Annotated in this window: 58 protein-coding genes (1 of these 58 running past the window's edge); 28 read left to right on the top strand and 30 right to left on the bottom strand. The window is 68.8% G+C overall.

Going from position 1 to position 55,769, the window contains the following annotated elements; all coding sequences use genetic code 11:
- Positions 1-76: 76 nt before the first annotated feature.
- Both ACWGIC_RS28660 and ACWGIC_RS28665 read right to left on the bottom strand, forming a co-directional pair.
- Positions 77-805, bottom strand: coding sequence for a class I SAM-dependent methyltransferase (locus ACWGIC_RS28660; protein WP_452079032.1), 729 nt, complete (start codon positions 803-805; stop codon positions 77-79).
- A gap of 28 nt (positions 806-833) precedes the next feature.
- Complete coding sequence (locus ACWGIC_RS28665) at positions 834-2,444, bottom strand: FAD-binding oxidoreductase (RefSeq protein ID WP_452079033.1); 1,611 nt, start codon at positions 2,442-2,444, stop codon at positions 834-836.
- Between the two features lie 16 nt (positions 2,445-2,460).
- Between ACWGIC_RS28665 and ACWGIC_RS28670 the strand changes: the two genes are divergently transcribed.
- The 5 genes from ACWGIC_RS28670 (at position 2,461) to ACWGIC_RS28690 (ending at position 7,118) form a co-directional block, all read left to right on the top strand.
- On the top strand, positions 2,461-3,105 hold the full coding sequence (locus ACWGIC_RS28670) for a TetR/AcrR family transcriptional regulator (RefSeq protein ID WP_452079034.1): 645 nt from the start codon (positions 2,461-2,463) through the stop codon (positions 3,103-3,105).
- Positions 3,102-4,637, top strand: a complete 1,536-nt coding sequence (locus tag ACWGIC_RS28675; RefSeq protein WP_452079035.1) for a glycerol-3-phosphate dehydrogenase/oxidase — start codon at positions 3,102-3,104, stop codon at positions 4,635-4,637. Before ACWGIC_RS28670 ends, ACWGIC_RS28675 begins: the two co-directional genes overlap by 4 nt.
- A gap of 143 nt (positions 4,638-4,780) precedes the next feature.
- Positions 4,781-5,041 (top strand): helix-turn-helix transcriptional regulator, encoded by a 261-nt coding sequence (locus tag ACWGIC_RS28680; RefSeq protein ID WP_452079036.1) that lies wholly within the window; start codon positions 4,781-4,783, stop codon positions 5,039-5,041.
- 2 nt (positions 5,042-5,043) lie between these two features.
- Complete coding sequence (locus tag ACWGIC_RS28685) at positions 5,044-5,943, top strand: ABC transporter ATP-binding protein (RefSeq protein ID WP_452079086.1); 900 nt, start codon at positions 5,044-5,046, stop codon at positions 5,941-5,943.
- Positions 5,940-7,118, top strand: coding sequence for an ABC transporter permease (locus ACWGIC_RS28690; RefSeq protein WP_452079037.1), 1,179 nt, complete (start codon positions 5,940-5,942; stop codon positions 7,116-7,118). The genes ACWGIC_RS28685 and ACWGIC_RS28690 overlap by 4 nt, the downstream gene beginning before the upstream one ends.
- 220 nt (positions 7,119-7,338) lie before the next feature.
- Here ACWGIC_RS28690 and ACWGIC_RS28695 read toward each other — a convergent pair whose 3' ends face one another.
- From ACWGIC_RS28695 to ACWGIC_RS28710, 4 genes are all read right to left on the bottom strand, one after another.
- The gene (locus tag ACWGIC_RS28695; protein WP_452079038.1) at positions 7,339-8,697 is read right to left on the bottom strand and encodes a cryptochrome/photolyase family protein; all 1,359 of its coding nucleotides are present in this window, start codon (positions 8,695-8,697) and stop codon (positions 7,339-7,341) included.
- 63 nt (positions 8,698-8,760) lie between these two features.
- A complete protein-coding gene (locus tag ACWGIC_RS28700; protein ID WP_182889565.1) occupies positions 8,761-10,077 on the bottom strand; it encodes a citrate synthase in 1,317 nt (438 codons plus the stop codon).
- A 190-nt stretch (positions 10,078-10,267) separates the two neighbouring features.
- Positions 10,268-11,209 carry a carbohydrate kinase family protein gene (locus tag ACWGIC_RS28705; protein ID WP_452079039.1) on the bottom strand — a complete coding sequence of 314 codons (942 nt, stop codon included), beginning with the start codon at positions 11,207-11,209 and terminating at the stop codon, positions 10,268-10,270.
- Positions 11,210-11,264: 55 nt separating this feature from the next.
- Positions 11,265-11,852 (bottom strand): TetR/AcrR family transcriptional regulator, encoded by a 588-nt coding sequence (locus tag ACWGIC_RS28710; RefSeq protein WP_037715779.1) that lies wholly within the window; start codon positions 11,850-11,852, stop codon positions 11,265-11,267.
- 102 nt (positions 11,853-11,954) lie between these two features.
- Here ACWGIC_RS28710 and ACWGIC_RS28715 point away from each other — a divergent pair, with 102 nt between their 5' ends.
- Positions 11,955-13,100 carry an acyl-CoA dehydrogenase family protein gene (locus tag ACWGIC_RS28715; protein WP_452079040.1) on the top strand — a complete coding sequence of 382 codons (1,146 nt, stop codon included), beginning with the start codon at positions 11,955-11,957 and terminating at the stop codon, positions 13,098-13,100.
- Here ACWGIC_RS28715 and ACWGIC_RS28720 read toward each other — a convergent pair.
- Positions 13,097-13,459 (bottom strand): winged helix-turn-helix transcriptional regulator, encoded by a 363-nt coding sequence (locus ACWGIC_RS28720; protein ID WP_452079041.1) that lies wholly within the window; start codon positions 13,457-13,459, stop codon positions 13,097-13,099. The two genes, ACWGIC_RS28715 and ACWGIC_RS28720, sit on opposite strands and share 4 nt — an antisense overlap.
- Positions 13,460-13,525: 66 nt before the next feature.
- Here ACWGIC_RS28720 and ACWGIC_RS28725 point away from each other — a divergent pair, with 66 nt between their 5' ends.
- On the top strand, positions 13,526-14,350 hold the full coding sequence (locus ACWGIC_RS28725) for an NmrA family NAD(P)-binding protein (protein WP_452079042.1): 825 nt from the start codon (positions 13,526-13,528) through the stop codon (positions 14,348-14,350).
- 5 nt (positions 14,351-14,355) lie between these two features.
- On the top strand, positions 14,356-14,931 hold the full coding sequence (locus ACWGIC_RS28730) for a Uma2 family endonuclease (RefSeq protein ID WP_452079043.1): 576 nt from the start codon (positions 14,356-14,358) through the stop codon (positions 14,929-14,931).
- A gap of 21 nt (positions 14,932-14,952) precedes the next feature.
- On the opposite strand, the gene ACWGIC_RS28735 is transcribed toward ACWGIC_RS28730, so the two are convergent.
- Genes ACWGIC_RS28735 through ACWGIC_RS28745 form a run of 3 tightly spaced genes read right to left on the bottom strand, consistent with a single transcriptional unit; the run spans position 14,953 to position 17,569 of the window.
- On the bottom strand, positions 14,953-16,173 hold the full coding sequence (locus ACWGIC_RS28735) for an amidohydrolase (RefSeq protein WP_452079044.1): 1,221 nt from the start codon (positions 16,171-16,173) through the stop codon (positions 14,953-14,955).
- Between the two features lie 11 nt (positions 16,174-16,184).
- Positions 16,185-16,697, bottom strand: coding sequence for a GNAT family N-acetyltransferase (locus ACWGIC_RS28740; RefSeq protein WP_452079045.1), 513 nt, complete (start codon positions 16,695-16,697; stop codon positions 16,185-16,187).
- Positions 16,664-17,569: an aldose 1-epimerase family protein gene (locus ACWGIC_RS28745; protein WP_452079046.1), complete on the bottom strand. Its 906-nt coding sequence runs from the start codon at positions 17,567-17,569 to the stop codon at positions 16,664-16,666. The genes ACWGIC_RS28740 and ACWGIC_RS28745 overlap by 34 nt, the downstream gene beginning before the upstream one ends.
- A gap of 88 nt (positions 17,570-17,657) precedes the next feature.
- On the opposite strand from ACWGIC_RS28745, the gene ACWGIC_RS28750 reads away from it, so the two are divergent.
- The 4 genes from ACWGIC_RS28750 to ACWGIC_RS28765 are packed head-to-tail and all read left to right on the top strand — an operon-like array spanning position 17,658 to position 20,654.
- Entirely contained in the window at positions 17,658-18,233 is a 576-nt protein-coding gene (locus ACWGIC_RS28750) for a TetR/AcrR family transcriptional regulator (protein ID WP_452079047.1), read from the top strand.
- Positions 18,233-19,048, top strand: a complete 816-nt coding sequence (locus tag ACWGIC_RS28755) for an MBL fold metallo-hydrolase (protein ID WP_452079048.1) — start codon at positions 18,233-18,235, stop codon at positions 19,046-19,048. The genes ACWGIC_RS28750 and ACWGIC_RS28755 overlap by 1 nt, the downstream gene beginning before the upstream one ends.
- Entirely contained in the window at positions 19,045-19,893 is an 849-nt protein-coding gene (locus ACWGIC_RS28760; protein WP_452079049.1) for an MBL fold metallo-hydrolase, read from the top strand. Before ACWGIC_RS28755 ends, ACWGIC_RS28760 begins: the two co-directional genes overlap by 4 nt.
- 8 nt (positions 19,894-19,901) lie before the next feature.
- Positions 19,902-20,654, top strand: a complete 753-nt coding sequence (locus tag ACWGIC_RS28765) for an MBL fold metallo-hydrolase (protein ID WP_452079050.1) — start codon at positions 19,902-19,904, stop codon at positions 20,652-20,654.
- Here the strand turns inward: ACWGIC_RS28765 and ACWGIC_RS28770 are convergent.
- Positions 20,641-21,366, bottom strand: a complete 726-nt coding sequence (locus ACWGIC_RS28770) for an SDR family oxidoreductase (RefSeq protein ID WP_452079051.1) — start codon at positions 21,364-21,366, stop codon at positions 20,641-20,643. The genes ACWGIC_RS28765 and ACWGIC_RS28770 overlap by 14 nt on opposite strands.
- Before the next feature lie 86 nt (positions 21,367-21,452).
- Between ACWGIC_RS28770 and ACWGIC_RS28775 the strand changes: the two genes are divergently transcribed.
- Complete coding sequence (locus ACWGIC_RS28775; RefSeq protein ID WP_452079052.1) at positions 21,453-22,016, top strand: TetR family transcriptional regulator; 564 nt, start codon at positions 21,453-21,455, stop codon at positions 22,014-22,016.
- Here the strand turns inward: ACWGIC_RS28775 and ACWGIC_RS28780 are convergent, their stop codons facing one another.
- Positions 22,017-23,447, bottom strand: a complete 1,431-nt coding sequence (locus ACWGIC_RS28780) for an amino acid permease (protein WP_452079053.1) — start codon at positions 23,445-23,447, stop codon at positions 22,017-22,019.
- Positions 23,448-23,456: 9 nt separating this feature from the next.
- Positions 23,457-24,599, bottom strand: coding sequence for an aminotransferase class V-fold PLP-dependent enzyme (locus ACWGIC_RS28785; RefSeq protein WP_452079054.1), 1,143 nt, complete (start codon positions 24,597-24,599; stop codon positions 23,457-23,459).
- A gap of 264 nt (positions 24,600-24,863) precedes the next feature.
- Here ACWGIC_RS28785 and ACWGIC_RS28790 point away from each other — a divergent pair, with 264 nt between their 5' ends.
- A complete protein-coding gene (locus tag ACWGIC_RS28790) occupies positions 24,864-25,661 on the top strand; it encodes a cyclase family protein (protein ID WP_452079055.1) in 798 nt (265 codons plus the stop codon).
- Positions 25,658-27,286 carry a thiamine pyrophosphate-binding protein gene (locus tag ACWGIC_RS28795; protein WP_452079056.1) on the top strand — a complete coding sequence of 543 codons (1,629 nt, stop codon included), beginning with the start codon at positions 25,658-25,660 and terminating at the stop codon, positions 27,284-27,286. Before ACWGIC_RS28790 ends, ACWGIC_RS28795 begins: the two co-directional genes overlap by 4 nt.
- On the opposite strand, the gene ACWGIC_RS28800 is transcribed toward ACWGIC_RS28795, so the two are convergent.
- The 10 genes from ACWGIC_RS28800 to ACWGIC_RS28845 all read right to left on the bottom strand — a co-directional run bounded on the left by ACWGIC_RS28800 (position 27,246) and on the right by ACWGIC_RS28845 (position 36,307).
- Positions 27,246-28,619, bottom strand: a complete 1,374-nt coding sequence (locus tag ACWGIC_RS28800) for an APC family permease (RefSeq protein WP_452079057.1) — start codon at positions 28,617-28,619, stop codon at positions 27,246-27,248. The genes ACWGIC_RS28795 and ACWGIC_RS28800 overlap by 41 nt on opposite strands.
- A 45-nt stretch (positions 28,620-28,664) precedes the next feature.
- A complete protein-coding gene (locus ACWGIC_RS28805; protein WP_452079058.1) occupies positions 28,665-29,219 on the bottom strand; it encodes a DUF3558 family protein in 555 nt (184 codons plus the stop codon).
- Between the two features lie 36 nt (positions 29,220-29,255).
- The gene (locus ACWGIC_RS28810; protein ID WP_452079059.1) at positions 29,256-30,551 is read right to left on the bottom strand and encodes an MFS transporter; all 1,296 of its coding nucleotides are present in this window, start codon (positions 30,549-30,551) and stop codon (positions 29,256-29,258) included.
- A 523-nt stretch (positions 30,552-31,074) separates the two neighbouring features.
- Positions 31,075-31,740, bottom strand: a complete 666-nt coding sequence (gene pdxH, locus ACWGIC_RS28815; protein ID WP_452079060.1) for a pyridoxamine 5'-phosphate oxidase — start codon at positions 31,738-31,740, stop codon at positions 31,075-31,077.
- A gap of 140 nt (positions 31,741-31,880) precedes the next feature.
- Complete coding sequence (locus ACWGIC_RS28820) at positions 31,881-32,594, bottom strand: urease accessory protein UreD (protein WP_452079061.1); 714 nt, start codon at positions 32,592-32,594, stop codon at positions 31,881-31,883.
- Entirely contained in the window at positions 32,591-33,292 is a 702-nt protein-coding gene (gene ureG / locus ACWGIC_RS28825; protein ID WP_452079062.1) for an urease accessory protein UreG, read from the bottom strand. Before ureG ends, ACWGIC_RS28820 begins: the two co-directional genes overlap by 4 nt.
- On the bottom strand, positions 33,282-33,968 hold the full coding sequence (locus tag ACWGIC_RS28830; protein WP_452079063.1) for an urease accessory protein UreF: 687 nt from the start codon (positions 33,966-33,968) through the stop codon (positions 33,282-33,284). Before ACWGIC_RS28830 ends, ureG begins: the two co-directional genes overlap by 11 nt.
- Positions 33,968-35,689 carry an urease subunit alpha gene (locus ACWGIC_RS28835; RefSeq protein ID WP_452079064.1) on the bottom strand — a complete coding sequence of 574 codons (1,722 nt, stop codon included), beginning with the start codon at positions 35,687-35,689 and terminating at the stop codon, positions 33,968-33,970. Before ACWGIC_RS28835 ends, ACWGIC_RS28830 begins: the two co-directional genes overlap by 1 nt.
- A complete protein-coding gene (locus ACWGIC_RS28840; RefSeq protein WP_452079065.1) occupies positions 35,689-35,994 on the bottom strand; it encodes an urease subunit beta in 306 nt (101 codons plus the stop codon). Before ACWGIC_RS28840 ends, ACWGIC_RS28835 begins: the two co-directional genes overlap by 1 nt.
- Before the next feature lie 10 nt (positions 35,995-36,004).
- A complete protein-coding gene (locus ACWGIC_RS28845) occupies positions 36,005-36,307 on the bottom strand; it encodes an urease subunit gamma (RefSeq protein ID WP_452079066.1) in 303 nt (100 codons plus the stop codon).
- Positions 36,308-36,602: 295 nt separating this feature from the next.
- Here ACWGIC_RS28845 and ACWGIC_RS28850 point away from each other — a divergent pair, with 295 nt between their 5' ends.
- Entirely contained in the window at positions 36,603-37,742 is a 1,140-nt protein-coding gene (locus ACWGIC_RS28850; protein ID WP_452079067.1) for a citrate synthase 2, read from the top strand.
- Between the two features lie 94 nt (positions 37,743-37,836).
- Here the strand turns inward: ACWGIC_RS28850 and ACWGIC_RS28855 are convergent, their stop codons facing one another.
- Together ACWGIC_RS28855 and ACWGIC_RS28860 are read right to left on the bottom strand one after the other, a co-directional pair.
- Entirely contained in the window at positions 37,837-38,406 is a 570-nt protein-coding gene (locus ACWGIC_RS28855) for a TetR/AcrR family transcriptional regulator (protein ID WP_452079087.1), read from the bottom strand.
- 14 nt (positions 38,407-38,420) lie between these two features.
- Positions 38,421-40,127 carry an SDR family oxidoreductase gene (locus ACWGIC_RS28860; protein ID WP_452079088.1) on the bottom strand — a complete coding sequence of 569 codons (1,707 nt, stop codon included), beginning with the start codon at positions 40,125-40,127 and terminating at the stop codon, positions 38,421-38,423.
- Between the two features lie 152 nt (positions 40,128-40,279).
- On the opposite strand from ACWGIC_RS28860, the gene ACWGIC_RS28865 reads away from it, so the two are divergent.
- From ACWGIC_RS28865 to ACWGIC_RS28885, 5 genes are read left to right on the top strand one after another with little or no spacing between them, the layout of a single operon-like run.
- Entirely contained in the window at positions 40,280-41,119 is an 840-nt protein-coding gene (locus ACWGIC_RS28865) for an ABC transporter ATP-binding protein (RefSeq protein ID WP_452079068.1), read from the top strand.
- Entirely contained in the window at positions 41,116-41,931 is an 816-nt protein-coding gene (locus ACWGIC_RS28870; protein WP_452079069.1) for an ABC transporter permease, read from the top strand. The genes ACWGIC_RS28865 and ACWGIC_RS28870 overlap by 4 nt, the downstream gene beginning before the upstream one ends.
- Before the next feature lie 44 nt (positions 41,932-41,975).
- Complete coding sequence (locus ACWGIC_RS28875) at positions 41,976-43,097, top strand: sensor histidine kinase (RefSeq protein ID WP_452079089.1); 1,122 nt, start codon at positions 41,976-41,978, stop codon at positions 43,095-43,097.
- Positions 43,094-43,717 (top strand): response regulator, encoded by a 624-nt coding sequence (locus ACWGIC_RS28880; protein WP_452079070.1) that lies wholly within the window; start codon positions 43,094-43,096, stop codon positions 43,715-43,717. The genes ACWGIC_RS28875 and ACWGIC_RS28880 overlap by 4 nt, the downstream gene beginning before the upstream one ends.
- Before the next feature lie 23 nt (positions 43,718-43,740).
- Positions 43,741-45,087, top strand: a complete 1,347-nt coding sequence (locus ACWGIC_RS28885) for a serine hydrolase domain-containing protein (RefSeq protein WP_452079071.1) — start codon at positions 43,741-43,743, stop codon at positions 45,085-45,087.
- 1 nt (position 45,088) lies between these two features.
- Here ACWGIC_RS28885 and ACWGIC_RS28890 read toward each other — a convergent pair whose 3' ends face one another.
- Complete coding sequence (locus ACWGIC_RS28890) at positions 45,089-46,228, bottom strand: hypothetical protein (protein WP_452079072.1); 1,140 nt, start codon at positions 46,226-46,228, stop codon at positions 45,089-45,091.
- Between the two features lie 67 nt (positions 46,229-46,295).
- On the opposite strand from ACWGIC_RS28890, the gene serC reads away from it, so the two are divergent.
- Both serC and sepH read left to right on the top strand, forming a co-directional pair.
- Positions 46,296-47,420, top strand: a complete 1,125-nt coding sequence (gene serC, locus ACWGIC_RS28895; protein ID WP_452079073.1) for a phosphoserine transaminase — start codon at positions 46,296-46,298, stop codon at positions 47,418-47,420.
- Positions 47,421-47,678: 258 nt separating this feature from the next.
- Positions 47,679-48,515 carry a septation protein SepH gene (sepH, locus tag ACWGIC_RS28900; RefSeq protein ID WP_237597388.1) on the top strand — a complete coding sequence of 279 codons (837 nt, stop codon included), beginning with the start codon at positions 47,679-47,681 and terminating at the stop codon, positions 48,513-48,515.
- A 113-nt stretch (positions 48,516-48,628) separates the two neighbouring features.
- On the opposite strand, the gene ACWGIC_RS28905 is transcribed toward sepH, so the two are convergent.
- Genes ACWGIC_RS28905 through ACWGIC_RS28915 form a run of 3 tightly spaced genes read right to left on the bottom strand, consistent with a single transcriptional unit; the run spans position 48,629 to position 50,445 of the window.
- A complete protein-coding gene (locus ACWGIC_RS28905; protein WP_452079074.1) occupies positions 48,629-48,982 on the bottom strand; it encodes an MmcQ/YjbR family DNA-binding protein in 354 nt (117 codons plus the stop codon).
- 18 nt (positions 48,983-49,000) lie between these two features.
- Positions 49,001-49,591: a DUF2537 domain-containing protein gene (locus ACWGIC_RS28910; RefSeq protein ID WP_452079075.1), complete on the bottom strand. Its 591-nt coding sequence runs from the start codon at positions 49,589-49,591 to the stop codon at positions 49,001-49,003.
- A gap of 32 nt (positions 49,592-49,623) precedes the next feature.
- Positions 49,624-50,445, bottom strand: a complete 822-nt coding sequence (locus tag ACWGIC_RS28915; protein WP_452079076.1) for a TrmH family RNA methyltransferase — start codon at positions 50,443-50,445, stop codon at positions 49,624-49,626.
- 217 nt (positions 50,446-50,662) lie between these two features.
- Between ACWGIC_RS28915 and ACWGIC_RS28920 the strand changes: the two genes are divergently transcribed.
- The 5 genes from ACWGIC_RS28920 to ACWGIC_RS28940 all read left to right on the top strand — a co-directional run bounded on the left by ACWGIC_RS28920 (position 50,663) and on the right by ACWGIC_RS28940 (position 55,199).
- A complete protein-coding gene (locus ACWGIC_RS28920; protein WP_452079077.1) occupies positions 50,663-52,159 on the top strand; it encodes a glutamate-cysteine ligase family protein in 1,497 nt (498 codons plus the stop codon).
- 52 nt (positions 52,160-52,211) lie between these two features.
- Entirely contained in the window at positions 52,212-52,814 is a 603-nt protein-coding gene (locus tag ACWGIC_RS28925) for a TetR/AcrR family transcriptional regulator (protein ID WP_452079078.1), read from the top strand.
- Positions 52,815-52,891: 77 nt separating this feature from the next.
- Positions 52,892-53,566, top strand: coding sequence for a biliverdin-producing heme oxygenase (locus ACWGIC_RS28930; RefSeq protein ID WP_452079079.1), 675 nt, complete (start codon positions 52,892-52,894; stop codon positions 53,564-53,566).
- Between the two features lie 113 nt (positions 53,567-53,679).
- Complete coding sequence (locus ACWGIC_RS28935) at positions 53,680-54,303, top strand: superoxide dismutase (RefSeq protein ID WP_452079080.1); 624 nt, start codon at positions 53,680-53,682, stop codon at positions 54,301-54,303.
- 95 nt (positions 54,304-54,398) lie between these two features.
- Positions 54,399-55,199 carry an arylamine N-acetyltransferase family protein gene (locus ACWGIC_RS28940; RefSeq protein WP_452079090.1) on the top strand — a complete coding sequence of 267 codons (801 nt, stop codon included), beginning with the start codon at positions 54,399-54,401 and terminating at the stop codon, positions 55,197-55,199.
- Positions 55,200-55,457: 258 nt separating this feature from the next.
- Here ACWGIC_RS28940 and ACWGIC_RS28945 read toward each other — a convergent pair whose 3' ends face one another.
- A protein-coding gene (locus tag ACWGIC_RS28945; RefSeq protein ID WP_452079091.1) for an MFS transporter crosses the window boundary here: on the bottom strand, positions 55,458-55,769 show its end. It continues 945 nt past the right edge of the window; only the last 312 of its 1,257 coding nucleotides appear in the window; its start codon lies off the right edge, out of view; its stop codon occupies positions 55,458-55,460.

The following is a 55,769-nucleotide window of genomic DNA, read 5'->3' on the forward strand; positions in this document are numbered from 1 at the left end:
GTGGGTGTATTTTTTTATCTGACATTTGGAGAAACTATTCTTTCCGTGCTGGGTCTTGTGGGTGTGCCTCTTATATTTAACCCACAAGGAGCCCTTCACGGACAGGGGCCGGGACGGCACGGATGGTCAGGAAGCCGAGCGGTTCCCGGGCCAGCCGGGCGTGGCGTTCGGGATCAACTGAAGCGGAGGCCTCAGGTGGCCGGCCCTCGCGCAACTGCTCGATCAGGAACCCCGCCTCGCGCAGTTCCTCGCAGGTGCGTTCCAGCGGAGCCAGCCAATACCGCACCTTCCAGCCGCGGCTCCAGACCTCCTCGACCACCCGGACGTCGAAGTAGTTGCCGCCGTGCCGAAGCCAGTCGCCGGTCGGATGCTGCCTCGACAGCACCAGCGCACCGTCCGGCCGCAGCACCCGGCGCAGTTCGCGCAGCGCGCCCACCCGGTCGTCCACGTACTCCAGCGCGAGGGCGAACAGCACCTGGTCCACCGACGCGTCCGGCAGCCAGGTCAGCGGTTCGGCCAGGTTCTGCACGCGGAACTCGCCTGAGGGCACCCGTTCGCGGCTCAGCTCGACCATGCGCGGGCTGAGGTCGAACCCGGTCACCCGCGCGCCGCGTGCGACCAGTTCTTCGGCGTAGAGGCCCGGACCGCACGCGGCGTCGAGGACGTGTTGTCCGGTGACGTCGCCCAGCAACTCCAAGCAGGCCGGACGGTCGTAATGCGCGTTGTAGAACCCGTTCTGCGCGTGGTCGAGGAATTCGTCGGCGAACACTTCGTATTGCGGAAAGGAACCCACTGCATCGCTCACCCGCGCCAGTCTGCCCGCGCGGGCGCGTTCAGCCGAGCAGTTTTCCGGGGTTCAGGATCCCGGTGGGGTCCACCGCGGACTTGGCCGCGCGCAGCACGTCCAGCCCGATCCGGCCGATCTCCGCCTCCAGGTACGGCGCGTGGTCGACCCCGACCGCGTGGTGGTGGCTGATCGTCCCGATGCCGGTGATCGCCTCGCACGCCGCCGCTTTCGCGCGCCGCCATTGTCCGACGGGATCGCGGTCGTCGCGCGAAGTCAGCACGGTGAAGTACAGCGACGCACCGGTTTCGTAGGCGTGCGAAACGTGGCACATCACGATCGCCCGGCCCAGCGAGGCCACCAAAGCCGCCCGCACCGCGTCGTGCAGTTCGTCCAAATTGGACCAGTAGGCCGCAGTCTCCAGGGTTTCCACGCACACCCCGAGATCCAGCAGCGCGTCCCGCTGGCGCGGTCCGGAGAACCGGCCGTGCCGCCACGATTCGCCGAGCACCTTGCCGATCCGCAACGCACCCGAACGCCGCAGCATCGCCGACGTCCGCCTCCGCCGTCGCGCGACGTCGCCTTCCCAGCCGACGATCAGCAGGCACGGGTTCTTGATGCCGCGCGCCGACAGGTACGTCTTCAGCGCTGCGGTCTTCACCCCGGCGTTGAGCGAGAACGACACATTCGTCTCGTCCACATCGGACAGCCGGGTGACGTCCGCCAAAGCGTGGTCCTGCGCGAGTTTCCGCACCGCCGCCGCGCCGGCGTCCCAGCCGTCGACGATCCAGCCCTCGTAATGCCGCTGCTCAGGCAACGGCCGGACCCGCAGCGCGACCTCGGTGATCACGCCGAGCGTGCCTTCGCTGCCGATCGCGAGCTGCCGCAGATCCGGTCCGGCCGCGGACGCCGGCGCGACACCGAGCCGCCACTCGCCCTTGGGGGTGGCCAGCCGGACCCCGGCGACCATGTCCTCGAACCGGCCGTAGCCGGACGACGCCTGCCCGGCCGACCGCGTGGCCGCGAATCCGCCGATGGTCGCGCGCTCGAACGACTGCGGCACGTGACCGAGCGTGTACCCGTGCGCCGCGAGCAGCCGTTCCGCCTCCGGGCCGCGAACGCCAGCCTGCAGCACCGCGATCCGCGACACCGGGTCCACCGACACCAGCTCGTCGAGCCGCACCAGGTCCAGGACCACCACCGCCGCCTTGTCCCCGCGCAGCGCCGCGACCCCGCCGACCACCGAGGTGCCGCCGCCGAACGGGATGACGCCGATGTCGTGCCGGACGCAGATGTCCAGCACCGCCTGCACCTGGTCCGGGTCGGCGGGCAGCAGCACCGCGTCGGGCACCGGCACCTCGTCGCCCGCCCGCGCGTGCAGGAGGTCCAGATAGGACAGACCGCTGGCACGGCCGAGCCGTTCCTGAGGATCGACCAGCACGTGGTCCGCGCCGAGAAGTTCCTCGAATTCGGTACGGACGGGCACAGTCAGCGCGGACTCGGCGACCGGACCCGGAGCGCCGGTTTTCCCGCCTCGATCCGGGCCGACCTGGCCGATACGCTGGCCAAGCCACCGGACCGCGCGCTCGGGCAGTCCGGCCGAGGCCCCGGCCTCTTCGGTCCACGAACGCCGGATGCGGTGGTTGATGAGATCGCTCACGACTACAGTGTGACACATGGACGTCAAACGTCACTCCCGACCGGGAGCGGCCCCCTCCGCACTCGCGGACGCCCGAAGCCGCCCGACCTCGGCCCGAGTCGCCGACGACGAGCTTCTCGACGCCGCGCGCCAGTGCGTGCTCGCGGTCGGCGTCCGCCGCACGACGCTCGCCGAGATCGCGCGAACCGCGCAGGTCAGCCGCATGACGGTGTATCGGCGGTTCCCCGATGTGCGCAGCGTGCTCGCCGCGCTGATGACGCGCGAGTTCAGCGGCCTGCTGCAACGCGTGAACGAGACCGGCGACCACGCGGCGCACGCCCGCGACCGCATCGTGCACCTCGCGGCGGCCAGCGTCGGCGCGCTGTCGGCCGATCCGCTGTTCCGGACGCTGCTGGACGTCGACGCCGAACTGGTGCTGCCCTACATCGTGGAGCGGCTCGGAGCGACGCAGCACTTCGCTGAGCAGGTGCTCCGGGGCCTGCTCGAAGAGGGGCACCGAGACGGCTCGGTGCGCTCCGCCGAGGTCGGCGCGCAGGCGCGATCGGTGTTGCTGGTCGTGCAGTCGTTCGCGTTCTCGCTGCGCCCGGCCACCGCCGACGTCGACGAGGCCGCACTGCTCGCCGAGTTCCGGCACCTGGTCGAAGCGGGGTTGAAACCATGAGCACCGGATCACTCAACGCGCGCCGCCGCGAACGCGAACTGTCCCGGCTGGTCGACGGAGAACGGGTCGACGTACTCGTGGTCGGCGGCGGTGTCACCGGCGCGGGCATCGCGCTCGACGCAGCCGCACGGGGGTTGTCCGTCGCGTTGGTGGAAGCGCACGATCTCGCGTTCGGCACGTCGCGCTGGTCGAGCAAGCTCGTGCACGGCGGATTGCGGTACCTCGCCAAGGGCGAACTCGGGCTCGCGCACGAAAGCGCCGTGGAGCGCGGGATTCTCATGACCCGCACCGCGCCGCATCTCACACGCGCCATGCCACAGCTTTTTCCGCTCTATCCCGGCACTTCCGCCGCGCAACAGGCTTTGATCGCCACCGGGCTCCGGGCTGGCGACGGGTTGCGCCGAGCCGCGCGTACGCCGTCGTCCGTGCTGCCTGGACCGCGGCGCATTCCCGCCGCCGAAGCGCTGGCCCTCTCCCCCGGCCTCGCTCCCGCCGGACTGCGCGGCGCTCTGCTGGCGTACGACGGCGCCCTGGTTGACGATGCCCGGCTGGTGGTCAGCATCGCCCGCACGGCGGCTTTGCTCGGCGCTCGCATCCTCACGCGTTTGTCGGCGGTTTCCTTGTCCGGCAACGAAGCCCGGGTTCGTGACGGCTCTTCGGAATACACGCTGCACGCACGGCAAGTCATCAATGCGACCGGCGTGTGGGCGGACACTTTGACTGATTCCGTCCAGCTTCGCCCTTCCCGCGGCTCGCACCTGGTGCTCGCGCCGGACACCATGCGGGTCGGAGCCACGTCGGTCAACATCCCGGTTCCCGGCGAGACCAACCGGTTCGTCTTCCTGCTTCCGCAGCTCGACGGACGAGTCTACTTAGGACTCACCGACGAACCGGTGTCCGGCGGCGTGCCCGATGTCCCGACGGTTCCGGAGTCCGATGTGGACTTCCTGCTCTCGACAGCTTCTTCGGTCCTGAACCACCCGTTGACCGCCGCGGACGTGATCGGCTCGTACGCGGGGTTGCGGCCGCTCGTTTCCGGTTCCGCCGGACGCAGCGCGGATCTGTCGCGCAAGCACGCGGTGATCACCGGCTCCGACGGCGTGCTCACCGTGGTCGGCGGGAAGCTGACGACGTACCGGCGCATGGCCGAGGACGCCGTCGACGCTGCTCTGACGCACGCCGGGCTGCCTGCTGGCCCTTCGCGGACCGCGAAGCTGCCGCTGCTCGGTGCCGCACCGCGATCCCGACTGTCGCTTGTGGACGCTCCGGCGCGGCTGGTGGCCAAGTACGGCACCGAAGCACCCCGCGTGGCGGCACTCGGCGAACTGGAACCGGAATTCGCCGCCCCGCTTTGCTCGGCAACGGAAATCACCGCGGCCGAAGTGGTGTGGGCCGTCCGCCACGAGGGCGCGACGACTGTCGAGGACGTCCTCGAACGCCGCACCCGGCTGGCCCTGGTGCCCGCCGACGCCGAAGCCGCCCGCGAGCGGGTGGCCGAGCTGGTGGAGAAAGCACTGGCCGGACTCGGCTGATCCCCTAACCCCAATGTGGCATTGGGTGCGTCAGACGCACCGAACGCCACATTGAGTGCGTCGCACGCACCCAATGCCACATCGGGGTGGGCTACCGGCAAGGCAGCTTGACGGGTCGTTGGGTTTTTGCAACAGTGCGGTCCATGAGCCCGGTGCGGCGTGGCAAGGAGCTGCCGATCCACAACCGGCTGCCGGTGCTGCGCGCGGAGCGCGGGATGAGCCGGGCGGAACTCGCCGACGCGGTCGAGGTCAATCCGCAGACCATCGGGGCGCTGGAGCGCGGGGATCACTATCCGAGCCTCGACCTGGCGTTGCGCATCTGCGCGGTGTTCGGCCTGCCGGTGGAGTCGGTGTTCAGCCGCGCGGCGTTCGCGGACCAGGTCGATCGGGAGGGGGACGCGTGACGCTGGAGATCGACGGGATCCGCAAGCGGTTCGGCACGAAAACGGCGCTCGACGGCGTGAGTTTCACCGCGGCTCCGGGCGAGCTGTTCGGATTCGTCGGCAGCAACGGGGCGGGCAAGACCACCACGATGCGGATCGCGCTGGGCGTGCTGGCCGCGGACGCCGGCGAGGTGCGGTTCGCCGGGCAGCCGGTCACGCACGACACCCGCGCGCGGATCGGGTACATGCCGGAGGAACGCGGGCTGTACCCGAAAATGAAGGTCCTCGACCAGCTCGTCTACCTCGCCGAATTGCACGGTCTCAGCACCAACGACGCGCACCGCGCCGCCGAATTGTGGATCGCGCGGCTCGGGCTCGGGCCGAGGCGCGAGGACGACATCCAGAAGCTCAGTCTCGGCAACCAGCAACGCGTGCAGCTCGCCGCCGCGCTGGTGCACGATCCGGCGCTGCTGGTGCTCGACGAACCATTCTCCGGCTTGGACCCGCTCGCGGTAGACGTGCTCAGCGGCGTGCTGCGGGAGAAGGCGGCGACGGGCGTGCCGGTGGTGTTTTCCAGCCATCAGCTCGACCTCGTGGAGCGGCTGTGCGACCGGATCGGCATCATCCGCGACGGCCGGATGGTCGCGGTCGGCACCGTGGACGAGCTGACCCGCGACGCCGGGCGTCGACTGGTCGTCACCGCACCGAACGCGAATCCTGGTTGGGCGGCAACGGTTTCCGGTGCCCGTGTGCTCGACAACCACGGCACCACGACCGTGCTGGAGCTGTCGCCGAGCGCCGACGACCAGGCCGTGCTCGCCGCCGCGCTGGCCACCGGCCCGGTGACGGAATTCAGCCACCGCCGCCGTACTCTCGCCGAACTGTTCCGCGATTCGGTCGCCACGCCGGGAGCACCTCGATGAGCCGGATCCGTCCCGCCCGCGCGGTGCGGCTGGTGGCCAAACGCGAACTCAACGCACGGCTGCGCACCCGGTCCTTTGTGATCAGCACCGCGGCGATGCTGGTGCTGTTGCTGGGTTACATCGCCCTTCAGGCGTTCCTCGCCGGAGACCGGGAGACGACTCGGGTCGCGCTGGCCGGGCAAGCGCAGGGCATCGCCACGCAACTGGCGAACAACGACCGGCAGCTCAAGATCGTCCCGGTACAGTCCGAATCGGACGGTTTGGCTCAGGTCCGCGACGGCAACGTCGACGCGCTCGTCTCCGGCAGTGCTTCCCGGCCGAGGGTGATCGTCAAGTCCACTTTGGATCCCCGGCTGCGCACCGCGCTGGACAACATCGCACAGCAACAGGTGCTGGACGCTCAGCTGTACGCCGCGAACCTCGACCCGGCCGCCGTGCACCAGGCGGTCTCCGCCACCCACGCCGACGTGCAAGCTCTCGAACCAGTGGATCCGCAAGCCGGAACGAAACTCGTGACCGGGATCGTGGTCGCGATTTTGCTGTACCTCAGCATCATGACCTACGGAATGTTCGTCGCGCAGGGCGTGGTCGAGGAGAAGTCCAGCCGAGTGGTGGAGATTCTGCTCGCGACGGTCCGGCCGGTGCACTTGCTGCTGGGCAAGGTCGTCGGGCTCGGCCTGGTCGGACTGGCCCAGCTCGCGATACTCGCCGTGGCGGGTTTGGTGGCAGGCGCCGTTTCCGGAGTGTTCTCGATTTCGAGCGTCGCGCTGGGGACGCTGGGCTGGGGACTCGTCTGGTATCTGCTCGGTTTCCTGCTCTACGCCATGCTGTACGGCGCGGCCGGCGCGCTGGTGTCGCGGCAGGAGGACACGCAGGCGGTGGTCGGGCCGGTGAATATCGCGCTGGTGATCGGGTTTGTCGCGGGGATCAACCTGCTGACGCAAGCGCCGAACGGGGCGGCGACGAGGATCGTGTCGTTGATTCCGTTGCTGTCGCCGATCCTGATGCCCGCACGGATTGCGCTGGGGGCGGTTGAGCCTTGGGAAGTGGCGCTGTCCTTGGTGCTGACGGTGGTGCTGATCGCAGTGGTCACCTGGGCGGGGGCGCGGGTGTATCGGAACGGGGTGCTGCGGGTCGGCAGCCGGGTGCGGCTCGTGGACGCGTTGCGGCGTTAGGACACGCGGCTCGGCGTGGGATCCGCGTGGTAACTCTGGTTGACCTCGATCAGCCCGTCGAGCGCGGACCGTGCCTCGGCGAGGCGATCGTGCCGTCTCGCACCCGGTGCCCGCCCTGTCGGGACCATGGTGACCAGCGAGAAGACCGTCCTGTGAGGACAGTCAGGACCCGTTCTGGCGACCGGATACCGAAACCCACGCGGACCCCACCAGCGCAGCACTACGACCCCGTGATCGCCCCGTACCGCTGCAACGCGACCTGCCGCTCCTCCGCGTGATCGACAACCGGAGCCGGGTACTCCTCCGGACGCTCCTTCAGCACATGCACCGCTTTCCCTTCCACCCCACGCAATTCCGGCACGTACCGGCGCACGTAATCGCCCTGCGGGTCGAACTTCTGGCCCTGCGTCGTCGGGTTGAAGATCCGGAAATACGGCGCGGCGTCCGTCCCGGAGCCCGCGACCCATTGCCAGTTCAGCTGATTCGACGCCAGATCGCCGTCCACCAGGTGCTTCATGAAATGCCGGGCACCCCACCACCACGGCAGATGCAGGTCCTTCACCAGGAAACTCGCCACGATCATCCGGACCCGGTTGTGCATCCAGCCCTCGGCCAGCAACTGGCGCATTCCGGCGTCGACGATCGGGTAGCCGGTCCGCCCCTCGCACCAGAGCGTGAACATCTCCTGTGCGATTTTCCCGGTGTCGTAACGCATTCCGTCGAATCGGCGGTCGTAGTTCTGCCGAGCGGTTTCCGGCCGGTTCCACAGGACGTCAGCGTGGAACTCGCGCCAGCACAGCTCGGAGCGCAACGCCTGTGCGCCCTCGGATCGTTTTCCGGACAGGTCGGCCAGCATCGTCCGCGGGTGGATGGCTCCCCAGCGCAGATAGGGCGAAATCCTTGTGGTGCCGGAATGATCCGGACGGTCGCGTTCGGCAGCGTAATCCGCGAGGCCGTCGGAAAGAAAATCCTGCCAAACAGCCAACGCGGCTTCCTCCCCCGCTGGCGGCAGCTCGCACTCCACCTCCGGGGTTTTCGGCAGCGAAGCCGAAGAGGAAGGCTTGATCCAGTCCACAATAGACGCGTCGGTCTCCGCAGGACGAGGCCAGCCGTGCTGCGCCCAAGCGCGATAGAAGGGGGTGAAGACCCGATACGGGGTGCCGTCCGGCTTGGTGACCCGTCCTGGCGTCACGGCGTACGGAGAACCCGTCTCCACCCACTGAATTCGATGCTCCGCCAACGCGGAAGCGACAGCTTCGTCGCGCTTTCGCCCGTATGGTGCGGTATCCGCAGAGACGTGCACCGCCGCCGCCCGGATCTCCCGCGCCGCGGCGACGACTTCCCGCACCGGATCGCCATAGCGCACCATCAACCGGCCCGACAACGCTTTGTCCAGTTCCCGCAAGGAATTCAGCAGAAACGCGACCCGCGGCGAACCGGCTGGTTTGAGCAGCCGGTCGTCCAGCACGTACAGCGCCAGGATGTGCTTGCTGTGCTTGGCCGCCTCGAACAGCGCGGCATGGTCTCGCAACCGCAGGTCCCGGCGGAACCACAGTACGACCGGCGCTTCCATCGTCATGCCGCACAACGATAAACGCCCCGCCGCGCGAAAGCACGGCGGGGCGTTTCACCAAGCAGAGGCTCAGCGCTCCGACATCGGGGTGTAGTCCCGGGAGGCGTGGCCGGTGTAGATCTGCCGCGGGCGGCCGATCTTGGTCTGCGGGTCGTTGATCATCTCGCGCCAGTGCGCGATCCAGCCGGGGAGCCGGCCGAGCGCGAACAGCACGGTGAAGAACTTCGTCGGGAATCCGAGCGCCCGGTAGATGAGACCGGTGTAGAAGTCCACGTTCGGGTACAGCTTGCGCTCGACGAAGTAGTCGTCGGAAAGCGCGGTCTCCTCGAGCTTCTTGGCGATGTCGAGCAGCTGGTCGCCGCCCTTGAGCTTGCCGAGGATCTCGTCCGCGGTGTTCTTGATGATCTTCGCGCGCGGGTCGTAGTTCTTGTAGACCCGGTGCCCGAAGCCCATGAGCTTGACACCCTGCTCTTTGTTCTTCACGCGGTTGACGAACGTCGCGACATCGCCGCCGTCGTCGCGGATGCCCTCGAGCATCTCCAGCACCGCCGCGTTCGCACCGCCGTGCAGCGGGCCGAACAGCGCGTTGATGCCCGCCGAGATGCTGGCGAACAGGTTCGCCTCGGACGAGCCGACGAGCCGCACGGTCGAGGTGGAGCAGTTCTGCTCGTGGTCGGCGTGCAGGATGAACAGCAGGTCGAGCGCCTTCGCGATGTCCGGGTCGACCTCGTACGGCTCGGCCGGGAAGCCGAACGTCATCCGCAGGAAGTTCTCCACCAGGCCCAGCGAGTTGTCCGGGTACAGCAGCGGCTGGCCGACGGACTTCTTGTACGCGTACGCCGCGAGCGTCGGCACCTTCGCCAGCAGGCGGATGGTGGACAGCTCGACGTTGGGCTCGTCGAACGGGTTCAGCGAGTCCTGGTAGAAGGTCGACAGCGCGGAAACGGCGCTGGACAGCACCGGCATCGGGTGCGCGTCGCGCGGGAAGCCGGAGAAGAACGCCTTGAGGTCCTCGTGCAGCAGGGTGTGCCGCTGGATCCGCTCGGTGAAGTCGGCCAGCTGGGCCTCGGTCGGCAGCTCGCCGTAGATGAGCAGGTAGGACACCTCGATGAAGGTGGACTTCTCCGCCAGCTGCTCGATCGGGTAGCCGCGGTAGCGCAGGATGCCCGCATCACCGTCGATGTAGGTGATGGCCGACGACGCGGCGCCGGTGTTGACGAACCCGGGGTCGTAGGTGATGTACCCCGTCTGCGCCAGCAGCTTTCCCAGCTCGATACCCGGCGCGCCCTCGACCGGGTTGACGACCTTGAACTCGTGCTCGCCACTCGGCAGGCGCAGCGTCGCGGTTTCGCCGCCGGACTGCCCCGCATTCGTCGCGTCGGACATGCAGGTCCCTCTCACGTTGGGCACGGGACGGCGGCGTCTGCGGGTTCCGCAGTAGCCACGTGTTCACGCGAGGAAACACGCGCCTCGCTGCACACCGCCCCGCTGGGTATGAATTCACCACTACGCTAGTCGAAGGGTGGGTCAGTCCGCACTCGCTGCGTTGCCCCAAAAGGCCCCATTGGGACCAGGTTCACACGGTGGCCGCCATATCCGCGACAGTCGGCGGCTCCGCTCCGCTGCGGGAGACCGTGATCGACGCCGCTTTCGCCGCATAAGCAAGCGCTTCGGTCCACGCGCCGGCGTCGAGTGCGGCCAGGTCGCGCACGGTGCGCTCGTGCAGCCAGGCCAGCAAAGCGCCCTGCACGGTGTCGCCGGCGCCGATCGTGTCCGCCACCGCGACTTTGCGGGACGGGACGTGTGCCAGCTCACCAGCCGAAGTGATCACAGACAAGCCGTCCGCGCCCCGGGTGAGCACGACGGCGTCCACACCGGACTCCACCCACGACTTCGCGGCGGCCACCGGGTCCGCTCCCTCGGCGAGCCACTCGGCGTCGTCGTCGGAGATTTTGAGCAGCCGCACGTCCGGCAGCCACGACGCGAAGCGCGCGCGATAGGCCGCCGGATCGGTGATCAGCGCCTCCCGGATGTTCGGATCGAGCACAGTCAGCGTCCCACGCGCGGATTCGCGGCGCAGAATTCGCTCGTACGCGCTCGCGCCGGGTTCCAGCACCATGCCGAGCGTTCCGAGCGACAGCGCGGTGGTTTCTTCCGGCAGCGCACCAGGATCGGAGACCAGCCGATCGGCGGTTCCCTCGACGTAGAACGTGTATTGCGCGGCACCGCGTTCGTCGAGCGCCACGACGGCGAGCGTCGTCGGCTCGTCGCCGCGCTGCAGCAACGAAGTGCCGACGTTCGACGCGGAAAGGCGATCCACCAGCGCGACGCCGAACCGGTCAGTGGAAATCCGGGACAGGAACGACGCAGGAACACCGAGCCGGGCCGCCGCGAGCGCGACGTTGTACGGCCCGCCGCCGAGTCTCGGCAGCAGCGCGCGCAACCCACCGTCCACAGTGGAATCCAACGGTTCGCCAGGAACGAGGTCGACCAGCGCCTCTCCACCCACCACGATCACAAGCGGCGAGTGTAGAGGAACCGGCGCTGACAATTCCTGTCCGCGGACGGACAAATCAGTTCTTGTCGAGTCCGCCGAGCAGAAGTTCGCCGAGCGCGGTGAACGCTTCCGCGTCGGATACATCGGTGCGGCGGCCGAGCACGCCGGTCTGAATGCCTTCGATGATCAGTCCGGTCATTTCGGCCACGAGCCGCGCGTGCACGTCACGGAACACCCCGTCGGCGACGCCCTTGTCGATGAACGCGCGGATCCGGCGCGCGGCGGCACGGCTGTTGAGCTGATAGGTGTCGCGGGCGGGCGCGAAGGCGGCGATGTCGGCCATGAACTCCGGCGACGCCCGGTTCAGATGCTCGGAGACGCCGGAAAGGTACTCGCCGATCAGCTCGCGGGCGTCGTCGATGCCCGCGATCCGCTTCTCCAGGCGTTCGGCGGCGTCGCGGAAGAAGTGCGCGACGACCTTGACCGCGAGCTGTTCCTTGCTCGGCGCGAGCGCGTACAACGTCGACTTCGAGCAGCGAAGCCGGGCAGCCAGGTCGTCGAGTGTGAAACCGGCGAAGCCCTCCGCCAGGAACAACGCCTCGAGGTCGCGCAGCAGCGCCTGCTGCCGCGCGGTAGGCCGGCGACGGGCTTCAGGGGTGGACATCACGTCACTATCTCCTATCGATCAGGGACAGTCCCGCTCCGCATACGGTACTCTCCATCATCCGTCAGTACTGTTTTCAGTACCGCCGTCTGGGAGGAAGCCATGCCGGTCGACCGTCTGCTGCCGACGCCGGAGTCCGAGGACCTGCTCGCACTCGTCACGGAAATCGCCCGTGACGAGCTGAAACCGCGCGCCGCGGCCGGCGAGGAGGCCGAGGAGTTCCCGCGCGACCTGTTCACGCTGATGGGCAAGTCCGGCTTGCTGGGCCTGCCGTACTCGGAGCGCTGGGGCGGTGCCGAGCAGCCGTACGAGGTCTACCTGCAGGCGCTGGAGGAGATCGCCGCCGCGTGGATGAGCGTCGGCGTCGGACTGTCGGTGCACACGATGTCCTGCTATGCCCTCGCGAACTACGGCACGGAAGAGCAGCAGGACCGCTGGCTGCCGGACATGCTGGGCGGCTCGCTGCTCGGCGCGTACGCCCTGTCGGAAACGCACGCCGGTTCGGACGCCGCGGCGCTGTCCACCCGCGCGCGGCTGTCCGAGGACGAGTACGTCGTCAACGGCACGAAAGCATGGATCACCCACGCCGGGGTCGCGGACTTCTACACGACGATGGTCCGCACCAGTGACGACGGCGGCCACGGCATCTCGTGTCTCCTGGTCGACTCGTCGACTCCGGGTCTCTCGGCCGCCCCGCGCGAGCGGAAAATGGGTCTCACCGGGTCCCCGACGGCGCAGATGCTGTTCGAGGACGCCCGCGTCCAGGCCGACCGCCTCATCGGCGGCGAGGGTTCCGGGCTGAAGATCGCGCTGGCGTCGCTCAGCTCCGGCCGTCTCGGGATCGCCGCGTGCGCGGTCGGCCTGGCGCAGGCAGCGCTGGACGAGGCCGTGGCGTACGCGAAGGGCCGCACGCAATTCGGCCGCCCGATCGTGGACTTCCAGGGCGTGGAGTTCTTGCTGGCCGACATGGCAGCGACGGTCGAATCGGCCCGCGCGACGTACTTGGACGCCGCTCGCCGGCGCGACCGCGGCCTGGACTTCCAGCGGCAGTCGTCCATCGCGAAGCTGGTGGCGACGGACGGCGCGATGAAGGTGACGACGGACGCGGTCCAGGTGCTCGGCGGGGCGGGCTACACGCGGGACTTCCCGGTGGAGCGGTACATGCGCGAGGCGAAGGTGCCGCAGATCTTCGAAGGGACGAACCAGATTCAGCGGATGGTGATCGCGCGTTCGCTGAAGAACGCCTAGTCGTCCTGGTTGTCGTAAGCCGCGCGGGCGGCGTGGACGCGGCCCGCGTTGGCTTTCGACCAATCCGCGATCGCACCGGTCAGTGCGCCGATCTCCAGGCCGAGGTCGGTGAGCGCGTACTCCACTCGCGGCGGGATCGTCGGGTAGATCGTGCGGCTGACCAGCCCGTCGCGTTCGAGGTTGCGCAACGCCTGGGTGAGCGATTTCTGCGTCACCCCCTCGACGCGGCGGCGCAGCTCGGTGAACCGGAGCGGCCGATCGCAGCTCCGGAGCAGGCCGAGGACGTAGAGCGTCCATTTGTTCGCCAGCACGTCCATCACGGTGCGCGACGGGCACGCTTTCGCATACTTGGTATCCATTAGGTACCTATAGATCGTTGGGGTGCCTTCTTCCCAAACGATACCGGCGGCGAGCAGGATCGTTGGATGATCTTGGTTACCGGAGCTACTGGCAAAGTGGGGCGAGAGGCCGTTCGGCTGCTCGGGGACGTTCGGACGCTCGTCCGCGCCCCAGCGGGCGGTGCCGATGAGGTGGTCGGCGATTTCGACCACCCGGGCACCCTCGACGCGGCTCTGCGCGGTGTCGACACCCTCGTGCTGATCGGCCCCGCGGTGGCGTCGCAGACCACGGTGCTCGATCGCGCGGCCGCGCACGGGGTGCGGCACGTTGTGCGGGTGACGAACCACAAGGCGTTCACGGATTCGCCTGTCGCGCGGCGGCGGGAGCATGGGCGGATCGATGCGCATCTCAAGGCTTCGGGGATGGCGTACACGCTGCTCGCGCCGAACTTCTTCATGCAGAATCTGCTGGCGCTGGCACCGGAGATCATCGCGACCGGCGGCTTTTCGCAGTCCGCGGGGGACGGCCGGATCGGGATGATCGACGCCCGGGACGTCGCGGCTGCTGCTGCCGCGATCGCTGCGGCTCCGGAAGAGCATGCGGGGCGGACGTATTTGCTGACTGGACCGGAGCTGGTCACGTTCGCCGATGTGGCGCGGGAATGGGCTTCGGCGACGGAGTCTCCGGTGGAGTATCGGCGGATCTCGACCGAGGAGCACCGCGCGGCGATGGAGTCGAACGGGGTGCCGGAGCCGGGGTCGAACGCTCAGGTTTTCTCGCTGCTGGCACAGGGGGACGGGGCCTGGTTGAGCGGGGATTTCACTGCGGTGACCGGGGGCGCGGCGCGGGGGTTGCGGGAGTTCTTGGCGGACCAGGTTGGCGGAAAGTGTCGTACCCCTCGCTTACCGTGAGCGGCATGGACACCAGGACGCTGCCGCGGCAACTGCTTTCGATCAAGGAATACCTCGCGCTAGGCGAGGTCGAGCCAGGATTTACCGAACTCGTTGAAGGCCGTCTGGTGTTCTCGCCGAGCCCGGGCGCACGGCACAACCGCGTGACGTACGCACTCGCCTCCCAGCTGCACGAGCAACTATCGGATGACTTTTACGTGGTGCCGAGGGTCGATATCGACCTTGGCCTCGCACCGGACGGGGCACCGGGTTTCTCCCGGTGCCCCGATCTCCTGGTCGCCACGTCGGCCGCGATCGCCCGCACTCGCGAAGAAGATGTCCTCCGCGCCGAAGACCTCGTCCTGGTGGTCGAGGTCGCCGCGCCGGATTCGAAGCGCACCGACTACGTCACGAAGCACAAGGAGTACTCCGACGCCGGAATCCCCTTCTACTGGATCCTCGACCTCGACGACCCGGTCTCGCTCGTCGCCTGCCGCCGAGCCGGGAAGCTCGGCTACCAGGACGCCTCGGCGGTCACGGGAAAATTCCGCACCGCCGAGCCGTTCCCGTTCGAACTGGACCTCGCCGCTTTGCTTCGTTGATACGGCTAGCTCAACCAAACCTCAGCGAGTTTCCCGATACCGCCGATCCGCCGAAACACCCTCGCCGGTCGCCTCGTCGAAGTGGTAGACCTCCCGCCCCCGCACGAACACCCGCATCGCGCGGTTCATCACGTCCAGCGGGTCGCCCGACCACAGCACCACGTCCGCGTCCAGCCCCGGCGTCAGCGTGCCGATGCGGTCGTCGAGCCCGAGCATCTGCGCCGGGTGCAGCGTCAACGCCTTCAGCGCGGTCTCCGGGTCGAGACCGTCCTTCACCGCCAAAGCGGCCTGGTACACCAGGAAGTTGATCGGAATCACCGGGTGGTCCGTCGTGATCGCGATCTTCACCCCGGCCCGCGCGAGAATTCCCGCTGAGCGCAGCGTTCGGTTGCGCAGTTCCACCTTGGACTTGGTGGTGAACAGCGGGCCGAGGATCACCGGGATGTCGCGTTCGGCCAGCAGGTCCGCGATCAGGTGGCCTTCGGTGCCGTGGTTGATCACCAGTTTGTAGCCGAACTCGTCGGCCAGCCGGATCGCGGTCACCATGTCGTCGGCGCGGTGCACGTGCTGGTCCCAGTACAGCTCGCCGTCCAGGACCTTCGCCAGCGTTTCGTTGGTCAGGTCCGTTTCGAACGGCTTGCCCTCCGCCAGAGTGTGCTCGCGCTTCGCCTGGTAGTTGCGCGCCTTCGTGAACGCTTCGCGCAGGATCGCGGCGACGCCGAGCCTCGTCGAGGGCGTCACCTTCTTCTCGCCGTAAACCCTTTTCGGGTTCTCGCCCAGTGCGCTCTTCACGCTCACCTGCTCGGCGAACGTCATGTCCAGAATGGAGCGGCCCCACGTCTTCACACCGATGGTCTGCCCGCCGATCGGGTTGCCCGACCCCGGTTTGATCACCACGCTCGTGACGCCGCCGGCCAGCGCGTCGTCGAAACCCGGTTCGTACGGGTCGATCCCGTCGACCGCCCGGAAGCGCGCGCCGTTCGGGTCGGTCATTTCGTTGGTGTCGTTGCCCGACCAGCCTTCGCCGTCCTCGTGCACGCCGAGGTGCGCGTGCGCGTCGATGAAGCCCGGCAGGACCCAGCTGCCGGACGCGTCCACCAGTTCCGCGTCCTCCGGGACCTCGACGTCGGCCTCAGCCCCGACGTGGGTGATCCGGCCGTCTTCGATGAGCACAGTGCCGCCCTCGATCGGAGCGGCGCCGACGGGGACCACATAGCCCCCGACAATCGCCTTGTAAGCCATAGTTTGACACGCTAACGAACTCGCCCGGGTTCGCGCACCCGGGGTTTTTCCAGGTGCACCAACTGATAGTCCGCTTCCGGCGACCGGTGCGTCTCGCGGTAGCCGAGCTTTCCGTACAAATAGAGCGGCCCGGCCGAACGTTCGCCGGTGAACAGCCGGAACACCGTCACCTCCGCCGGGGTCGCCTCCTCCGCGGCCGTCAGCAGCGCGGTACCGAGTCCCTCGCCTTGGCGATCCGGTGCCACGACCAGCCGGCCGATCTCGCCGACCGGACCGGCCACTCGCATCCGCACGCTCGCCACGAGCCTGCCGCCGTCGCGGTGACCCCAGACGGTGATCGACGGGTCGGCGATGGCCGCGCGCACGTCGTCGAGGGTGTCCAGCAGCGGCGGCAGGTCGAAGTTGTGGTGCGCCCGCGCCTCGGTGAGGTACGCCGCCTGCTGCAAGGTCAGCAGCTCACCGGCGTCGGCGCTGGTCAGCGGCTCGAGTTTCACGGGACCCGGATTCCCCAGCTGCCCGTCCATGACGTGGCCGGTTCCAGTTCGATCAGGTCGGTGCGGGTGTTGAGCGCGTCCGCCGGGCAGGTCATCGGCTCGATCGCCACCGCGCGGCCGCGGCCGGTCAGGTCGTCCGGCGTGAACACCTGCACCCAGCGGAAGTCCGGGCCGGTCCAGACCAGCAGCTGGCGGTCGCCGTGGGACAGCACGTGGTGGTAGGTGCCGTCAGCGGCGAGTTCGAGCCCGCCGAACGCGGTGTCCAGGTCGACGCCTTCGAGCAGCTTGCCCGAACGGAAGTCGTACTCAGTGCCCTCGACGTCCTGCTCGTCCGCGTACGGCATCTGCTGATCGCCCTCGTACGGCCGGACCCGCGTGGCGGGCAGCGTGAGGGTCAGCTCGTCGGTGGGCGCGTCGCCGATCCGGAAGTACGGGTGGGTCCCGACACCGACGCCGATCGGCTTCTCCCCCTCGTTGCGGATCTCGTGTGTGACGACGAGTTCGCGCGGCTGCAGGTCGTAGGTGATCGTCGCGCGCAGCGGGACCGGCCAGCCGGGCTGCGCCTCGACGTCGACGGCGAGCGTGATCGACGTTTCGGCGTGCTCCAGCAGCTCCCATTCCCGGTGCCGGGTCAGGCCGTGGATGGCGTTGCCGCGCGCTTCCTCGGTGATCTCCAGCTGCTGCTCTTCGCCCTCGAACTCCCACTTGCCGCCCTTGGTCCGGTTCGGCCACGGCAGCAGCACCTGGCCTAGCCCCTTCGGCGGCTTCTCGTCCTCGGCGAACGTCTCGACGTACGGCACTCCGCTGATCTCGAACGCGCGCAGCCCGGCACCGATCTCGGTGACGACGGCGCGCGCGTTGCCGCGGGTGATCTCGAACTGCTCTCCGGTGGGGTTCGCCATGGCGCTGAGGTTACCGATCCTCCCCGCCGCGCGGGCACACCTCGAAACTAACTAGACCGGTCGTCATAGTTTGAGCTACGGTGGTCGCATGGTCAACCGCACCGACACGCGCCGCCGGATGCTCGAATCGGCGGCTGAGCTGTTTCGCACCCAGGGCTACCACGCCACCGGGATGACGCAGCTCGTGTCCGAAAGCCGGGCCCCGAAGGGCTCGCTGTACTTCCATTTCCCCGGCGGCAAGGAACAGCTGGCCGCCGAAGCGGTCCAGCTTTCCGGAGAGCGGCTGGCCGGGCAATTCCGCGAAATCACCGCCGGCGCACCGGATCCGGCCACCGCCATCGACCTCATTGTCACCGCACTGGCCACCTCCCTGTCCGAATCGGACTTCCGCTGCGGCTGTCCAATCGCGACAGTCGCGCTGGAAGCCGCTGACAGTGAGCCGATCCGCGAGGCCTGCGACCAGGGTTACGAAGGCTGGCTGCGCGACATCTCCGCTTACTTCACCCAGCACGGCCTGCCCGAGGAACGCGCTGCTTCTCTGGCGACGATCGTGCTGTCCGCGATTGAAGGCGCACTGCTGCTCGCGCGCACTCGGCGGGACATCGCGCCGTTGCAAGCCGTCGCCGCTCACCTGCACACCACCGTCGAACGGGAGTTCGCCTAATGCGCGTACACCACTTCAACTGCGGCACCATGCGTCCGATCGGCGGCAGACTGGTCGACGGAAAACCCGGCCTGCTGCGCCGCGCCACCCTCGTCTGCCACTGCATGCTGGTGGAAACCGGCACCGGGCTGACGCTGATCGAAACCGGGATGGGTTCGCCCAGCGTCACCGACGCGGCGCGCTGGCTCGGCCCGCGGTTCCTGCGGACGTCGAACCCGATGGCGGACGAAAGCGAAACCGCGCTGAGCCGTATCCGCGCGCTGGGCTTCGACCCCGCCGACGTCCGCGACATCGTCCTCACCCACCTCGACCTCGACCACGCCGGCGGTCTCGTCGACTTCCCGCAGGCGCGCGTGCACGTCTACGGCAAGGAGCTCGACGCCTACCGCGCCGGAAACCCGCGCTACCGCGATGTCCAGTTCCGGCACGGTCCACAGTGGAAGTCCTATTCGGACGCTGGCGACAGCTGGTTCGGTCTCGACGCGGTCCGCGAACTGGACGGAGTCGAGGGCGTCGCGCTCGTACCGCTCGCCGGGCACACCGCCGGACACGCCGGCGTGGCTGTCGACACTGGGTCCGGCTGGGTGCTCAACGCGGGCGATGCGTATTTCTTCCACCAGGAGATCGACGCCGACCCCTATTGCCCGCCCGGATTGGCTATGTTCGAACGGCGGGTCCAGACGCTGCCCGGGCCCCGGCGCGAGAACCAGCGCCGGTTGCGCGAGCTGCGCCGGGACCACGCCGACGAGGTGACCGTGTTCGCCTCGCACGACCTGACCGATTTCGTCCGGCTCAGCGAGAGGAGCACAGTATGAAGGTGCACCACCTCAACTGCGGCACGATGCGCCCGCTCGGCGGCAAGGCGCTCGACGGCCGTCCCGGGATGCTGCGGCGCAGCACGATCGTGGCGCACTGCCTGCTCGTGGAGACAGCCGACTCGCTCGTGCTGGTCGATACCGGGTTCGGCACCCGCGGCGTCACCGAATCACGGCGCTGGCTCGGCGGCCCGTTCATGGCGATGGTCGGTGCGAAGCCGACCATGGAGGAAACCGCCGTGGCGCAGATCCGGGCGCTGGGCCACGATCCCGCTGACGTCCGGCACATCGTGATGACCCACCTCGACGTCGACCACGCCGGTGGTCTCGCCGATTTCCCCGACGCCACAGTGCATGTCCGCACCACCGAGCGCCGCGCGGCGGGAAACCCCAAGAGCTTCCCGGAGAAAACGCGCTACCGCGCCGAGCAGTTCGCCCACAGTCCACTGTGGAGCACGTACGACGAGGCTGGCGAAAAGTGGTTCGGCTTCGACGCAGTGCGGCCGTTGCGCGGTCTGCCGCCGGAAATTCTGCTCGTCCCGCTGCCCGGTCACACGCACGGCCACTCCGGCGTCGCGGTCGACACCGGTGACGGCTGGCTGCTGCACGCCGGTGACGCGTATTTCTTCCACGGCGAAGTCGCCCCGGTGAGCCCGCACTGCCCGCCGGGCATGCGCGTGTTCGAGGCGGTCAACCAGATGGACGGCTCCGCTCGCCGCGCCAACCTCGCCCGGCTGCAGACCCTCGCCCGCGAACACCAGGACGAGGTCTCGGTGTTCAGCGCGCACAGCCCGGTGGAATTCCAGGCGTTGCGCAGGAATACCCCGCAGCCCTTCCCCGGTTGAGCATCTGCATGACGCGTATCCGGTACGTCGGCGGCCCGACCGCCCTCCTCGAGTACGGCGGGACCCGCCTGCTCACCGACCCCACCTTCGACGGCCCCGGCGACTATCCGATCGGCACCCGCAAGCTGGCGAAAACTGTCGGCCCGGCGGTCACCGCGGCGGAGGTCGGCGCGGTGGACGCGGTGTTGCTTTCCCACGACCACCACCCCGACAACCTGGACGCGGCGGGGCGAAAGTACGCGCTCGACGCCCCGCTCATCCTGTCCACCGCCTCGGCCAGGGAACGGATCGGCGACCCCGTCCGCGCGCTGGCCAATTGGGAGTCGTACGACCTCGGCGGCGTCCGCATCACCGGGGTTCCCGCGCAGCACGGGCCCGACGGAAGTGAGCATCTTGTCGGCGAAGTCACCGGTTTCGTGCTCGAAAGCGAGGGCCAGCCGACCGTTTACGTCAGCGGGGACAACGCTTCTCTCGACGTGGTGCGCCAGATCGCCGAACGCTTCGACCGGATCGACATCGCCGTCCTGTTCGCGGGCGGAGCCCAAACCCCGCTGGTCGGCGACGCTTACCTCACGCTGCCCAGCGACGGCGCGGCTGAGGCGGCCAGGATCCTGAACGCGCGTCAGGTCGTCCCGCTGCACTTCGAGCATTGGGCGCATTTCACCCAGGGCCCGGACACCCTCGGACCGGCTTTCACGCAAGCCGGGCTCGTGGACCGGCTGCATCTGCTCAAGCCAGGAGAACAGGTCAGCTTCCAGTAAGGACAAACCCTCCGTCCACAGTGATCACCTCGCCGGTGACGAAACCGTTCTCCATCAAGTACACATTCGTCGCCGCGATCTGCTCGGCCTTGCCGACCGCCTTGGTCAGCGTTCGTTCGGTGAACGCGGCGACCATCGCGTCCAGCTGTGGTCGCGGAAGGCCGTCCCACATCGGCGTGCGGATCGGGCCCGGCCGAACCGTGTTGACGCGGATCGGGGCCAACTCGACGGCCAGGCCACGGGCCAATCCCTCGATCGCGCCGAGCGAACCAGCCGCGAGTGCCGCGCCGGGCATCGGGCGGACGCCGATGATCCCGGACGTCAGCACGATCGAACCGCCCGGCCGGAACCGGGGCGCGGCGTGCTTGACCGCGGCGACCACGCCCCAGTAGCGGACGTCGGACCGGCTCATGGCCGCATCGAGCGACAAGTCCGCCAAAGGCCGCTGATCGAGCGCGTCACCCGCGGTGTACACGAGATGGTCCAGTGCGCCGACGTGCTCGAACAGCGCCGCGATGTTCGCTTCGTCGCGTACGTCGGTGACGAATCCTTCGCAGCTGTCCGGCAATTCGGCGAGCGCCGCGTCCAGCCGTTGCTTGCCGCTCGACGCGATCGTGACGGACGCGCCCGCCTCCGCTGCGGCTCGGGCGGTCGCCAATCCCATGCCCGAGCTGCCGCCGATGACGACGACCCGCTGGTCAACCAAAGACATGAGCGGTCCCTTCAAGGTTGATGACTCAGTGAGACATCAACAGTAGCAGTGATGACCCACTGAGTCATCACTGTTAAGATCTCTGCATGCCGCGCTGGGATCCGGAAGCCAAGGAGCGGCTCCGCGCGGCCGCGTTGGAGCTGTTCGCCGAGCACGGCTACGAGAACGCCACGGTCACGCAGATCACCGAACGCGCCGGGCTGACCCGTCGCACGTTCTCGCGCTACTTCGCGGACAAGCGCGACGTGCTGTTCGCCGGATCGGAGCGGCTTCCGGACGCGATGGCCGACGCTGTCCGGCGCGCCGATCCCGAGCTTCCGCCGTTCCCAGCGCTGCTGACGGCGTTGGTCGAGGCTGGCGATTTGTTTACTGGCCTGGTTTCGCACGCCGCACAACGACGAGCGATCATCGCGTCCAGCCCCGAGCTGCAGGAACGCGAGCGCACGAAACTGGCGGCCGTCACCGAAGCAGTCGTCGGAGCGCTGCGGGAACGAGGCGCGACCGAATCGAGTGCGAAGATGCTCGCGCAGGTCGGCATCGCGGTCTTTCAAACCGCGTTCGAGCGATGGACCGACCAGCCCGGCGACCCGGATTTCGCCGCGCGGGTGCAGGAGGCGGCAGCCGAACTCGCCGCGCACCTGACCTCTTGATCAAGCCTCCTCGCGCACCAGCGTCGAATCCTCCAATTCCGCTTCCGCGGCCTGCTTCGAGCGCCCGGTCATCCGCAGCACCAGATAGACCGCGACGAGCACGACGAAGAACGGGATCCCGAACTTCCACGCCGGGTCGAGACCTTCGATCCAGAACGTCGAAACCAGCACGGTGGCCAGGAAAGCGATCACCACGACGTTGACCACCGGCGCGCCCCACAGCCGCACTGGCGACGGTGGCAGCCCAGCGCGGCGACGACGGATCCGGAAGGCCAGATGAGTCGCCAGAATGATCATCCACACCACGAGCGCGGCGAAGATCGAAATGCCGAACAGCACCAGATACGCGTTGGAATCGGAATTCTTCGACAGGATGGTCGCGATCACCAATCCCGCAGTGGACAGGACAAGCGCGTTGCGCGGTACTCCAGACCTGGTCAGCCGTCCCGCCCAGGCCGGGGCGAAGCGGTGCTCAGCAAGGGAATGCAGCATGCGCGTGGTGAGATAGAGATTGGTGTTCGCGCTCGACAACGCGGCGGTCAGGACCACGAAGTTCATGATCGTCGCCGCTGCCGGAACTCCGGCGGCCTGGAAGACGCGGACAAACGGGCTGGCCGTGATTGAGCCGCCTTCGCCGGTCACCGTCCACGGCACTACCAATACGACGATGAGCATCGCGGCGACGTAGAAGATCGCTAGCCGCACCACCATCGCGCGGGCGGCACGCGGGATGTCGCGGGCCGGGTTTTCCGATTCGGCCGCGGTCACCGAAACCACCTCGGTGCCGATGTAGCTGAACAGCACGAACACCATGGCCAGCAACAGCCCGGACAGGCCGTTCGGCAGGAACCCGCCGCCCGCGGTCAGATTCGCGAAACCGGGAGCGGGAGCCTTCGGCAGCCCGAAGAACACGAGAATCAGTCCGAGCGCGACGAACACCAGGATCGCGCAGACCTTGATCATCGCGAACCAGTATTCGAACTCGCCGAAAATGTGCACCGCCGCACCGTTGACGACAATCACCAGCAGCGAGAACACCGCGACCGGCACCCACAACGGAATCTGCGGCCACCAGAACTGGACGTACACGCCGGCCGCGATCGTCTCGCCGCCGATCGCGATCACTTGCATGGCCCAGTACGCCCAGCGCACGACGAACCCGCTGCCGGTGCCGAGATACTTCTGCGCGATGCTGCCGAACGCGCCCGCGGCCGGGTGCACTACCACCATTTCGGCCAGCGCCCAGGAAATCACCAGCGCGACGAGTCCACAAAGGACGTAGGCGAGCACCACCGCCGGTCCCGCGTGCGAGATCGCCAGGCTCGATCCGAGGAAAAGGCCGGTGCCGATGGCCCCGCCGATTCCGATCATCGTCAACTGCCTGCCGCGCAGCCTGCGCTGCAACCGGTGCGGGGACGGGGACTCGGCCATGTCTGCTCCCTACTGGCTCGCCCGGTACTCGGCGATCGCCGCGACGACGGCGTCGAGATCGGACTCGTCGTTGTAGTAGTGCAAGGACATCCGCAGCACGTCGCCGCGGGCACTGCACACGATCCGCCGCCCGGCGAGGAACGCCGCCAGCGCGTCGGGATCCCGGTCCAGCAGGGCGACGAGCGGACCGCGCCGCGCGTCGTCCAGCGGGGACCGGAGCTGTTCCCCCGCCTCGAGCAACCGCTGCTGCAGCTGCCCGGCCAACCCTCCAATGTGGTCACGCACCCGATGCGCGTCCACCTGGTGCACCAGCTTCAGCCCGGCGACCGCGCCGTAGGCGGACGGGATCGACGGCGTCCCCGTCTCGAAACGGCGAGCGTGCTGGGGATAGTCGAGGTGCCGCGGGTCGAATTCGAACGGGTTCGTCCGGCCAAACCAGCCGGTCAGCGGCGGCGAAACCTCGTCGCGCAATCCCGGCCGCACATAGAGGAACGCGATCCCGGAGATGCCGAGGAGGTACTTCAGACTTCCGCTGACGAGATAGTCGCAACCGAGTTCGGTGACGTCGACCGGTTCGACGCCGAGGCCCTGGTAAGCGTCGACAAAACTACGGGCACCGCGTTCCCTGGCCAGCGCGGCGATTTCGCGCACGGGGAACCGCAAACCGTTGGCGTAGCTGACCAACGGGACGGACACCAGCTGTGTCCGCTCGGTGATGAGCGGCGCGTAATCCTCGGTGTCGACCAAACCGTCGTGGTGCTCGACGAACCGCACGTCCGCGCCGCGACCCTGCTGTGCCAGCCAAACATGGCCCAGCGACGGGAATTCCAGGTCGGTCGTAACAATTCCCGGCCGTTGCGACCACGCCTGCGTGGACGCGACCTGATACGCCCCTTCGGACGCGGACGGCACCACGGCGATGTCGTCGGTGTCCGCGCCGATCAGCTGGGCAAACAAGGTCCGCGCCTCGGCGACCTTCACCATCCACTTGTCCCACGGCGCCCCGTGCTCGCGGATCGTGTGCTGGAACTCGAAAAGCTCCGCGGTCAGCGCGTCCGAAAGCGCGCCCTGGCTGCAGCTCGCGAGATGCACCGAGTCGGCGAAGGCAGGGAAACGCGCCCGGAAAGCGGCTGGGCTGGGCTGGTCGGTCACGACACTCCGTTCCGTAACTGGCGGGCGAGGCCGCGGGACCGGTCCGTTCGCCACCGTAACGGCGCGAGCACGGTGCGTCGATGCTCCGTCCGGCGGCCATGCTCCGCTGGACGCCCTGGTCGAGACTCCGCGTTCACCCTGACTGATCTCTGGCAGCTATTCCGTCAGTGCTGCTGAAACCGGTACTGTAGATAGGGCCTTCCGCGCTGTCAACGACCGTCAAGGATCCGCAATAGCGCGCCCCGCGACCGAGAGGACGCACCGATGAGCATCCCCGCCGAAACCGCGGTCGACCAGCTCCTGACCCAGCTGGCGCAGGGCCGGCTCCAGGTCGTCGACCTCACCAACAAGCTCAGCGCCACCACGCCGACCCTGCAGCTGCCCGAACCGTTCGCGAACCTGATCGACTTCAGCCTCGAACCGGTCAGCGAGTTCGACGATTCCGGACCGCTGTGGCGGCACAACAACATCCACACCGGCGAGCACATCGGCACCCACCTCGACGCACCGCGGCACTGGATCTCCAACCGCGACGGCGCCGACGTTTCGGAACTGCCGGTCGGCAGGCTGATCGGGCCAGCGCACGTCCTCGACGTCTCCGCGCGCGTCGCCGACGATCCGGATTTCCTCTTGGAGATCGACGACATCCGGGCCTGGGAAGCCGAGCACGGGCCGTTGCGCTCAGGCGGCTGGCTGCTCGTGCACTCCGGATGGGACCAGTACGCGCAAGACCGCGACGCGTTCCTCAATTTCTCCGACGGGGCAAGCCACACTCCCGGAATCTCCGCCGCCGCAGCGAAATGGCTCGCCGAAGAAACGCCGATCGCCGGGTATGGCGTGGAAACCGTCGGCATCGACGCCGGGAACGGCTTCGCGCTCGACCCGCCGATGCCCGCGCACCACCACCTGCTCGGCGCGGACAAGTACGGCATCACCTCATTGCAGAATCTCGGCTCGCTGCCGCCGACCGGTGCGCTCGTTGTCGTCTGCCCGCTGCCGATCGTCGGCGGGACCGGCAGTCCGGCGCGGGTGCTCGCGGTGACGCCGGGAGACCAGTCGTGAACGTCGCGCAAGCCGCCGGGATCGCGTTGGCCCGCTTCGGCGTCCGCAAGGCGTTCGGCGTGGTGGGGAGCGGGAACTTCCACTTCACCAACGGCTTGATTCAGGGCGGGGCCGAGTTCGTCGCGGCCCGGCACGAGGGCGGCGCGACCACGATGGCCGACGCCTACGCGCGATGCAGCGGCGAGGTCGCGGTGGTGTCGGTGCATCAAGGCTGCGGACTGGGCAACGCGACTACCGGGATCGGAGAGGCAGCGAAGAGCCGGACTCCGCTGGTGATCGTGACCGGCGAGGCGACCGATCCACTGTCGAACTTTCACATCGACCAGGACGCGCTCGCCCGGTCTGTCGGAGCGAGCAGCATCCTGGTTCGGTCAGCGAAAACCGCGCTGTCCGATGTACGACGCGCGTTCACCCAAGCCCGACGCGACCGGCGGACTGTCCTTTTGCGACTCCCCCTGGACGTGCAGGCGGACTCGTTCGACGAAGGCCTTCTCGACGAGCTGACCGCCATCGAGCCACTGCCGCAACCGCGCGCCGCCGAGGCGGACGTACAAGCGCTCGCTTCAATCCTGCAAAGCGCGCAGCGTCCGGTATTCCTTTGTGGACGCGGTTCTCGATCCGCCCGGACCGAACTGGTCGCGCTGGCCGACCGCTGCGGCGCACTGCTCGCCGAGGGCGCGGTCGCGAAAGGACTGTTCACTGGCGAGCCGTGGGCGATCGGGGTGTCCGGCGGATTTTCGTCTCCGTTGACGACCGAACTCATCCAAGGCGCGGACGTCGTAGTCGGCTGGGGTTCCGCGCTCAACGACTGGACCACCGCGCACGGCCGGTTGCTCTCGCCGGAAACAACTCTCGTGCAGGTCGATCTGGAATCCGCCGCACTGGGCCGGAACCGGCCGGTCGACCTCGGCATCGTTGGCGACGTCGCCGGTACCGCTCTAGCGGTGGCCGCACTCATCGACGTCCACAGTGGATACCGCAGCGATCAGCTCAAGGCTCGGATCGCCGCGGAAATCCGCTGGCACGACAACGAATACGAGGACGCCGGAACAGCCGACGTCATCGACCCGCGCACGCTGTCCGCCGCGCTGGACGACCTCATTCCGGCCAACCGGGTCGTCGGCGTCGATTCGGGTAACTTCATGGGCTACCCCACGATGTACCTCGACGTCCCCGACGAGAACGGCTTTTGCTTCACCCAGGCGTTCCAGTCGATCGGCCTCGGGCTGGCCACCGCGATCGGCGCGGCACTCGCCCAGCCGGACCGCTTCCCGGTCGCGGCGTGCGGCGACGGCGGTTTCCTGATGAGCATCGCCGAACTGGAAACCGTCGTACGACTGAAGCTGCCGATGCTGATCGTGGTTTACAACGACCACGCCTACGGTGCCGAGGTGTATTTCTTCGAGCCCGGCGGCCATCCGGCCGACACGGTGACCTTCCCGGACACCGACATCGCCGCCATCGCCCGCGGTTACGGCTGCGACGCGGTCACAGTCCGCGCCAAGGAAGATCTCGACGAGGTGGCGACGCGGGTGTCCGCCGGACTCGACCGTCCGCTGGTGGTCGACGCGAAAATCGCCGGGTTCAGCGCTTGGTGGCTTCAGGCCGCGATGACGCACCACTGAGCGCCCGCTTCACCAGGAGGTTCACCACCCACAACAGGATGCCGACGGCGAGCAGGATGCCGGCCACCCGGTAATCCTGCGCCGGGCGGCCGGACAGCGGGCTCACCAGGTACAGGCAGAACACCGCGGCCAGCACCGGGACTACCGTCGGTGCGCGGAAATGCTTGTGCGGCACTTTGTCCTTGCGCAGCACCAGAAGCGCGATATTGACGACGGCGAACACCACGAGCAACAGCAGCGCGGTAGTGCCGCCGAGCGCACTGATGTCCACAAAGGACACCAGACCGATGGCGATGACGCTGGTGAAGATGACCGACACCCACGGCGTCCGGCGAGTCGGGTGCACGCGGCCGAACACCGGCGGCAGGACGCGTTCGTTCGCGAGACCGTAGAGCAACCGGCTGGCCATCAGCATGTTGATCAAGGCGGAATTGATGACCGCGAACAGGCCGATAGCGGAGAAGATTTCGCGCGGGAACCCCGGCGCGCCGACATCGAGCACCTTCAGCAGCGCGTCGCTCTTCGCCCCGGCCAGCTCCGCGGCCGGGACGAGCAGGGACGACGTCACCGAGACCAGGATGTAGATCGTCGCGGCGATGACCATGCCCCACAGCATCGCGCGCGGGAAAATCCGCACCGGGTCATGGCATTCCTCGGCCATGTTCACCGAGTCCTCGAAGCCCACCATCGCGAAGAACGCCAGCGACGTCGCCGAGGAGATGGCGACGAGCCACGTCTTGTCCGCGGTGTCGATCTCGATCAGCCGGGACGGTTCGCCGTCCCCGTTGAGCACCGCCCACACGCCGACGCCGATGATGATCAGCAATCCGGACAGCTCAATGCAGGTGAGGACCACGTTGGCCTTCACCGATTCGCCGACGCCCCGGAAATTGATCAACGCCAGCAGGATCACGAACGCGATGCCCACCAGCACCGTCGGCAGCTTCACGAACGCCGCGAGATACGTCGCGCCGAACGCCACCGCGGCCGACGACGCGGAGGTGATCCCGGAACACATCACCGCGAACGCGACCATGAAGGTCAGGAACGGCACCCCGAACGCCTTGTTCGTGTACAGCGCCGCACCGGCCGCGCGCGGGTATTTGCCGACCAGTTCGAGATAGCTGAACGCGGTCATGAACGCGACCACGAACGCCAGCAGGAACGGCAGCCACAACGCGCCGCCGACGCGTCCGGCGACCTGCCCGGTCAGTGCGTACACGCCGGTGCCGATGATGTCGCCGACCACGAAGAACAGCAGCAGTTTGGGGCCCATCACCCGCAGCAGCGCCGGCTCGGCGACCTTGGATGTGCCCTCGCTCACGTCCGTCATGGGCGGTTAGTGTGCCTTGTCCGGCCCCGTACGGAAAGCCGGTGGTCAGGCCTTGGCGACCGCTGTGTGCACGAGCGGGGTCATCATTTCCTTGGTCATCTTGACCGGTCCGGTGTAGTTGACCAGCACCGGAACCCCGTTGGACACCTTGGCCGCGGCGAGCGTGGCGGTCTTCTGCTCGTCGGTGTAGAAAACGGCGCCGTCCGGGAAGCCCGGCACGTCGACCGCGCCCGGCTTGGCCTTCTTGATCGCGGCGATCATGTCGGCGGGCTTGGCCTTGCGCCCCTCGTAGCGGGTCACCGCGAGCGCGCCGGCGGTCTTGCCTTCGACGACGTATTCGCAGCTCGTGGCCTTGCCGCCGTTGCTCGGGTTGTCGTGGGCGGGCCCGGCCTTCGAGGTGACGCTCGGGATCTTGATCGCCTTGCTGACGTCGTCGGACGGCAGCAAGGAGCAGGGGTCCGCTGCCTTCGCGGCGGGCGCGGACGAGGAGGGCACCGGAGCCTTGGACGAGGGCGGCGCGGCGGCCTTCTGCTCACCGGACGAGCAGGCGGTCAGAACAGCGGCGGCGGAGATCAGCAAAGCGATCGGATATGCACGCATATCGGGCATGCTATTCCGATTGGAGTAACACGAGTGTCAGTGGCCCTCTTCGAGCGGCGCCCGATACCGCCAGAACCCGGGCAGCACGGCCAGCGAAGCCACCACCAGCACGATCACCAGCAGCCCGCCGCCGGTCGCCGCGACCCTGGTCCCCCACGTCGCCGCGGACCAGCCGTGCGTGAGGTCGGCGATCCGCGGCCCGCCCGCGACGACCACGGTGAACACGCCCTGGAGCCGTCCGCGCATCTCGTCAGTGGTCGCGGTCTGCAGGATCGCCTGCCGGTACACCGAGCTGACCATGTCCGCCGCACCGCCGAGCGCCATGAAGATCACGGCCAGCCACAGCGAATGCGCGAGCCCGAACGCCGCCATCGCCGCGCCCCAGCAGCAGATCGCGATGACGACCGCCGCGCCCTGCCGCTGCACCCGGTGCAGCCAGCCGGAGAACAACCCGATCAGCATCGCGCCCGCGGGCAGCGCGGCGTAAAGCATGCCGAGCGCCGGACCGCCGCCGGGCGGGTCGCCGAACGTCCGCTCGGCCATCTCCGGGATCAACGCGCGCGGCATGCCGGCGACCATCGCGATAATGTCCACGACGAACGACGCCAGCAGCACTTTTTGCTGAGCCAGATAACGGAATCCGTCGATGACCGAGCCGATCCCTGCCGTGCGCTTCCCCTCGCCGAGCGGCGGGATCGAGGGCAGCCGCCACACCGCGATGAGCGTGATCGCCAGTGCGCAGACGTCCACCAAGTACAAAGTGGACAGTCCGATCACCGGGATCAGCGCCCCGCCGAACAGCGGCCCGAACACCGCGCCGAACGTAGCCATCGTGGTGTTGAGCGCGTTCGCCGACGGCAGGAGCGAAGCAGGCACCAGCCGCGCGACCACCGCGCCGCGAGTGGGCATGTTGATCGCGAAAAACGCCTGGTTCACGGCGAGCAGCCCGAGCACGAGCCACACCGAATTCATCCCGAGGAACGCCTGGAGCCACAGCAGCGCGGAGGTGACCGCGACGCCGACGTTGGTGACCAGCAGCAGCTTCCGCCGGTCCACCGCGTCGGCGATCGCCCCGCCCCACAGCCCGAACACCAGCAGCGGGACGAGCGCGACCGCACCGGTCAATCCGACGTAACCGGACGATCCGGTGATATCGAAAACCTGCTTGGGCACCGCGACCGCGGTGAGCTGCGACCCGACCGCGGTGACCGCGGTGGACATCCACAGCCGCCGAAACGCCGGGATCTTGAGCGGACGAGTGTCGACGACGATGCGGCCGAGGAGCTTGCGAGCCCCGCTGCGGGGCGGGCGTATCCCCGGTTCTGAAGTCACGAGCTATCAGCTTAGTTGTGCTAACGAAGCTGGCGCAGGTGATTTTCCCCGCAGACCGGCGGGATGGTTCGCTGGCGGGCCAGAGGCCAGCTGAGCGATAACCAGCACTGGACTTGGCTGAGCGACAACCGGGCCCGGACGGACTGGCCGAGCCACGACCGGGATCGGGCTGGCGGACAGCTCAGAGCGCCCCAATGCCACATTGGGTGCGTCAGATGCACCCAATGTGGCGTTCGGTGCATCCCACGCAACAAGCGCCGCATTCGCCGAACCGCTCAGTACAGCGCCCCCTGCCTCAGCCGGAGCCCATCGGCCCCCTCGCCTTCCCCGCGCAGCAAGCACCCCAATGCCACATTGGGTGCGTCCCACGCACCCAATGTGGCGTTCGGTGCGTCAGATGCACCCAATGCCACATTGGGGTCGCCCCACCGCCCTCGGCCCAGCCCAACCCGGCGCGGCCCGGCGAAACGAAACGCCGCCCCCAGGCCAAAGCCCAGGGACGGCGTCCGAGAACAACCGAAGATCAGGGAGCCAGCCGCTCCACGTTCCAGCCGTCGTGGGTGCGGTGGAAGCGGAGGCGGTCGTGCAGGCGGTCCTCGCGGCCCTGCCAGAACTCGACGAAGTCCGGCCGGATCCGCCAGCCGCCCCAGTGCGGCGGGGCGGGGATCTGCTCGACGTCGGCGAAGCGGCGTTCGATGTTGCGCAGGGCGTTGTCCAGCGCGCGCCGTCCCTCGACCACTCGCGACTGCGGCGACGCCCACGCTCCCAGCTGCGAACCGCGCGGACGCTGGGCCCAGTAGGCGGCCGTCTCGTCCGCGCTGACCTTCTCGACCTCGCCGCGGACCGTCACCTGGCGGTGCAGCGGGTACCAGGGGAAGGTGGCCGAGGCGTAGCGAGTGGCGGTGAGGTCGTGGCTTTTCGCCGACGTGTAGTTCGTGTAGAAAACCACTCCGCGTTCGTCGAAGCCCTTGCACAGCACCGTGCGCGAAGACGGCCTGCCGTCGGCGTCAGCGGTCGCGAGCACCATCGCGTTGGGCTCCGCGAGTGCTTCGGACACTGCCTGGCTCAGCCAGTTTTCCAGCTGCTCATGCCAAGTGGCCGCGAGCGCCGTCTCGTCAAACGGCGCGCTGTTGTAAGCCACCCGCATCCCAGGCAGCCGCACGACCGCCTCGTCGATCTCCGGTGTCATCCGGCCCAACCTCCGTTACCCCTGGTGAGGGTGTCGAATCACGGCTATCCAGCGACGGTATTGGGTCGCCGGTCCCGGCGAAACCCACCGAACGGTGACTCCTGCCACGCCCGGCCCGCCACCGGTCCGCAATCCGGTGTTCACCTGCTGGTCCATGATCGATCCAGAGCCGAGGCGGTCACGACGTCCGGGGCCAGCGCGGTGATCAGCGTCCCGCCCGCGGCCAGCGGCGTCCGCGACCACCACGGGCCGGATTCCGCTGGCCCGCCCAAACCGCCGAACTCGATCTCCGTCACCAGCACCCGCTGTCCGGCCAGTACCGCGAGGCTCGCGTCCAGGGCCGTGTCGCCGACGGTTTGCGTCTGCCGCAGCGCCGGGACGCCTCCGCGAGTCACGTGCACTGTGGACGACAACTGGCCTGGACGTTCGCCCTCCCGGCCGAGAACGAGCACTTCCCGGGTGCGGAACCGGGCGTCGGCAGCCAGGTCGGCACGCAGCACCGCAACGTGCTCGGCGCGGGCGGTGACGACGGTCGGCTCCGGCAGGTACTCGAAAGAACCGCCGTCCTCGACGACGACCTCCACAGTGGACAAACTGGGCACCTCGCGCAGACCAGGCAACGCGAGGGTCGCCGCGACGCCCGACAGCTTCAGCTCCGCACCAGCCCCGACGTGGATCTCCAGCCGCAGCTCATCGCCGCCGAGCGGAGCCGTCGCCGAGTTGACCAGATGCACCACCGCGCCCGGCCCGCGCTGGCGACGCGGGACGAGCGTCAGCGGTGCCATCGACTTCAGTTCGCGCAGCGCGGTCCGTCCGCCGTCGAGAGCCACCGTCAGGCGGGCGTGTGCCTTCACCCCTGCCGGACCGGCACCAGCGAGCGCACCCAGCCCGCCACCGCCGGGGCGTCCGGAGTGTCCACTAGGGACTGGGTGAACACCGGCAGGTCGCCCCGCATGTGGTGGGCGTCCGAGGTCATCACGGTCAGGTCGGCCCCGACCAGCGGGGCGAGGTCCGTTTTGTTGATCACCAGCAGGTCGGCCGTCGTCACGCCGGGGCCGCCCTTGCGCGGCACCTTGTCGCCGCCCGCGACGTCGACCACGAAGATCTGGCTGTCGGCCAGTCCCCGGCTGAACACCGCGGTCAGGTTGTCGCCGCCGCTTTCCACGATGACCAGTTCCAGCCCGGGGAACTTCTCCTCCAGCCGTTCCACCGCGTCGAGGTTCGCGGTGATGTCGTCGCGGATCGCGGTGTGCGGGCAGGCCCCGGTCTGCACCGCCTCGATCCGCTCCGGGTCGAGGACGCCCGCCCGGCGCAGGAAGTCCGCGTCCTCGGTCGTATAGATGTCGTTGGTGACCACGGCCAGGTTCAGCTCTCCGCCCAGCGCGCGGCACAGCGCGGCGGTGAGTGCGGTCTTGCCGCTGCCGACCGGGCCGCCGATGCCGATGCGGTACGCCCGCCCGGCGGTCGGCGCGGCGTCGTAGTGATCCGGTTCGGCGGCGGTCGGGTCGAAGTTGACCGCGTGGAAATGCCCGTGACCGTGTTCAGCTGGCAAAGAGACGCACCTCTTCCTGATGATGCCGAGCGTGTTCCTCGGCGAACAGATCCAGCGCCGGCGACGCTGGGGCTGGCAAATCGGCCGGATCGGCTCCGGCGGTTTCGGCGGCTTGGCCACTCACCTCGCGCAACGGACCGGCAAGCCGCGCGACTACCGCGTTCACCGCGAACGGGTCCAGCCCGAGCAGGCGTACCGCCGCGCTCGCCGGACCGCTCACCGCGAGGTAAGCCACCGCGATGGCCGCGTCGAACGGGCTGCCGCCGCCGATGCCGACCAGCGCGCCGCTGATGATCGGGTGGTGCGGGCGCGGCGTTTCGGCGAGCAACTGGGACAGCGCTGGGGACGGCCACGCCACCCGTCCGGCTCGCGCGGTGCCCCGGCCTTGCGCCCGCGATGCTTCCCGTTGCGCGAGCGACGGCGTGCGGGCGTCGAGTTCCTGATCCAGCCGCCGCCAATGGCCGCTCTCGACGGCTCGGGCGGCGGCGTGCGCTGAGGCCGCGGCGAAGGCAGCGGCGAGCAAGCCCGCGGTACGCAACCGTCCAAAAAGGAACCCCGGCAAGTCGCGTTCGGACCGCACCAGTCCCCGTGCGGCTATCTCCTCGAAGCCGCCGGAATGCACGTGCCCGCCGCCCGGGAACCGGGAGTCGGCGAGAATGAGCGCGACCGGATCCATCAGAACAGGAAATACCTTTGTGCCATGGGCAATTCGGCCACCGGATGCGGTTCGATCAGCTCCCCGTCCACCCGCACCGCGAAGCTGTCCGGATCCACCCGCACCTCCGGTGTCGCGTCGTTCAGCACCATGTCCGCTTTCGTCCGGCGGCGGGTGTTGGCGACCGCGACCAACGGCCGGGAAAGGCGGAATCGTTCAGGCAAACCGGAATCCAGCGCTTCCGGGGCCACGAAATGCAGGCTGGAGGCGGCCGCCACCGCAGGCGCGGTGCCGAACATCGGCCGCGCGAGCACCGGCTGCGGCGTGGGGATCGAAGCGTTCGCGTCTCCCATCGCCGCCCATGCCGGGAAACCGCCTTTCAACACCACATGCGGGCGAATGCCGAAGAACTTCGGCTCCCACAACACAAGATCGGCGAGTTTGCCGACCTCGACCGACCCGATCTCAGCGTCCATTCCGTGCGCGATCGCCGGGTTGATCGTGTACTTCGCGACGTAACGACGGGCGCGCAGATTGTCCGCGGCACCGTCGCCGGGAAGCGCGCCGCGACGGCCTTTCATCACGTGCGCGGTCTGCCAGGTCCGGATGATCACCTCGCCGATCCGCCCCATCGCCTGCGAATCGGAACTCATCATCGAGATCGCGCCGAGGTCGTGCAGCACGTCCTCGGCGGCGATCGTGCTCGGCCGGATGCGGCTTTCGGCGAACGCGAGGTCCTCGGGCACCGACGGGTTCAGATGGTGGCACACCATCAGCATGTCCAGGTGCTCGTCGAGGGTGTTGACAGTGTGCGGCCGGGTCGGATTCGTCGACGACGGAAGGAAGTTCGCCATTCCGGAGACCTCGATGATGTCCGGCGCGTGCCCGCCGCCCGCCCCCTCGGTGTGGTAGGCGTTGATCGACCGGCCGCCGATCGCCTCCACAGTGGACTCCAGGAAACCGGCCTCGTTCAGGGTGTCGGTGTGGATCGCGACCTGCACGCCGGATTCGTCGGCGACGGTGAGGCAGGCGTCGATCGCGGCCGGCGTCGAACCCCAGTCCTCGTGCAGCTTGAACCCGCCGGCCCCAGCGGCCAGCTGCTCCCGCAACGCCTCGTGCCGGACGGTGTTTCCCTTTCCCAGCAGCAACACGTTCACCGGCTGACCGTCCATTGCGGACAGCATCCGGCCGAGGTTCCAGGCGCCGGGCGTCACCGTGGTCGCCTTGGTGCCCTCGTTCGGCCCGGTGCCGCCGCCGACCAAAGTGGTCAGCCCGGCCGCGAGCGCGGTGTCGACCAGCTGCGGGCAGACGAAGTGCACGTGACAGTCGATGCCGCCCGCGGTGAGGATCTTCCCGTTGCCCGCCAGCACTTCCGTGGACGGCCCGATCACCAGCGCGGGGTCGACACCGTCCATAGTGTCCGGATTGCCCGCCTTCCCGATGCCGACGACGCGCCCGTCCCGGACGCCGACGTCAGCCTTGACCACGCCCCAGTGGTCGAGGATCACCGCACCGGTGATGACCAGATCCGGCGCGCCCTCGGCTCGGGTGGCCATGCCCTGGCCCATCGACTCGCGGATCACCTTCCCGCCGCCGAACAGCACCTCGTCGCCGCTGCCGCCGGGGCCCATCGACCGGTCCTCGGTCACCTCGATCAGCAGGTCGGTGTCGGCGAGCCGGATCCGGTCGCCCGCGGTCGGCCCGAACAGTTCGGCGTAGCGGGCGCGGTCGATCTCCGGCATCAGAACTCCCCGGCGTATTCGGTGCGCAGCCCCGGCACCCGCCGGTCTCCGCTGAGCGGGACCAGGTCGACCTCGCGGTCGATGCCCGGTTCGAAGCGCACCGAGGTCCCGGCCGGCACGTCGAGCCGGTGCCCGCGGGCGGCTTCGCGGTCGAACTCCAGTCCGGGGTTGGCCGCGGCGAAGTGATAGTGCGAACCGACCTGGACCGGCCGGTCGCCGAGGTTGCGCACGCGCAGCCGCACCCGGGCCCGGCCCGGATTCAGCGGCACCGGGCCGTCGCCGGGAATGATCTCGCCTGGCCGCAAGAATTCCTCCTCAACCGATCGGTTCGTGCACCGTGACGAGCTTCGTGCCGTCCGGAAAGGTCGCTTCGACCTGCACGGACTCCAGCATTTCCGGGACCCCGTCCAGTACTTGCGCGCGGGAAAGCACGGTGCGCCCGCCTGCCGCCAGTGCACTGACCGTGCGGCCGTCGCGGGCGCCCTCCAGGACGTAGTCGGTGATGAGCGCGACGGCTTCGGGGTAATTGAGCCGGACACCGCGTTCGAGCCGTTTGCGAGCAACGTCCGCCGCGACGTGGACCAGCAGTTTGTCGCGTTCCTGCGGGCTCAGGTGCATGGCAAAGGTCTACCAGCCGACGCCGGACTCCGCCTGATTCGGAAACGCACTGTTTACCTGCCGGTCCGGGTCCCGGCCACCTGCCTGGACGGGAGAAAGTGGCGTAGCGGGCCCACCTGGGCTGAATCGTTCTCGTAATCGTGACCGAAACCACGACATCTTCCGTTGCCCCAGCCGGGCAAAGGGAGCATGGTTTGTCCCACCGTGCGATGAGGCGCGCAAGGAGCCAGCGTGTATCCCGTCCGCGCGTGCACAACACAGCCGGGGAAATGCGCATCGAAAGGGTTCGCGAAGAGTGACTACCTCCACGATCAGCAAGACCAACGAAGCCGACGACGGGTTCCGGCCTGGCCTTGAGGGCATCGTCGCGTTTCGAACCGAAATCGCCGAACCCGACCGGGACGGCGGTGCACTGCGCTACCGCGGCGTCGACATCGAGGACCTCGCCGGGAAGGTGACCTTCGGCGACGTATGGGGCCTCCTGGTCGACGGCCGGTTCGGGACCGGGCTCCCTCCCGCCGAGCCGTTCCCGCTTCCGGTGCACACCGGCGACGTCCGGGTCGACGTCCAGGCCGCGCTCGCCATGCTCGCCCCGATCTGGGGCTACCGTCCGCTGCTCGACATCACCGACGAGGAGGCGCGCGACCAGCTGGCCCGCGCTTCGGTGATGGCGCTGTCCTACGTCGCGCAGTCCGCGCGCGGCATCGGCCAGCCCGCGGTGCCGCAGTCGCGGGTCGACGAGGCGAAGTCGATCACCGAGCGGTTCATGATCCGCTGGCGCGGCGAGCCGGACCCGGCGCACGTCAAGGCGGTCGACGCGTACTGGGTTTCCGCCGCCGAGCACGGCCTCAACGCCTCCACCTTCACCGCGCGCATCATCGCCTCCACCGGGGCGGACGTCGCGGCGTCGCTGTCCGGCGCGATCGGCGCGATGTCCGGCCCGCTGCACGGCGGCGCCCCGGCGCGCGTGCTGCCGATGATCGAGGAGGTCGAGCGCACGGGTGACGCCCGCGCGCTGGTCAAGGGCATCCTCGACCGCAAGGAGCGGCTGATGGGCTTCGGCCACCGCGTGTACCGCGCGGAGGACCCGCGGGCCCGCGTGCTGCGCCGCACCTGCAAGGAACTGGGAGCCGAACGCTACGAGGTGGCCGCCGCGCTGGAGCAGGCCGCGCTGGCCGAGCTGCGCGAACGCCGTCCGGACCACCCGATCGAAACGAACGTCGAGTTCTGGGCCGCGGTGATCCTGGACTTCGCGAAGGTGCCGCCGCACATGATGCCGGCGATGTTCTCCTCCGCGCGCACCGCCGGCTGGGCGGCGCACATTCTGGAGCAGAAGCAGACCGGACGCCTGGTCCGTCCCTCGGCGAAGTACGTCGGCCCCGGCCCGCGCACGCCGTCCGAGGTCGAGGGCTGGAAGCTCGTCACCCAGATCTGAGGCCGCGAGCGCCCCAATGTGGCATTGGGTGCGTCAGATGCACCCAATGCCACATTGGGTGCATCGCATGCACCCAATGTGGCATTGGGGCGCTTCAAGCCCAGGCGTCGGTGGCGGCGAGCATCGCGGTGAGCTGGTCGACCAGCCAGCCGTCCAGGGTTTCCCGCGGAACGGTGCCTTCTTGAAGCCACGACAACAAAGCGCCCTCGACCACCGCGGTCCAGCAGCGCAGGGTCAGCAGCACCAACGGCGACGGCTCGGGAATCGCCAGCGCTTCCAGGATCAGCTCGACGGCACGGTTGCGGACCTCGTCGATCGCCGCGTCCGTCTCCGAAGTGGCGATGACCGAACCGCTGCGCAGCAACGCGACGTAACCCTCGCGGTAATGCGCGGCGACATCGACGAGACCGCGCACGGCCGCGCGCAGCCGTTCTTCCGGCGGGCCTTCTTCCAGCGTCGCGAGCCGGTCGACCAAACCGTCGGTGACCGTTCGCAACGCCTGCATTTGCAGTTCCCGCAGGCTCGGGAAATACCGGTAGAACAACGGCCGCGACACCTCGGCGCGCGCCACGATGTCGTCCACCGTGACCAATTCCGGGGCGCGGGTGCCGAACAGATCCAGCGCCGCCGCGATCAGGTCGTCCCGCCGGGCCTGTGCGGTCATCCGGCGCGGACGGCTCACGGCGTGACGTCCAGTTTCGCCGCCGCACGCAGCAAACCCGGCGTCAGCCGCGAAAGGACCAGCGCGACCTTCGCTTCCGGAGTGGACGGCTGGATCGCGACGTTCTTCTCCACCGCGCGCAGGATGTCCCGGGCTACTCGTTCCGGACCGAAATTGCGCCGGGCGTAGAGCTTCGACGATTCTTTCTGCCGCCGCTTCTCCTCGACCTCGTCCACTCCGACGAACTTGGTGTTCTTGGTGATGTTGGTGTTCACCAATCCGGGACAGACCGCCGTAACTCCGATCCCCTCAGAAGCCAGTTCCGCGCGCAAGCCATTGCTCAACGCGAGCACGGCCGCCTTCGTAGTGCCGTAAGCGGTGAGAATCTTGGACGGCAGATACGCCGCGGCAGACGCGAGGTTCACGATCTGCCCGCCCTCGGCGCGTTCTTTCATCATCGGTGCGAACGCGCGGCACCCGTGGATCACGCCCCACAGGTTGACGTCCACGACCTTCTCCCAGTCCTCGATCGTCGTGTCGAGGAACGGGCCGGACATGCCGATCCCGGCGTTGTTCACCACGATGTCCGGCACGCCGAACTCGTCGCGCACCTGCGCGGCGAACCGGGCGACCGCCTCGCCGTCCGAAGAGTCCACTGTGTACTCACCGGCGTCGACCCCGCGCTCCCGCACCAGTTTCGCGGTCTCCGCGGCCGAATCGCCGTTGATGTCGCTGACCACCACGTCCGCGCCCTCGGCCGCGAACGCCAGCGCAGTCTCCCGGCCGATCCCGCTGCCCGCACCGGTCACGACCACCAGGTGATGTGCGAAGCGACCGCTGCCGCCGCCGACCCGCGCACGGCGCAACGCCCGGGTTTCTTCGCCGGTTTCCACCGAAGCGATCAGCTCAGCCGCCGCGGAAGCGACCACCGCGGGTTTCGTCCGGGTGATCCAGTGCGAGCCGACCACTCGCCGGACGTGCAGATCCGGCACCCAGCGCTCGACCTCGGTCTGCAGCGGCGCGGTGACGTACGAATCGCCGGTCGGCGCGAGCACCTGCACCGGGATTTCCGCCGGACGCGGACGCGGCCGGGAAAGCCGCGGCCCCATGTTCGCCCGGTACAGCTTCAGGCCGTGCACCCCGTCCGACGTCTTGGGCGACGATTCGGCGGGCTCCAGCTTCCGGATCATCGTGCGCATGATTCCGCTGCGCCACAACAGTTCCGGGATCACCGGCACCTGGAACGCGACGATGTAATACGAGTGCAGGAACTGCTTCAGCGCGTGCCCGAGACGACGCGGCGTCGGCCGGGTCAGCTGGGCACGGAACCAGGCCCCGGCGTGATCGAGGCTGGGCCCGGAAAGCGAGGTGTACGAAGCGATCCGGCCGCGCAGCCGGTCGCCGGTGACCGCGTGCCACGCCTGGATCGAACCCCAGTCGTGCGCGACGAGGTGGACCTTGCCGAACGGCTGCACCTCGTCGACCACCGCGGCGAGGTCGTCGGCGAGCTGGTCCAGCCGGTACGCCCGGCGTGCTCGCGGTTTGTCGGATTCTCCCGCGCCGCGCACGTCGTAGACGACCACGCGGTGCTCGCGGCGCAGCTCCTCGGCGACGCCGTCCCACATCGAGCTGTTGTCCGGGTACCCGTGCACGAGCACGACCGTGGGCCCGTCCGGGTTGCCGCTCACCCGGACCGAAAGGCGGACTCCGTCGCTGGCAGTCACCTGCTTGTGAGACATCTTGTCATGTTAGACAACTTGTCAACAGCGAGCCGCGTGGTTCCACGGGAAACCAGCGTGTCCACCGTTCGACGGACAGCCGGATTCCACTGCCCGGACGTTCCGCGAACCACGCTCCCCGGCGCACGCTGAACGGCATGAGCACAGCAGTGCGGGTGCGCGGACTGCGCAAGGAGTACCCGGGCCACGTCGCCGTGGCCGGGATCGATCTCGACATCCCCGACGGCGAGGTATTCGCCCTGCTCGGGCCCAACGGCGCGGGCAAAACGACCACCGTCGAGATCCTGGAGGGGCACCGGAAGCGGACGGCGGGGGAAGCCACTGTCCTCGGCGAGGACCCGGGCACCGCGGGACGCGCGTGGCGCGCCCGCCTCGGCATCGTGTTGCAGACGGCCACCGACGCGGCGGAACTGACCGTCGCGGAGACCGTGCGGCATTTCGCGAAGTACTACCCGAACCCGCGGGATCCGGAAGAGGTGATCGACCAGGTCGGCCTCACCGCGAAGGCGGGCGCGCGGGTGAAGTCGCTGTCCGGCGGGCAACGCCGCCGCGTGGATGTCGCGCTCGGGATCATCGGCAGGCCGGAACTGCTTTTCCTCGACGAGCCCACCACCGGTTTCGACCCGGAGGCGCGGCGGCAGTTCTGGGCGCTCATCGACGGGCTCGCCCACGAGGGCACCACGATCCTGCTGACGACGCACTATCTCGACGAGGTCGAAGCGCTGGCCGACCGGCTCGCGGTGATCGCGCGCGGTTCGGTCGTCGCGGAGGGGACGCCGGCGACGCTCGGCGGCCGCGAACGCGCCGAGGCGGTCGTGCGGTGGCACGACGAACGCGGCAGTCACGAGGAACGCACGCAGTTCCCGACGAAACTCGTCTCGCAGCTCGCCGCCGACCGCGGGGAACTCGCCGGCCTCACGGTGACGCGCCCCAGCTTGGAAGACGTCTATCTCGACCTGATCGGGGAGAAATCGTGACCACCACAACGGCCCTGCCGGGGACGTTCCGCCTCGGCCTCGCCCGCGGCGCGCTCGAGCTGCGGCAGTTCTTCCGCAACCGCGAGCAGGTGGTGTTCACCTTCTCGCTGCCCGCGGTGCTGATGATCCTGCTCGGCTCCATCCTCGACGGCCCGACGGGACAGCACGGGGTGTCGTCCGGGCAGCTGCTCGCCGCCGGGATGATCGGCTCGGGCATCGTGTCGACGTCGTTCAACAGTGTCGGCATCGGCATGGCCGCGGACCGGGAAATCGGTGCGCTGAAACGATTGCGCGGCACGCCGATGCCCGCGGCGGCCTATTTCGCCGGCAAAATGGTGATGGTCGCGGTAACCAGCGTGTCGCAGACCGTCCTGATGGCCGCGGTGGCGATGCTGCTGTTCCGCCTCGAACTGCCGTCCGACCCGGCGAAGTGGCTGACCCTGCTCTGGGTGCTGCTGCTCGGAATCGTCTCGTCGACGCTGCTGGGCATCGCGATCAGCTCGGCCACCCGCACCGCGAACGGCACGGTGGCGCTGGTGCAGCTGGTGTACTTGGTGCTGCAGTTCATTTCCGGGGTGTTCGTCACGCCGATCACGAACCTGCCGAGGATCATGGTCGACGTCGCGTCGTTCTTCCCGCTGAAATGGATCTGCCAGGGCTTCCGCTCGGTGTTCCTTCCGCCGGAGGCCGCGACCCAGGAAATGGCAGGGGCATGGGAACTTCCGAAGGTGGCGCTGGTGCTGGCGGTGTGGTGCGTGGTGGGCCTGGTGCTCGCGAGGGTGACGTTCCGGTGGACGAACGAAGCGAAGTGAACCAGCCCGACGCCTGGGAACGGTCGTACTGGGCCTGGGAGGTGATGTTCGCGGTCGCCTACGTGGCGACCGCCCTCCTGGTGTTCTTCGACGACGGGCCGTGGTCCGGCCGAGTCGTGTCCGAGGTCGCGATGGGGGTGATGGCGCTCGGCTATCTCGCGGCGGGCAGGCGGCTCGTGCACCGCGAAGGCAACGAGACCGCCGCTGTCGTCGCCGCGGTAGCACTGACGCTGCTCACCGGGACCGCGATGCTCTCGAACATCACGTCGAGTTTCATCCTGTTTCTCGCGGCCCCGTTGATCTTCATGCTGCTGGAGCTGCGGCCCGCGGTCGCCTTGACCACGCTGCTGATCCTGCTCGAACCCGTTTCGGCCGTGCTCACCAGCGGCTGGAGCCATACCCTGCTGTCGATCCTGCTGCCGATGACCGCGATCCTCATCGTGTTCAGCGTGCTGGCCGGGAAGTTCACCAGCGACGTGCTGAGGCAGAGCCGCGCCCGCGCCGAGCTGATCCGCGAACTGGAATCCAGCCAGGCCGAGGTCGCCCGGCTGTCGAGGGAAGCGGGCACCGCGGCCGAACGCGAACGGCTGGCCCGCGAAATCCACGACACACTCGCTCAGGGGTTCACCAGCATCATCACACTGACCCAGGCGATCGAGTCCGAACTGGACACTGATCTGTCCACAGTGCGCAAACACCTCGCGCTCGCCGGACGCACCGCGAGGGAAAACCTCGCCGAAGCCCGGGCGATGGTCGCCGCGCTCACCCCGTCCGATTTGGCCACTGGCTCTTTGCCGGAAGCCGTACGCCGTCAGGCAGATCGGCTCGCCGAGGAGACCAGCGTTCCGGTTCAGTGCGAAGTGGACGACGCACTGCCGTCGCTGCCAACCGCGGTCGAAGTGGTGCTGCTGCGCGCGGCGCAAGAGGCTTTGTCGAACGTACGCAAGCATTCAGGCGCGACCCTCGTCCGCGTCCGGCTGTCCGCTGTGGACGGAGCGATACGGTTGCGAGTGGAGGACAACGGGTGCGGCTTCGCCCCGGACGCCAGCGGAACCGGATTCGGGTTGCGCGGCATGCGTTCGCGGGCCGAGCAGGTAGGCGGCACCCTGGAAGTGCGAACCGGCGAGAACGGCGGCACCGAACTGGAACTGGAGGTGCCCGCGTGATCACGATCATGCTCGTCGACGACCATCCCGTGGTGCGCGAAGGACTGCGCGGCATGCTCGAAGCCGAGGACGACCTCACGGTGGTCGGCGAAGCCGGCTCCGGCGACGAAGCGGTGGCTCTCGACCGCGTGAAACAGCCCGATGTCGTCCTGATGGATCTGCGCATGCCGGGCCTCGACGGCGTCGGCGCGATCCACGCGATCCTCAAGGAGACACCCGCGCGCCGGATCGTCGTGCTCACCACCTACGAAACCGACGCCGACATCCTGCGCGCGGTCGAGGCAGGCGCGTCGGGGTATCTGCTGAAAGACGCGTCGCGCACCGAATTGGCCGGCGCGATCCGGGCCGCACACCGCGGCGAGACCGTGCTGGCGCCGTCGGTCGCGGGCAAGCTCGTGCACCGGATGCGGAACCCGGAACCGGTGTCGCCGCTGTCCGCGCGCGAGGTGGAAGTGCTGCGGCTGGTCGCGAAGGGCCACACCAACGCCGAAATCGGCCGCGAGCTGCACATCGGCGAGGCCACGGTGAAAACGCACCTGCTGCGGGTGTTCTCGAAGCTCGGCGTTTCCGACCGCACGGCGGCGGTGACGACGGCGCTGGACCGGCAGCTGCTCGGCTGAACCGCCCGGGCAGAATGACGGACATGCTCGACTCCACCGATCTCGCCCTGTACCGACGGCTCGCGCAGGAGCAGTCCGTCAGCCGCGCCCCGTCCCTCGTCGCCGCTGTCGTACGAGGCGGCGAGGTCGTCTGGTCCGGAGCCCGCGGCCGCGTCGGCGACCAGCGCCCGGACGACGACACGCAGTACCGGCTGGGATCGATCACCAAAACGATGATCGCGACCGCGGTCATGCGGCTGCGCGACGAGGGCAAACTCGACCTCACCGACCCGCTGGAGCGGCACCTGCCGGGCACCGCGTTCGGCTCGGTCACCATCGCGCAGCTGCTGTCGCACACCTCCGGCCTCACGTCGGAATCGCCCGGCCAGTGGTGGGAGCGCGCCCCCGGCGCGGACTGGGCGGCGCTCGTCGCGAGCCTGGAAAAGGGCGCGACGAAGCTGCGTCCGGGCTTCAAGTTCCACTACTCGAACGTCGGCTACGGCGTCCTCGGCGAACTGGTCGCGCGACACCGCGAACGGCCGTGGTTCGACGTCGTGCGCGACGAAATCCTGACCCCGCTGGGCATGAACCGCACGACCCCGCACCCGGAAGGCGCGCACGCCGAGGGATTCGCCGTGCACCCGTTCGCCGACGTGCTCATGCCCGAGAAGTGGCCGGACGCCGGCGCGATGGCCCCGGCCGGCCAGCTCTGGTCCACCATCACCGACCTCGGCCGCTGGACGTCGTTCCTCGGCGGCCACACCGGCGACGTGCTGTCCGCCGACACCGTCGACGAAATGCGCACGATGAACACCGTCGACGACACCGAGGTGTGGTCGACCGGGTTCGGCCTCGGCCTGATGGTCGTGCGCTACCAGGGCAGGCATCTGGCCGGGCACACCGGTTCGATGCCCGGCTTCCTCGCCGCGACCCTGGTCGACCCGCGCAGCGGCACCGGCGCGCTGTGCCTCGCGAACTCCACCGGAGGCGTCGGCATCACGCAGCTGTGCCTCGACCTGCTCACCACCACCGACGACCTCGAACCCGCGCTGCCCGACGAATGGTTCCCGTCCACTGTGGACCCGGACCTGCTCGCGCTGACCGGGCTGTGGCACTGGGGCCCGTCGCCGTACTTCCTGCGCGTGCAGGGCGACGGCCTGATCTCGCTGAACCCGGCCGTCGGCGCCGGGCGGGCGTCGCGGTTCCGTCCCGAGGGCCCGGACACGTGGATCGGCCTGGACGGCTACTACGCGGGCGAAACGCTCACCGTCGGCCGCGATGCGAACGGGACGGCGAACCACCTGAACCTCGCCACGTTCATCTTCAGCCGCACGCCTTACGACCCGGCCGCGCCGATCCCGGGCGGGCTGGACGAGGCCGGGTGGCGCTGAGTCATCCCGCGTCGACCTTGACGCCGGGCTCTTCTTCGGGGTCAAGGTCGACGGGCCGTCCGGTCGGGGACACCCACGCTTTCGCGTAGAGGTCCTGGCCGGGCAGGCCCACCAAGACGTCGCCCATCTCCGGCGATCCGAACACCCACAGCCGCCGGTGCTCGATCAGCTCGGCAGCGATCTCCGGCGGGCAGCGCTCGATGCCGAACCGCCCCGGCCAGCCGGGTTCGACCACGAGCCAGCCGGTCACCACCGTGCCGGGCCAGACGTGCCGGTCCGGCAGCGCTGCCCAGACCGCGGTGAGCGGTCCTCGTCCGGACCGCCAGGTTTCGCGGGTCTGCCGGGCCCAGGCCACCGCTACTCCGCCCCAGACCAGCGCGGGAATCAGCACCGGCCACCCGGAGCCGCCGAGGAACCAGAACGCCGCGACCACGCCGCCCACCGCGATCGCCACCGCCAGCACCGCGGCGGGCACGGCGACGGCGGCCTGCCAGCGCAACCTCCGCAGCGACAACCGCCGCCGCGGCAAGCCCGCCGGGTCGGTCGTGAAGAGCCCCGGCGTCGCCACCCCGCCGATCTCCGCCGTGACCCGGCCTCGGGCGTCCGGCTCGTCTAGCCGCAACCGTCCCGTCCGACGAAGTTCGCGCGCCTGCTCCGGCGGGCAGTCGAGCAGGGTGAGGTAGCCGCGCGGACGGACCGTGACGCGCAGCAGGCTCGGCGGCTCCTGACCGTGGTCCCACTGAGTGGTGTCCCCGTCGAGCACGGCGCGGACCTCGCGCACTGATCCTTTCGGCGGCACCCGGCTCCACGGCCGCCACCACCACAGCGCCCCGGCGAGAAACCCGGCGGCGAGCACGGCCGCGAAAACGGCTGAACCGACCTCGTCGGGATTCGGCGGCTCGACGAAGAACCCGGTGGCGACGAACCCGGCGAACGCCACGGAGAGAGCGAACAGCGCAGCAGGGACCACTCGCCGGCGGAACCACGCGCGTCGCCACGGTACGAAAACCATCAGCAAGGTCGCGGCCGCCCCGATGGGAAGGCCGATCAGCGCAGTCGAGTCCCACGGGTGCACCAACACCGTCAAGGCGAAGAGCGCAAACCATCCCCAGCGCGGCCGGTAACCGTGCGTTTCCGTCACGATTCCACATGTCGGACACCCGCCAACCGCCGTTACCTGCGTTGTCCCGACCTGAGAGACTAAGCACATGACCGACGCTGAGTTGACGATCCCAGCAGACCTCAAGCCGGCCGACGGCCGCTTCGGCTGCGGACCCTCGAAGGTCCGCGAAGAGCAGCTCGCCGCCCTCGCCCGGTCCGGTTCCACCTACCTCGGCACCTCGCACCGGCAGAAGCCGGTCAAGTCGCTCGTCGGCCGGGTGCGCGCCGGGCTGTCCGAGCTGTTCTCGCTCCCGGACGGCTACGAGGTCATCCTCGGCAACGGCGGGACGACCGCGTTCTGGGACGCCGCCGCGTTCGGCCTCGTGCGCGAGCGCGCCCAGCACTTCACCTACGGCGAATTCTCCTCGAAGTTCGCCACCGTCACGAACAAGGCGCCGTTCCTCGGCGAGTCGATCGTGGTGAAGGCCGACCCGGGCAGCGCGCCGGAGATCGCTTACCAGCAGGGTGCGGACCTCGTCGGCTGGGCGCACAACGAGACCTCCACCGGCGTCGCGGTTCCGGTGCGGCGTCCGGAAGGCAGCGACGGCGCGCTGGTCGCGATCGACGCGACGTCCGGAGCCGGCGGTCTCCCGGTCAAGGCCGAGGACTTCGACGTCTACTACTTCGCGCCGCAGAAGTCCTTCGCGTCCGACGGCGGGCTGTGGATCGCGCTCGCCTCGCCCGCCGCGATCGAGCGGATCGGCGAGATCGGCGGCGGCGACCGCTGGATCCCCGAATTCCTGTCGCTCACCACGGCGCTCGACAACTCGCGCAAGGACCAGACCTACAACACCCCCGCCGTCTCCACGCTTTTCCTGCTCGCCGAGCAGATCGAGTGGATGAACGGGCAGGGCGGGCTGGACTGGACCACCTCGCGCACCAAGGAATCCTCGACCCGGCTGTACGAATGGGCCGAGAAAACCTCCTACACCACGCCGTTCGTGGCGGACCCGGAGCTGCGCTCGCAGGTCGTCGGCACGGTGGACTTCGCCGACGAGGTCGACGCCGCCGCGGTCGCGAAGGCGTTGCGCGCCAACGGGATCGTCGACACCGAGCCGTACCGGAAGCTGGGCCGCAACCAGCTGCGCGTCGGCCTGTTCCCGGCGATCGACCCGGACGACGTCACGAAGCTCACCCAGAGCATCGAATACGTCGTGGAACGGCTCGGCTGACGCGAAAACGAGCCGAAACGCCCATACCGCCCCGCCAGCCGCCCGGCTCGCGGGGCGGTGTGCGTTCACGACCACTCGTTCGTGACACACCGTGGTCGGCGTGTCACGGCCACGACTGTTCAGTGTCACCGCGAAAATAACCGGAAAGGGCCGTCGGATTGAGTTCGGATGGGTGAGGCGTCGGCGCGCCTCGCACGTCAAGCCGACGCGCCGTTCTAACGTGGGCACCCACAAAGGTGAACACCGGGGAGGCGAGAAATGCGGGCGTTGCGGGTGGTCGGGCTGCACGAGGACGGGAAGTCCCTCGTGCTGGAGGACCCGGCGAGCCGTACCCGCTTCCTGCTCCCGGCCGACGAGAGACTGCGTGCGGCGGCGAGGGGGGACATAGCCCGGCTGGGCCAGATCGAGATCGAGTTGGAGAGCCAGATGCGGCCACGCGAGATCCAGGCGCGAATCCGCGCGGGCGAGTCCGTCGAGCAGGTCGCGAGCAGCGCGGGCGTCTCGACGCAGCGGGTGGAGCGCTTCGCCTACCCGGTCCTTCTCGAACGGTCCCGCACGGCGGAACTCGCACAGTCGGCGCACCCGGTCCGCGAGGACGGGCCCGACGTCCAGACTCTCGGCGAGGTCATCGCCTACGCCTTCGGCGTCCGCGGCCACGACTACAACCAGGCCACCTGGGACGCCTGGCGCGGCGACGACGGCAAGTGGGTCGTCGTGCTGCGCTGGAAAGCCGGCCGCTCCGACAACCGTGCGCACTGGTCGTTCTCGCCCGGCGCGCACGGCGGCACGGTGCACGCGCTCGACGAGAACGCCGAGGTCCTGCTGAACCCGAACTCGTACGTCGCCCCGCGCACCGTGCGTGCGCTGGCTCCCGCGCGCGATTCGGTGGTGCAGCCGACCCTCGACGCCGTCGAGGAGCCGCGCGCCATCGAGGGTCCGGACGAGGGCGACGACGAGACGCGCGAGATCCCGCGCGTCCCCGGCGAGTCCGACGGAGACGACGCCGAGCAGCCGCGCACGAAGGCGAAGAAGAACCATCCGATCGTGCCGTCCTGGGAGGACGTGCTGCTCGGGGTCCGCACCCAGCGCGGCTAGATCACGCTCGCTTCAAGCGCCCCAATGTGGCATTGGGTGCATCTGACGCACCGAATGCCACATTGGGTGCGTCGCATGCACCCAATGTGGCATTGGGGCGGGCGCGGCAGGGGTCACGCGTCCAGCAGGGCGGCCAGTTTTTTCGGCGCGACGTGCCGATACGCCTCGCGCACGATCTGGTCCACTTCGGTCCAGTCGACGTCCACGTCGAGCCGGACGCCGAGCCAGCCGTGCACGCCGACGTAGGGCGGCCGGAAGAACCGCTCCGGTTCGGTGCGCACCAGTTCCTCCTGCACACCCGGCGGCGCGGGACACCAGAACGCGAGCTTGTCGTCGTGGTGCCGGTCGGCGAACATCACGAACGTCTTGCGCCCGCGGACGAACCAGGTCGGTTCGCCGTGGCTGAGCCGTTCGGTGGCTTCGGGCAGGGCGAGGCAAAGCGCACGCAGGGTGTCGAGCGGGGCCATCGGGCCAGTATCCGCGAGTCAGAACACCGTGGCCAGCACGCCGATCCACGCGAGCACCAGCCCGCCGCCCGCGCCGTACACCGCCCAGCGCAGGATCGGCACCTTCCGGCCCAGCCACAGCGAGGGCGCGACGCCGCCGGTGACCACCAGCGACGCGATCAGCGCCAGCCACGTGCTCGTCTCGCGAGCGAGCGTCCCGGCCAACGCGAGCATCGCCACGATCACCACGGCGGCCGCGAAAGCCGACACGGTGAGCCCGGTCAGCCAGGGCGTCGGCTCGTCCGGGGTCCTGGCCCGCGCTGGCTGATCCGGCCGCGGCGGCGGTTCGACCACCGTCTCCACTCCCGTCACCGGGTCGACAAAGCGCACCTCGGTGCCCATCACCGCGGCCAGCCGCGCGGCGAGCTGACGGCCGCGCTGCGACACGACCGAACCGGCGACGTCGGCGTCCGACTCGGACCTCGCCACCGCCGACGCCACGCGCGCCCATTCGTGCAGCGCCTGGGCCAGGTCGGCTCCGATCGCGAGCCGGCGCGGGTCGACCTCCCGCGCGTGCTCGCCGCCCGGTCCGGCCAGCACCGCCTGCTCGCCGCGGATCCGCAGCTCCATGGTGCCCCTCCCCGCAAGAAACGTGCCGGGGGTCACTCTAGTGGTGCGGCCCCTGCCGAGACTTCGTGGAACGCGATCGCCGCGGCCGTGGCGACGTTCAGCGAGTCGACGCCGGGCATCATCTCCACGCGGACCGCGACGTCCGCGGCCTCGATCGCCTCGTCGGTCAGCCCCGGCCCTTCCGCGCCGAGCAGCAACGCGATCGGGCCCGGCACCTTCTCGCGCAATCCGCGCAGCGGCACGGAATCCGCGCGCGGCGTGAGCGCGGCGACGGTGAAACCCCGCGCCCGCAGCACATCCAGGCCGCCGGGCCAGCTGTCGAAAGTCGCGAACGGGACGCGCAGCACATGCCCCATCGAAACGCGCACGCTGCGCCGGTAAAGCGGATCCGAACAACCTGGACCGAGCAATACCCCGCCGACGCCCAGCGCGGCCGCGTTGCGGAACAGCGCGCCGAGGTTCTCGTGATCGCCGACGCCTTCGAGCACCGCGAGAACCTGTGCGCTGTCCACGATTTGAGAAACCGTCGGCGGTTCCGGGCGGTCCGCGACCGCGAGCACGCCGCGATTGAGGTGGAATCCGACGACCTCGGCCATCGTCTCCGCCGACGTCACATATGCGGGCACGTCAACAACGGCGAGTTCGTCTTCCAATTCCCGCAGCCGTCTCTCCACTCCGAGCAGCGCTCGTACTGGATAACGCGAGGCGAGCAGCCGTCCGACCACGACGGTTCCTTCGGCGATCACCAGCCCGCGCCCGCCGGGGCGGTCCGGGCGACGGTCCGCTGTGGACAGGTCGCGGAAGTCGTCGAGGCCCGGATGCGCCCGGTCCTCGGTGAAGATCAGTTGAGCCACATCGGACAGTCTCGCACCCGCTCGAACCCGTGCCCATTGGTCCGAACGCGTGGCATGCTCTAGTGCGAACGGCCTAGTTACGCGCAGGGTCAATCGTCGGTGACGGAGAGCACCAGTTTGGCCGCTAGCCCAGGACACTCCGCTGTGCGACGGTGGTTTCCCTGGCGTCCTAGCCGCCCAGACCACTGCGGACAGCAGCCAAGGAGCGCGTCGAACCATGGGTACGGATCTCTCGGCACACCCCGGCCGGCTCGACCGCGGACGGTACCGCCGGAAGGTCCAGCGATGCCTCGACACCTTGGCTCGGATGCTCACCGACGGGAGTTTTTCCTTTCCCCGCAAGAACATCGGCCTCGAAGTCGAGCTGAACCTGGTGGACGGGCAGCTGCGCCCGTCGATGACCAACTCGGTCGTGCTGGAGGCGCTCGACGACGCGTCGTTCACCACCGAGCTCGGCCAGCACAACCTGGAACTCAACGTGCCGCCGCGCCCGCTCGCCGGGGATTCCGCGCTGCGCCTGGAAGAAGACCTGCTCTCCTACCTCGCGAAAGCGCAGGAGAGCGCGGCGCACACCGGTTCGTCGGTGGCCATGATCGGCATTCTGCCGACGCTGGGCCCGGAGCATTTCGATCAGAAGTGGCTTTCCCACAAAACGCGCTATTCGTCGTTGAACGACGAGATCTTCGCCGCCCGTGGCGAGCGGATCGCGCTCGCGATGGACGGTCCGGCGCTGCCCGGCGGCCAGCCGGAACGGCTGCGGCACTACGCGGAGTCCATTCTCCCGGAGGCCGCTTGTACTTCGGTCCAATTGCATCTGCAGGTGGCCCCGGAGGAATTCGCGGCGCATTGGAACGCCGCGCAATGCCTGGCCGGCGTGCAGATCGCGCTCGCCTCGAACTCGCCCTTCCTGCTGGGCAAGGCGCTGTGGCACGAAACCCGGATCCCGCTCTTCCAGCAGGCCACCGACACCCGGCCGGAAGAGCTGAAAAACCAGGGCGTCCGGCCGCGGGTGTGGTTCGGCGAAAGGTGGATCACGTCGATCTTCGACCTGTTCGAGGAAAACGTCCGCTATTTCCCAGGCCTGCTGCCTGAGACCGATCTCGAAGATCCGATCGAGGCGCTGGAATCCGGGCAGGCGCCGAAGCTTTCCGAACTGCGGCTGCACAACGGAACTATTTGGCGGTGGAACCGCCCGGTGTACGACGTCGTCGACGGCCTGCCGCACCTGCGGGTGGAAAACCGCGTGCTGCCCGCCGGTCCGACGGTCGCCGACATGGTCGCCAACGCGGCGTTTTTCTACGGCGCGCAACGCGCACTGGCCGAACAAGAGCGGCCGGTCTGGTCGCAGATGTCGTTCCAGGCAGCGGAAGAAAACCTGTACGAGGGCGCGCGCAAGGGTTTCGACGCGCAGCTGTACTGGCCCGGCATCGGCTGGATCCCGCCGGACGAGCTGGCGTTGCGCGTGTTGTTGCCGCTGGCGCACGAGGGCCTTCGCCGTTCGGATGTGTCCGACGAAGCCCGGGTGCGCTATCTCGGCATCATCGAACGCCGATGCCTCGCCCGCCGCAACGGCGCGGCCTGGCAGCGGGACTACGTGCTGCGCGCGCACCAACGCGGAGCCGACCGCGAAACCGCGCTCAACTGGATGCTGCGCCGGTACCTGGAACTGTCGGCCGAAGGCGAGCCGGTGCACACCTGGTCGCTCGACGACTGAGCCGATTCGCAAAGTCCCCTACAGTGTTTCGCACGAGAAGGGGGTGGCGCACGTGCCGAAGGTGCTGGGCGGTTCGCTCGAAGCGCACCGCCGCGAAGTGCGTTCACGGGTGTTCGACGTCGTCCGGGCGCAGCTGTACGAGCGCGGGTTCGACGCGATCACGCTCGCCGGGGTCGCCGCGGCGGCTGGGCTTGGCCGCACCGCGATGTACAACCACTTCCCGGACAAGGAAAGCCTGCTCGTCGCGTTCGTGGAGGACGAGGCCGCGCGCTATGTCGAGCGGCTGCGCGAGGCGGTGGACGCCGAAAGCGACCCAGTCGCCCAGCTGGCCACGTTCGTCCGGCTGCAGCTGCGCGTGCTGGCCGAACACCACCTTCCGCCGGGAACCGCGCTGGAATCCGCGCTCGCGCCCGCGGCGTACCAGCGGATCAGCGCGCACGCCGACCCGATCATCGAACAGCTTCGCACCGTGCTGCTCGCCGGAGTCGACGCGGGCAGCTGGCCCGCGCAAGACCTCGATGTGGTGGTTCCGATGATCACCGCCGCACTCGGCAGCCGTCAGGTCATCGATGTGCCCGCTGACCAGCTGGAAGACGCCATCGAGGCCGCCGTGCGGTTCGTCCGGCGGGCGGTCGGTTCGCAAGAAAACAGCTGATTTTAGGGTAGCCTAAGTCGCAATCGTGGCCTACAGTCTTTCTGACAGCTTGTCATAAAGACGCCGGGAGGCCTTTGATGACGGTGACCGCGGACCTCGAAGCCAGCCCGTTCTCCGGACAACTGCGCGCGTCCACGAGGACGGTGCACGAGAAGGCCAACCACTCCACGTACATGAACGCCCTGCTCGGCGGCGAGCTGACGCTGGACGGCTACGCGGCGCTGGCCACCCAGTACTACTTCATCTACCAGGCGATCGAGCGCGCCGGCGACGCGATGGCCGACGACCCGGTCGGCGGCCAGTTCGTGTTCGAGGAGCTGCGCCGGCTGCCCGCACTGGAACGCGACCTCGCCCACCTGGTCGGGCCCGGCTGGCGCACTGAGATCGCCCCGCTCGCCGCCACCGAGGCCTACACCGCACGGATCGCCGAGGCGGCGCGCTGGTCCGGCGGCTTCGTGGCGCACCACTACACGCGCTACCTCGGCGACATCGCCGGCGGCCAGATCATCCGGCGGCTGCTGGAGAAGAAGTTCGACCTCGCCGAGGCGGGCACGCTCTTCTACCGCTTCGACCAGATCGGCAGCGCCCCCGCCTTCCGCGACCGCTACCGCGCGAAGCTGGACGAGGCGCCGTGGAGCGAACAGGACCGCGCCCGGGTGATCGACGAATCCGTGGTCGCCTTCGAGCACAACGTGGCGGTGTTCGACGAACTGGCCCGCGACCTCGCGCGGTACCGGGACCCATCGGCATGAGCCGGGTCACAGCGGGTTGACCTCCACCTAGCTTGAAGTACGACGCTCGGTTTCAGAAGGCTCCCGCACGGGAAGCCGCAAGCAAAACCGCGCGTCGACCAGAAGGAGGGCCCATGGCCCGGTACGAGCTGCCCGAACTCGATTACGACTACGGTGCCCTCGCGCCGTACATTTCGGGCGAGATCAACGAGCTGCACCACAGCAAGCACCACGCGACCTACGTGAAGGGCGCGAACGACACGCTGGACAAGCTCGCCGCCGCGCGGGAGGCGGGCGATTTCGGCTCGATCGTGGGCCTGGAGACGACGCTGGCGTTCAACCTGGCCGGGCACGCCAACCACGTGGCGTGGTGGAAGATCCTGTCGCCGGAGGGCGGGGACAAGCCGACCGGCGAGCTGGCCGCGGCGATCGACGAGGCGTTCGGCTCGTTCGACAAGTTCAAGGCCCAGTTCACCGCGGTGTCGACCACGATCCAGGGCAACGGGTGGGGCGCGCTGTCGTGGGACCCGATCGGCAAGACGCTGATCACCCAGCAGCTGCGCGACCACCACAACAACCTGATCCTGCCGACCACGCCGATCCTGCTGGTCGACGTGTGGGAGCACGCGTTCTACCTGGACTACAAGAACGTGAAGCCGGACTACGTCAACGCTCTGTGGAACGTGTTCAACTGGGCCGAGATCGGCAAGCGCTTCGACAACGCCGTCGCCGGCGGCAACGGCCTCCTGCTGGACTGAGGGCCGAGGCAGCCGCGGGGCCTGGCCCGGGGAGGGCCGGGCCCCGTTTTATTTCGCTTGACCTGGAGTGCACTGGAGGTGTGAGAGTGGAACCCATGGACGTCGACGCCTACCTCGCTCGCCTGGACCTGCCGGTGCCTCCGGCGGCCGACCTGGCCGCGTTACGCCTGCTCCAAGAGCGGCACCTGATGCACGTCCCGTTCGAGAACCTGAGCGTGCACCTCGGAGAACCCCTCGAACTCACCGAAGAAGCGCTTTTCGACAAGCTCGTGCGCCGCCGCCGGGGCGGATTCTGCTACGAGCTGAACGGTCTTTTCGCCGCCCTGCTGCGGGAGCTGGGCTTCGCCGCGACGCTGCACGGGGCCCGGGTCTTCAACGACGCGGGCGAGCCCGGCCCGCCGCTGGACCACGCCGCCATCCTCGTCCAGCTCGGCGACGAGCAGTACCTGGTGGACGTCGGCTTCGGCAGGTTCAGCCGGCAACCGCTGGCGCTGTCCGCGGTCGAGCCCCAGAGCGATCTGGAGGGCGACTATCTCCTCCTGGACGCCCCGTACGGCGACGTGGACGTCCTGCGCGACGGCAAGCCCGAGTACCGCCTGGAGCGCCGCCCACGGCAGCTGTCGGACTTCGCGCCGATGGCGTGGTGGCAGTCGACCTCGCCGCGATCGCACTTCACGCAGTCCCTGACCTGCTCCCGCCCGACCGCCCAAGGCCGGGTGACGCTGTCCGGCGACCGGCTGATCGAGACGGTGGACGGAGTGCGGCACGAGGTGCTGCTGCCGAGCGACGAGGCCGTGCGGATGGCGTACCACGTGTACTTCGGCCTGCGGCTGAGCCGCCTTCCGATGCGCCCGGGTGAACATCCGCTGGAGGTCTCGACCCCGCACCCGTCCTGACGCTCACCCCGTGAACGGCCTTGCCGTCGCGGGGAAGAGCCCCGACCATGAACAGAGCCCCGCATCCCGGGGTTCCCAGGTTGCGGGGCTCTGTCCGTTCCCGAACTGACTGCCGCTCCCACCACGAAGCGGACATGTATGAGGTTAGCCTAACCTCACCAATAGAGGCAAGACCGTCCCCGCGGAGACCTCGGTCTCACCCGCCCGAGTGACAACTTTCGGCGGGCTTCCGTCGTGTCCGGCAGCCATTACCGCAGGTCAAGCCCGTTCCCGGGGCAGAATCCGCAGGCCGTTGCCCAGCCGCCGGGGCAGCCGTACGCCGCCTCGCCGGATCAGCACCACCGCGCACACCACCGCCGCGATCGCCGAGATCGCGCCGCCGATGTAGAACGGCGACCGGCCGCCGAACGTGTCGGCCATCCAGCCGGTCATCGGCCCGCCGATCGGGTTGCCGCCGATCAGCACCAGCACGTAGATGCCCATCACGCGGCCGCGCATCTCCGGCGACACCGACGTCTGCACCAGCGCGTTCGCCGTGTTCAGGAAGGTGATCGTGGCGAAGCCGAGCGG

It is taken from the genome of Amycolatopsis sp. NPDC054798 (genome assembly GCF_053611505.1).

Coding starts and splice junctions, on each gene's coding strand:
- ACWGIC_RS28710 (WP_037715779.1), bottom strand. CDS start 11,852: ATGTCCACCCCTGAAGCCCGTCGCCGGCCTACCGCGCGGCAGCAGGCG.
- ACWGIC_RS28935 (WP_452079080.1), top strand. CDS start 53,680: ATGGCCCGGTACGAGCTGCCCGAACTCGATTACGACTACGGTGCCCTC.
- ACWGIC_RS28720 (WP_452079041.1), bottom strand. CDS start 13,459: ATGGATACCAAGTATGCGAAAGCGTGCCCGTCGCGCACCGTGATGGAC.
- ACWGIC_RS28715 (WP_452079040.1), top strand. CDS start 11,955: ATGCCGGTCGACCGTCTGCTGCCGACGCCGGAGTCCGAGGACCTGCTC.
- ACWGIC_RS28885 (WP_452079071.1), top strand. CDS start 43,741: ATGCTCGACTCCACCGATCTCGCCCTGTACCGACGGCTCGCGCAGGAG.
- ACWGIC_RS28725 (WP_452079042.1), top strand. CDS start 13,526: ATGATCTTGGTTACCGGAGCTACTGGCAAAGTGGGGCGAGAGGCCGTT.
- ACWGIC_RS28875 (WP_452079089.1), top strand. CDS start 41,976: ATGTTCGCGGTCGCCTACGTGGCGACCGCCCTCCTGGTGTTCTTCGAC.
- ACWGIC_RS28730 (WP_452079043.1), top strand. CDS start 14,356: ATGGACACCAGGACGCTGCCGCGGCAACTGCTTTCGATCAAGGAATAC.
- ACWGIC_RS28750 (WP_452079047.1), top strand. CDS start 17,658: ATGGTCAACCGCACCGACACGCGCCGCCGGATGCTCGAATCGGCGGCT.
- ACWGIC_RS28770 (WP_452079051.1), bottom strand. CDS start 21,366: ATGTCTTTGGTTGACCAGCGGGTCGTCGTCATCGGCGGCAGCTCGGGC.
- ACWGIC_RS28800 (WP_452079057.1), bottom strand. CDS start 28,619: ATGACGGACGTGAGCGAGGGCACATCCAAGGTCGCCGAGCCGGCGCTG.
- ACWGIC_RS28805 (WP_452079058.1), bottom strand. CDS start 29,219: ATGCGTGCATATCCGATCGCTTTGCTGATCTCCGCCGCCGCTGTTCTG.
- ACWGIC_RS28905 (WP_452079074.1), bottom strand. CDS start 48,982: ATGGCCCCGCTCGACACCCTGCGTGCGCTTTGCCTCGCCCTGCCCGAA.
- pdxH (WP_452079060.1), bottom strand. CDS start 31,740: ATGACACCGGAGATCGACGAGGCGGTCGTGCGGCTGCCTGGGATGCGG.
- ACWGIC_RS28930 (WP_452079079.1), top strand. CDS start 52,892: ATGACGGTGACCGCGGACCTCGAAGCCAGCCCGTTCTCCGGACAACTG.
- ACWGIC_RS28920 (WP_452079077.1), top strand. CDS start 50,663: ATGGGTACGGATCTCTCGGCACACCCCGGCCGGCTCGACCGCGGACGG.
- ACWGIC_RS28855 (WP_452079087.1), bottom strand. CDS start 38,406: ATGACCGCACAGGCCCGGCGGGACGACCTGATCGCGGCGGCGCTGGAT.
- ACWGIC_RS28690 (WP_452079037.1), top strand. CDS start 5,940: ATGAGCCGGATCCGTCCCGCCCGCGCGGTGCGGCTGGTGGCCAAACGC.
- ACWGIC_RS28780 (WP_452079053.1), bottom strand. CDS start 23,447: ATGGCCGAGTCCCCGTCCCCGCACCGGTTGCAGCGCAGGCTGCGCGGC.
- ACWGIC_RS28745 (WP_452079046.1), bottom strand. CDS start 17,569: ATGGCGAACCCCACCGGAGAGCAGTTCGAGATCACCCGCGGCAACGCG.
- ACWGIC_RS28910 (WP_452079075.1), bottom strand. CDS start 49,591: ATGGAGCTGCGGATCCGCGGCGAGCAGGCGGTGCTGGCCGGACCGGGC.
- ACWGIC_RS28765 (WP_452079050.1), top strand. CDS start 19,902: ATGACGCGTATCCGGTACGTCGGCGGCCCGACCGCCCTCCTCGAGTAC.
- ACWGIC_RS28865 (WP_452079068.1), top strand. CDS start 40,280: ATGAGCACAGCAGTGCGGGTGCGCGGACTGCGCAAGGAGTACCCGGGC.
- ACWGIC_RS28670 (WP_452079034.1), top strand. CDS start 2,461: ATGGACGTCAAACGTCACTCCCGACCGGGAGCGGCCCCCTCCGCACTC.
- ACWGIC_RS28675 (WP_452079035.1), top strand. CDS start 3,102: ATGAGCACCGGATCACTCAACGCGCGCCGCCGCGAACGCGAACTGTCC.
- ACWGIC_RS28940 (WP_452079090.1), top strand. CDS start 54,399: ATGGACGTCGACGCCTACCTCGCTCGCCTGGACCTGCCGGTGCCTCCG.
- ACWGIC_RS28680 (WP_452079036.1), top strand. CDS start 4,781: ATGAGCCCGGTGCGGCGTGGCAAGGAGCTGCCGATCCACAACCGGCTG.
- ACWGIC_RS28760 (WP_452079049.1), top strand. CDS start 19,045: ATGAAGGTGCACCACCTCAACTGCGGCACGATGCGCCCGCTCGGCGGC.
- ACWGIC_RS28845 (WP_452079066.1), bottom strand. CDS start 36,307: ATGCACCTGAGCCCGCAGGAACGCGACAAACTGCTGGTCCACGTCGCG.
- serC (WP_452079073.1), top strand. CDS start 46,296: ATGACCGACGCTGAGTTGACGATCCCAGCAGACCTCAAGCCGGCCGAC.
- ACWGIC_RS28790 (WP_452079055.1), top strand. CDS start 24,864: ATGAGCATCCCCGCCGAAACCGCGGTCGACCAGCTCCTGACCCAGCTG.
- ACWGIC_RS28755 (WP_452079048.1), top strand. CDS start 18,233: ATGCGCGTACACCACTTCAACTGCGGCACCATGCGTCCGATCGGCGGC.
- ACWGIC_RS28700 (WP_182889565.1), bottom strand. CDS start 10,077: ATGTCCGACGCGACGAATGCGGGGCAGTCCGGCGGCGAAACCGCGACG.
- ACWGIC_RS28735 (WP_452079044.1), bottom strand. CDS start 16,173: ATGGCTTACAAGGCGATTGTCGGGGGCTATGTGGTCCCCGTCGGCGCC.
- ACWGIC_RS28835 (WP_452079064.1), bottom strand. CDS start 35,689: ATGCCGGAGATCGACCGCGCCCGCTACGCCGAACTGTTCGGGCCGACC.
- sepH (WP_237597388.1), top strand. CDS start 47,679: ATGCGGGCGTTGCGGGTGGTCGGGCTGCACGAGGACGGGAAGTCCCTC.
- ACWGIC_RS28695 (WP_452079038.1), bottom strand. CDS start 8,697: ATGACGATGGAAGCGCCGGTCGTACTGTGGTTCCGCCGGGACCTGCGG.
- ACWGIC_RS28830 (WP_452079063.1), bottom strand. CDS start 33,968: ATGGATCCGGTCGCGCTCATTCTCGCCGACTCCCGGTTCCCGGGCGGC.
- ACWGIC_RS28775 (WP_452079052.1), top strand. CDS start 21,453: ATGCCGCGCTGGGATCCGGAAGCCAAGGAGCGGCTCCGCGCGGCCGCG.
- ACWGIC_RS28740 (WP_452079045.1), bottom strand. CDS start 16,697: ATGGACGGGCAGCTGGGGAATCCGGGTCCCGTGAAACTCGAGCCGCTG.